Annotated in this window: 53 protein-coding genes (2 of these 53 cut by a window edge); 26 read left to right on the top strand and 27 right to left on the bottom strand. The window is 64.4% G+C overall.

From position 1 onward, the window contains the following. On the bottom strand, positions 1-949 hold the 5' portion of the coding sequence (locus tag PWP93_RS22660) for a hypothetical protein (RefSeq protein ID WP_421046029.1). Its footprint begins 26 nt before the window's first position; only the first 949 of its 975 coding nucleotides appear in the window; it begins with the start codon at positions 947-949; its stop codon lies beyond the left edge, outside the window. Positions 950-1,086: 137 nt separating this feature from the next. On the opposite strand from PWP93_RS22660, the gene PWP93_RS22655 reads away from it, so the two are divergent. From PWP93_RS22655 to PWP93_RS22635, 5 genes are read left to right on the top strand one after another with little or no spacing between them, the layout of a single operon-like run. Then, positions 1,087-1,953 (top strand): M15 family metallopeptidase, encoded by an 867-nt coding sequence (locus tag PWP93_RS22655; protein ID WP_421046028.1) that lies wholly within the window; start codon positions 1,087-1,089, stop codon positions 1,951-1,953. 7 nt (positions 1,954-1,960) lie between these two features. Further along, entirely contained in the window at positions 1,961-2,152 is a 192-nt protein-coding gene (locus tag PWP93_RS22650) for a hypothetical protein (protein ID WP_421046027.1), read from the top strand. 7 nt (positions 2,153-2,159) lie between these two features. Next, the gene (gene tssM, locus PWP93_RS22645; RefSeq protein WP_421046026.1) at positions 2,160-6,053 is read left to right on the top strand and encodes a type VI secretion system membrane subunit TssM; all 3,894 of its coding nucleotides are present in this window, start codon (positions 2,160-2,162) and stop codon (positions 6,051-6,053) included. Further along, a complete protein-coding gene (tagF, locus tag PWP93_RS22640) occupies positions 6,050-7,060 on the top strand; it encodes a type VI secretion system-associated protein TagF (protein ID WP_421046025.1) in 1,011 nt (336 codons plus the stop codon). Before tssM ends, tagF begins: the two co-directional genes overlap by 4 nt. 1 nt (position 7,061) lies before the next feature. Beyond that, complete coding sequence (locus tag PWP93_RS22635) at positions 7,062-8,051, top strand: OmpA family protein (protein ID WP_421046166.1); 990 nt, start codon at positions 7,062-7,064, stop codon at positions 8,049-8,051. Positions 8,052-8,132: 81 nt separating this feature from the next. On the opposite strand, the gene tssA is transcribed toward PWP93_RS22635, so the two are convergent. The 9 genes from tssA to PWP93_RS22590 form a co-directional block, all read right to left on the bottom strand. Further along, positions 8,133-9,302: a type VI secretion system protein TssA gene (gene tssA, locus PWP93_RS22630; RefSeq protein ID WP_421046024.1), complete on the bottom strand. Its 1,170-nt coding sequence runs from the start codon at positions 9,300-9,302 to the stop codon at positions 8,133-8,135. Between the two features lie 2 nt (positions 9,303-9,304). After that, a complete protein-coding gene (gene tssH, locus PWP93_RS22625; RefSeq protein ID WP_421046023.1) occupies positions 9,305-12,004 on the bottom strand; it encodes a type VI secretion system ATPase TssH in 2,700 nt (899 codons plus the stop codon). 37 nt (positions 12,005-12,041) lie between these two features. Next, positions 12,042-13,166: a type VI secretion system baseplate subunit TssG gene (gene tssG / locus PWP93_RS22620; protein WP_421046022.1), complete on the bottom strand. Its 1,125-nt coding sequence runs from the start codon at positions 13,164-13,166 to the stop codon at positions 12,042-12,044. Further along, a complete protein-coding gene (gene tssF / locus PWP93_RS22615) occupies positions 13,130-14,968 on the bottom strand; it encodes a type VI secretion system baseplate subunit TssF (protein ID WP_421046021.1) in 1,839 nt (612 codons plus the stop codon). Before tssF ends, tssG begins: the two co-directional genes overlap by 37 nt. A 64-nt stretch (positions 14,969-15,032) precedes the next feature. Then, the gene (tssE, locus tag PWP93_RS22610) at positions 15,033-15,512 is read right to left on the bottom strand and encodes a type VI secretion system baseplate subunit TssE (RefSeq protein WP_421046020.1); all 480 of its coding nucleotides are present in this window, start codon (positions 15,510-15,512) and stop codon (positions 15,033-15,035) included. 107 nt (positions 15,513-15,619) lie between these two features. Beyond that, on the bottom strand, positions 15,620-16,123 hold the full coding sequence (locus PWP93_RS22605) for an Hcp family type VI secretion system effector (RefSeq protein WP_175196036.1): 504 nt from the start codon (positions 16,121-16,123) through the stop codon (positions 15,620-15,622). Between the two features lie 91 nt (positions 16,124-16,214). Then, on the bottom strand, positions 16,215-17,714 hold the full coding sequence (gene tssC, locus PWP93_RS22600) for a type VI secretion system contractile sheath large subunit (RefSeq protein ID WP_421025381.1): 1,500 nt from the start codon (positions 17,712-17,714) through the stop codon (positions 16,215-16,217). 13 nt (positions 17,715-17,727) lie between these two features. Then, entirely contained in the window at positions 17,728-18,258 is a 531-nt protein-coding gene (gene tssB, locus PWP93_RS22595; protein ID WP_421046019.1) for a type VI secretion system contractile sheath small subunit, read from the bottom strand. Positions 18,259-18,355: 97 nt separating this feature from the next. Continuing rightward, complete coding sequence (locus PWP93_RS22590; RefSeq protein WP_421046018.1) at positions 18,356-19,015, bottom strand: hypothetical protein; 660 nt, start codon at positions 19,013-19,015, stop codon at positions 18,356-18,358. 362 nt (positions 19,016-19,377) lie between these two features. Here PWP93_RS22590 and tssJ point away from each other — a divergent pair, with 362 nt between their 5' ends. From tssJ to PWP93_RS22570, 4 genes are all read left to right on the top strand, one after another. Then, entirely contained in the window at positions 19,378-20,004 is a 627-nt protein-coding gene (gene tssJ, locus PWP93_RS22585; RefSeq protein WP_421046017.1) for a type VI secretion system lipoprotein TssJ, read from the top strand. A gap of 169 nt (positions 20,005-20,173) precedes the next feature. Further along, on the top strand, positions 20,174-21,520 hold the full coding sequence (gene tssK / locus PWP93_RS22580; protein ID WP_421046016.1) for a type VI secretion system baseplate subunit TssK: 1,347 nt from the start codon (positions 20,174-20,176) through the stop codon (positions 21,518-21,520). Continuing rightward, positions 21,517-22,311: a type IVB secretion system protein IcmH/DotU gene (icmH, locus tag PWP93_RS22575; RefSeq protein WP_421025377.1), complete on the top strand. Its 795-nt coding sequence runs from the start codon at positions 21,517-21,519 to the stop codon at positions 22,309-22,311. Before tssK ends, icmH begins: the two co-directional genes overlap by 4 nt. 283 nt (positions 22,312-22,594) lie before the next feature. After that, positions 22,595-23,218, top strand: coding sequence for a DUF4142 domain-containing protein (locus tag PWP93_RS22570; protein WP_421046015.1), 624 nt, complete (start codon positions 22,595-22,597; stop codon positions 23,216-23,218). 58 nt (positions 23,219-23,276) lie between these two features. On the opposite strand, the gene PWP93_RS22565 is transcribed toward PWP93_RS22570, so the two are convergent. Then, the gene (locus PWP93_RS22565; protein ID WP_421046014.1) at positions 23,277-23,876 is read right to left on the bottom strand and encodes a TMEM175 family protein; all 600 of its coding nucleotides are present in this window, start codon (positions 23,874-23,876) and stop codon (positions 23,277-23,279) included. Positions 23,877-23,964: 88 nt separating this feature from the next. On the opposite strand from PWP93_RS22565, the gene PWP93_RS22560 reads away from it, so the two are divergent. Further along, positions 23,965-24,660, top strand: a complete 696-nt coding sequence (locus PWP93_RS22560) for a cytochrome b/b6 domain-containing protein (RefSeq protein WP_421046013.1) — start codon at positions 23,965-23,967, stop codon at positions 24,658-24,660. Between the two features lie 35 nt (positions 24,661-24,695). Here the strand turns inward: PWP93_RS22560 and PWP93_RS22555 are convergent, their stop codons facing one another. Beyond that, positions 24,696-25,769 (bottom strand): hypothetical protein, encoded by a 1,074-nt coding sequence (locus tag PWP93_RS22555; protein ID WP_421046165.1) that lies wholly within the window; start codon positions 25,767-25,769, stop codon positions 24,696-24,698. 133 nt (positions 25,770-25,902) lie between these two features. Here PWP93_RS22555 and PWP93_RS22550 point away from each other — a divergent pair, with 133 nt between their 5' ends. Further along, a complete protein-coding gene (locus PWP93_RS22550; protein ID WP_421046012.1) occupies positions 25,903-26,178 on the top strand; it encodes a hypothetical protein in 276 nt (91 codons plus the stop codon). 25 nt (positions 26,179-26,203) lie between these two features. Here the strand turns inward: PWP93_RS22550 and gudD are convergent, their stop codons facing one another. The 3 genes from gudD to PWP93_RS22535 form a co-directional block, all read right to left on the bottom strand. After that, the gene (gene gudD / locus PWP93_RS22545; protein ID WP_421046011.1) at positions 26,204-27,565 is read right to left on the bottom strand and encodes a glucarate dehydratase; all 1,362 of its coding nucleotides are present in this window, start codon (positions 27,563-27,565) and stop codon (positions 26,204-26,206) included. A 134-nt stretch (positions 27,566-27,699) separates the two neighbouring features. Beyond that, positions 27,700-29,034, bottom strand: coding sequence for an MFS transporter (locus tag PWP93_RS22540; protein WP_421046010.1), 1,335 nt, complete (start codon positions 29,032-29,034; stop codon positions 27,700-27,702). 299 nt (positions 29,035-29,333) lie between these two features. Continuing rightward, positions 29,334-30,062, bottom strand: a complete 729-nt coding sequence (locus PWP93_RS22535) for a FadR/GntR family transcriptional regulator (protein WP_421046009.1) — start codon at positions 30,060-30,062, stop codon at positions 29,334-29,336. 510 nt (positions 30,063-30,572) lie between these two features. Between PWP93_RS22535 and PWP93_RS22530 the strand changes: the two genes are divergently transcribed. From PWP93_RS22530 to PWP93_RS22505, 6 genes are all read left to right on the top strand, one after another. Next, entirely contained in the window at positions 30,573-31,244 is a 672-nt protein-coding gene (locus tag PWP93_RS22530) for a c-type cytochrome (protein ID WP_421026998.1), read from the top strand. A gap of 52 nt (positions 31,245-31,296) precedes the next feature. Next, positions 31,297-32,661 carry a c-type cytochrome gene (locus tag PWP93_RS22525; RefSeq protein WP_421046164.1) on the top strand — a complete coding sequence of 455 codons (1,365 nt, stop codon included), beginning with the start codon at positions 31,297-31,299 and terminating at the stop codon, positions 32,659-32,661. Between the two features lie 43 nt (positions 32,662-32,704). Continuing rightward, entirely contained in the window at positions 32,705-32,887 is a 183-nt protein-coding gene (locus tag PWP93_RS22520) for a hypothetical protein (RefSeq protein ID WP_421046008.1), read from the top strand. Between the two features lie 77 nt (positions 32,888-32,964). Then, on the top strand, positions 32,965-33,543 hold the full coding sequence (locus PWP93_RS22515; protein ID WP_421046007.1) for a cytochrome C oxidase subunit II: 579 nt from the start codon (positions 32,965-32,967) through the stop codon (positions 33,541-33,543). Next, on the top strand, positions 33,533-35,158 hold the full coding sequence (locus PWP93_RS22510) for a b(o/a)3-type cytochrome-c oxidase subunit 1 (RefSeq protein ID WP_421046006.1): 1,626 nt from the start codon (positions 33,533-33,535) through the stop codon (positions 35,156-35,158). The genes PWP93_RS22515 and PWP93_RS22510 overlap by 11 nt, the downstream gene beginning before the upstream one ends. Beyond that, positions 35,155-35,943, top strand: coding sequence for a c-type cytochrome (locus tag PWP93_RS22505; RefSeq protein WP_421046005.1), 789 nt, complete (start codon positions 35,155-35,157; stop codon positions 35,941-35,943). Before PWP93_RS22510 ends, PWP93_RS22505 begins: the two co-directional genes overlap by 4 nt. 84 nt (positions 35,944-36,027) lie before the next feature. Here the strand turns inward: PWP93_RS22505 and PWP93_RS22500 are convergent, their stop codons facing one another. Both PWP93_RS22500 and PWP93_RS22495 read right to left on the bottom strand, forming a co-directional pair. Continuing rightward, positions 36,028-37,476, bottom strand: a complete 1,449-nt coding sequence (locus PWP93_RS22500; protein WP_421046004.1) for a cytochrome-c peroxidase — start codon at positions 37,474-37,476, stop codon at positions 36,028-36,030. 112 nt (positions 37,477-37,588) lie between these two features. Then, positions 37,589-39,262 (bottom strand): phospholipase C, encoded by a 1,674-nt coding sequence (locus tag PWP93_RS22495; protein ID WP_421046163.1) that lies wholly within the window; start codon positions 39,260-39,262, stop codon positions 37,589-37,591. 431 nt (positions 39,263-39,693) lie between these two features. On the opposite strand from PWP93_RS22495, the gene PWP93_RS22490 reads away from it, so the two are divergent. Beyond that, positions 39,694-39,966 (top strand): hypothetical protein, encoded by a 273-nt coding sequence (locus PWP93_RS22490; RefSeq protein ID WP_421046003.1) that lies wholly within the window; start codon positions 39,694-39,696, stop codon positions 39,964-39,966. A gap of 125 nt (positions 39,967-40,091) precedes the next feature. Here the strand turns inward: PWP93_RS22490 and PWP93_RS22485 are convergent, their stop codons facing one another. Continuing rightward, complete coding sequence (locus tag PWP93_RS22485; protein WP_421046002.1) at positions 40,092-40,496, bottom strand: DUF302 domain-containing protein; 405 nt, start codon at positions 40,494-40,496, stop codon at positions 40,092-40,094. Between the two features lie 124 nt (positions 40,497-40,620). After that, the gene (locus tag PWP93_RS22480; RefSeq protein ID WP_421046001.1) at positions 40,621-41,697 is read right to left on the bottom strand and encodes a M23 family metallopeptidase; all 1,077 of its coding nucleotides are present in this window, start codon (positions 41,695-41,697) and stop codon (positions 40,621-40,623) included. A 359-nt stretch (positions 41,698-42,056) separates the two neighbouring features. Between PWP93_RS22480 and PWP93_RS22475 the strand changes: the two genes are divergently transcribed. Further along, positions 42,057-42,935, top strand: a complete 879-nt coding sequence (locus tag PWP93_RS22475; RefSeq protein ID WP_421046162.1) for a hypothetical protein — start codon at positions 42,057-42,059, stop codon at positions 42,933-42,935. 241 nt (positions 42,936-43,176) lie between these two features. After that, positions 43,177-43,794, top strand: a complete 618-nt coding sequence (locus PWP93_RS22470) for a LysE family translocator (protein WP_421046000.1) — start codon at positions 43,177-43,179, stop codon at positions 43,792-43,794. Between the two features lie 327 nt (positions 43,795-44,121). Here PWP93_RS22470 and PWP93_RS22465 read toward each other — a convergent pair whose 3' ends face one another. After that, positions 44,122-45,534, bottom strand: coding sequence for a PLP-dependent aminotransferase family protein (locus tag PWP93_RS22465; RefSeq protein WP_421045999.1), 1,413 nt, complete (start codon positions 45,532-45,534; stop codon positions 44,122-44,124). A gap of 196 nt (positions 45,535-45,730) precedes the next feature. On the opposite strand from PWP93_RS22465, the gene PWP93_RS22460 reads away from it, so the two are divergent. After that, on the top strand, positions 45,731-47,059 hold the full coding sequence (locus tag PWP93_RS22460; RefSeq protein ID WP_421045998.1) for an aspartate aminotransferase family protein: 1,329 nt from the start codon (positions 45,731-45,733) through the stop codon (positions 47,057-47,059). 191 nt (positions 47,060-47,250) lie between these two features. Next, the gene (locus PWP93_RS22455; RefSeq protein WP_421025356.1) at positions 47,251-47,499 is read left to right on the top strand and encodes a hypothetical protein; all 249 of its coding nucleotides are present in this window, start codon (positions 47,251-47,253) and stop codon (positions 47,497-47,499) included. A gap of 44 nt (positions 47,500-47,543) precedes the next feature. Here the strand turns inward: PWP93_RS22455 and pcaC are convergent, their stop codons facing one another. From pcaC to PWP93_RS22430, 5 genes are all read right to left on the bottom strand, one after another. Beyond that, positions 47,544-47,960 (bottom strand): 4-carboxymuconolactone decarboxylase, encoded by a 417-nt coding sequence (pcaC, locus tag PWP93_RS22450; RefSeq protein WP_421045997.1) that lies wholly within the window; start codon positions 47,958-47,960, stop codon positions 47,544-47,546. Continuing rightward, complete coding sequence (pcaD, locus tag PWP93_RS22445) at positions 47,957-48,748, bottom strand: 3-oxoadipate enol-lactonase (protein WP_421045996.1); 792 nt, start codon at positions 48,746-48,748, stop codon at positions 47,957-47,959. The genes pcaC and pcaD overlap by 4 nt, the downstream gene beginning before the upstream one ends. A gap of 4 nt (positions 48,749-48,752) precedes the next feature. After that, positions 48,753-50,132 (bottom strand): 3-carboxy-cis,cis-muconate cycloisomerase, encoded by a 1,380-nt coding sequence (locus tag PWP93_RS22440; RefSeq protein WP_421045995.1) that lies wholly within the window; start codon positions 50,130-50,132, stop codon positions 48,753-48,755. Between the two features lie 117 nt (positions 50,133-50,249). Beyond that, positions 50,250-50,909, bottom strand: a complete 660-nt coding sequence (locus tag PWP93_RS22435; protein WP_421045994.1) for a 3-oxoacid CoA-transferase subunit B — start codon at positions 50,907-50,909, stop codon at positions 50,250-50,252. Positions 50,910-50,924: 15 nt separating this feature from the next. Beyond that, entirely contained in the window at positions 50,925-51,626 is a 702-nt protein-coding gene (locus PWP93_RS22430; RefSeq protein ID WP_421045993.1) for a 3-oxoacid CoA-transferase subunit A, read from the bottom strand. Between the two features lie 258 nt (positions 51,627-51,884). Here PWP93_RS22430 and PWP93_RS22425 point away from each other — a divergent pair, with 258 nt between their 5' ends. Next, positions 51,885-52,808, top strand: coding sequence for a LysR family transcriptional regulator (locus PWP93_RS22425; RefSeq protein ID WP_421045992.1), 924 nt, complete (start codon positions 51,885-51,887; stop codon positions 52,806-52,808). 133 nt (positions 52,809-52,941) lie between these two features. After that, on the top strand, positions 52,942-53,592 hold the full coding sequence (folE, locus tag PWP93_RS22420) for a GTP cyclohydrolase I FolE (protein ID WP_421045991.1): 651 nt from the start codon (positions 52,942-52,944) through the stop codon (positions 53,590-53,592). Between the two features lie 59 nt (positions 53,593-53,651). On the opposite strand, the gene epsC is transcribed toward folE, so the two are convergent. Beyond that, positions 53,652-54,575: a serine O-acetyltransferase EpsC gene (gene epsC, locus PWP93_RS22415; protein ID WP_421045990.1), complete on the bottom strand. Its 924-nt coding sequence runs from the start codon at positions 54,573-54,575 to the stop codon at positions 53,652-53,654. A gap of 92 nt (positions 54,576-54,667) precedes the next feature. Beyond that, a complete protein-coding gene (locus tag PWP93_RS22410; RefSeq protein WP_028222781.1) occupies positions 54,668-54,901 on the bottom strand; it encodes a hypothetical protein in 234 nt (77 codons plus the stop codon). 319 nt (positions 54,902-55,220) lie between these two features. On the opposite strand from PWP93_RS22410, the gene PWP93_RS22405 reads away from it, so the two are divergent. Together PWP93_RS22405 and PWP93_RS22400 are read left to right on the top strand one after the other, a co-directional pair. Continuing rightward, positions 55,221-55,535: a DUF3005 domain-containing protein gene (locus tag PWP93_RS22405; RefSeq protein ID WP_421045989.1), complete on the top strand. Its 315-nt coding sequence runs from the start codon at positions 55,221-55,223 to the stop codon at positions 55,533-55,535. Positions 55,536-56,063: 528 nt separating this feature from the next. Further along, positions 56,064-56,215: the start of a helix-turn-helix transcriptional regulator gene (locus PWP93_RS22400; protein WP_421026994.1), read on the top strand. Its footprint extends 553 nt past the window's final position; the window shows 152 of its 705 coding nt (coding positions 1-152); its start codon is at positions 56,064-56,066; its stop codon lies off the right edge, out of view.

The following is a 56,215-nucleotide window of genomic DNA, read 5'->3' as shown; positions in this document are numbered from 1 at the left end:
CCGAAGGGCATGCGGGATCCAGACCCCAGTGACCATCGCACACGCGCCAGCGGCACAACTGGTCTTCGAAGAAGCCGCGCTCGCCGCATGCCTTCACTTGCTGCGCAAGCGATGCGGTGCTGTCGGCCTTGGCTCCAGCCTTCTGCGCGCGCGCGGCCGACTTCGTATCGGCCGGCTTGGTGCGCGCAACGAGCACGGCCAGCAGATCGACATCGGAATCGTCCTTCTTCACGGCATTGCCCGGCTTCTTCGATTGCGCAACCGTGCTCTTGCTTTCTGCACGACGGGCGGAGGGCGTCTGCTGCTTTGCGCCCTTCTCGTGTGACTGCGCGTGTGACTGCGCGTGTGACTGCGCGTGTGACTGCACCTGCGCCCGGGGCACCTGCGCCTGCGCCGCTTTAGACGTTGCGGCCGCAACCGTGGCGCCGCTCCCGTTGCCCGCCCCATTTGCCAGTGCGCGCGAAAGCCTATCCGCATCGCTAGCCGGCGCAGCGGATGCCGAGCTGTCGGCAGCCGACCTGGCATTGGCCGCATCGTCGTCGGCGACGATCTTTGCCGCTTGCGACGCCGAGCCCGCATCGGGCGCGCCCGCCTGTGCGCTCGCAACGACTGTCCGCGATGCAGTTGCGTCCGCAACGGCAAGCGTGGCGCTTGCCGGCGCGGCCACACTCGCAGCCGTGGATGGCGCGCGCGTCATTAGATGCCATGCGCCGAATGCGCCGGCGCCGACCATGAGCAGCGCGACGAGCGCGCTGGTCTTCGAGGAACGCGACGTCTTGCTTGCCGGCGCAGCAGGCGGCACGACGCGCCCTTCGAGGTTCGCCAGAATGCGCGAGCCATTGGGTGCGCCGTTGGCAGGCGCACTGGACGCTTTGGCGGCGCTGTCGGCTAGCAGGCTGGGGGGAGCGCTGGATGAAGCTTTAGGGCGGGAGTTGTCCGGCACACTCATTAGAGTCTCATTCGAATCGTGCACATTGAATCGGGCCTGTTTCGCCGTGATAATACGTGTCGGCCCGACTTCGGGCAGGCCTGATTCTAAAATCAAGCATTACAAAAAACAATTACCTCTAGTTCACGGGGTTGCTTTTGGTCGCCATTGCACTCGTTGTCTATTTCGTCGTTACCGTTCCCCTGGCAGCAATACTGCTTTTTCCGGACGTGCGGGCCGCGTTTACTGAGACAATATTCAATCTGCATAGCCATATTGCACGACGCGCTTCAGCAAGCGCCACGCATGCGCGTAAAGGCATTTCAAAGTCGGCAAAATATTCCCAATCAACTGTAGCCGGCATGCAAAATTTGCTGATTAAACGGCGCTTGCTGATTTTGTCGACGACGGGTATTCTTGCGACGCCGCCGCTGATTGCTATTGCGCTTCGCGGCCACCAGTTATTCCAATACGATGACACGCTTCGTGCGCCCGATGAGAAAATCGCGGCGTTGCTCAATGGCGAGCAGCTCGTCCCGCCGCCGCCATTACCGCCCGAAGCGTTCGCCTCACGGGAGGTCGAACAGGTTCGCCCCGCATTGGTGGATGCGAGCCGCGACTGGAATCTGCTCGATCCCGACTTCCGTACGCGTCTATTGCTCGCTTATAAAATCATGCACGAGCAATACGGTTATCAAATGGCCTTGCTGGAAGGTTATCGGAGCCCCGACCGGCAGGACCGGCTGGCGAAAATGGGAAGCAACGTGACCAATGCCGCGGCGTTTCAGAGCTATCACCAATATGGTCTCGCGGCGGATAATGCATTTTTACGTGACGGAAAACTCGTCATTTCAGAAAAAGATCCTTGGGCCATGCGCGGCTATCAGTTATATGGGCAGGTTGCCGAGGAAGTCGGGCTAACGTGGGGTGGCCGGTGGAAAATGATGGATCTCGGGCACGTCGAATATCACAAGCCCGGTTTCGTGCTCGGTCGCAAGGCCGCGGCTCTTCAAAAAGTCCAATAGCGCGCCAATGAAAATGCCATTGGCACGCCTTATTATTGCCCGCTTCATGGCCTGCTTCGCGGCTCGTTTCACGACCCATTTCACCGAATTCGCTCAATCCGCCAACACGCGCGACACGGTTTCGCAACCGAACGCCGGTAAGCTCATGCGGCCCGCCGCCGCGGATCATCAGAACAGCATTCAAAGCACCAGGACCTGACCGGCTTATGCAACGCTTCCTCAACGGGCTGACCGACAAGCGCACGATTTCCATTCTCGGCTTCATTGCGCTGGCCGCGATCCTGTCTTTTTTCGCCGAGTCGGGGCAAATCTCATACGCGTGGGTCGGGGTCGTGCTCGGCGCGGTGCTCGTCCTGTGGCTGCTCGTGTGGATCGTGCGCCGCGTCCGCGTGCGCCGCGCCAATGACAATCTCGGCAACATGCTCGAGCAGCAGGCCCAGGCCGAGAGCCCCAGCAGCGCCGCCACCGCCGCCGCGAGCGGCAAAGAGGCCGAGCTCGACGTGCTGCGCACGCGCCTCGTCGACACGGTCAAGACCATCAAGACGTCGAAGATCGGCCAGCTTTCGGGCGGCTCGGCGCTCTACGAACTGCCGTGGTACATCGTGATCGGCAATCCGGCGGCGGGCAAGAGCAGCGCCGTGCTCAATTCGGGCCTGCAATTTCCGTTCGCCGACAAGAAAGACGCCATCGTGCACGGCATCGGCGGCACGCGTAATTGCGACTGGTTCTTTACGACCGAAGGCATTCTGCTCGATACGGCAGGTCGCTACTCGGTGCACGAGGAAGACCGCGGCGAATGGCTCGGCTTTCTCGGTCTGCTCAAGCGCTATCGCCCGAAGGCGCCCATCAACGGCATCATCGTGACGGCCAGCATTGCCGAGCTCACGGGCAACCGCCCCGAGTTCGCGATCAATCTCGCAAAGAACCTGCGCCAGCGCGTACAGGAGCTCACCGAAAAGCTCGAAGTGTTCGCGCCTGTCTATGTGATGTTCACGAAGGTCGACCTCATCACGGGCTTCACCGAATTCTTCAGCGGCAGCGACCGCAACGAATATGACCGCGTCTGGGGCGCCACCCTGCCCTACGAGCCCGACGAACAGCGCGACGTCGTCACGCTGTTCGACGAGCGCTTCGAGGAGCTCTATGACGGCCTCAAGGAAATCAGCATCGCGCAGATGTCGATCAGCCGCGGCAACGCGCTCACACCGGGTCAATTGAGCTTCCCGCTCGAGTTTTCCACCATCAAACCCGCGCTGCGCGCGTTTCTCGCCACGCTGTTCGAGAACAATCCCTTCCAGTACAAGCCAATTTTCCGGGGCTTCTACTTCTCGAGCGCATTGCAGGAAGGCGAGACCAATAGCGCCGCCGCGCAGCGCATCGCCAACCGCTTCACGCTCTCGACCGATAGCCTGCCGAAGCCGCAAGCCGCGTTCTCGAAGAACGGCTTCTTCCTGAAAGACCTGTTTTCCAAGGTGATTTTCGCCGACAAGCAAACGGTCCGCCAATTCATGAGTCCCGCCAGGACGCGTCTGCGCTACGCCACTTTCTTCGGTGTGGTGGCCGCGCTCGCGCTGGCGCTCGGCGGCTGGACGTGGTCGGCGATCAACAACCAGCAACTGGTGGCCAACGTGCAGGCCGATCTCGACAATGTCGAAAAGCTGCAGCGCAACCGCAACGACCTGCAATCGCGCCTGCAGGCGATGGACATCCTCGAAGACCGCATCGAGCAGCTCGAGCAGTTCCGCCGCAGCAAGCCGCTCGCGGTGTCGCTGGGTCTGTATCAGGGCGACCGGGTCGAGCAGCATTTGCTGCAGGAGTACTACAACGGCGTTCGCCAGATCCTGCTCGCGCCGGTCTCGCAGAATGTCGAAGGCTTCCTCAAGGAAGTCGACGCGCATCCCGACCAGCTCGCGCCCATGACGCGCGCGCCCGATTCGGGCGTGGCGCCGGTTTCCGCGCGTGCAGCCATGGCGAACCCAAACCAGGGCGGCCTCTATAGCGACGCGTCGCCCACCAGCGTCGAAGACGCGTACAACGCGCTCAAGACCTATCTGATGCTCTCCGACAAGCGTCACGTGGAAGCCGCTCACCTCACCGACCAGATCGCGCGCTTCTGGCGCGGATGGCTGGAGCAGAATCGCGGCAACATGCCCCGCGATGAAATGATCAAGAGCGCAGAGCGCATGATCACGTTCTATCTCTCGCGTGTGTCCGACGACGACTGGCCGATGATCAACGCGAATCTCGCGATCGTCGACCAGACGCGCGAAGACTTGCGCCACGTGGTGCGCGGCATGCCGGCGCGCCAGCGCGTCTATGAAGAAATCAAGGCGCGCGCCTCCACGCGGTTCGCGCCCATGACGGTGGCGCGCATCGTCGGCGACGGCAACTCGTCGCTCGTGGCGGGCAGCTACGCGATCCCCGGCACCTTCACGCGCGAAGCGTGGTTCCAGTATGTGCAGCCCGCGATTCGCGAAGCCGCCACGAAGGAACTGCAGGCGAAGGACTGGGTGCTCAACACCTCGGCCAGCGACGACCTCACGCTCGAAGGCAGCCCCGAGCAGATCCAGAAAACCTTGGTCGGCATGTACAAGACCGAGTACGCGCAGCACTGGCAGAAGTTCATGCAAGGCATTGCCGTGCAGGATTTCGGCAGCTTCGGCCAGGCCGTGGACGCAATGAACCGCCTCGGCGACCCGCAGGATTCGCCGATCCGCAAGATCCTCGAAACCGCGTACGACCAGACCTCGTGGGACAACCCCTCGCTCGTCAACACCACGCTGAAGCAAGCGCAAAGCGGCGTCACGGGCTGGTTCAAGAATCTGTTCTCGCGCGCCACGAGCGGCACGATCCAGGCCAACATCGACATCAACGGCAATCCAGTCCAGATGCCGATGGGGCCGGTCGGCCAGGCGTTCGCGGGACTTGGGCGCATTGTCGTCACGCACGACAACGGCTCGATGCTCAAGGGCTATATGGACTCGCTCTCGAAGGTGCGCACACGCTTTAACACCATCAAGAACCAGGGCGATCCGGGGCCGGGCGCGCGCCAGCTGATGCAGCAGACGCTCGACGGCAGCGGCTCGGAACTCGCCGATTCGCTGAAGTTCGTCGACGAACAGATGCTCACCGGCCTCACCGACGACCAGCGCAAGGCGCTGCGCCCGCTGCTCGTGCGCCCGCTCATGCAGGCGTATGCCGTGGTGATCCAGCCGGCCAGCGCCGAAGTGAACAAGGTGTGGAACGCGCAGGTGTATCAGCCCTTCCAGGCGTCGCTCGCGAGCAAGTATCCGTTCTCCAGCACGGCGAAGATCGAGGCGGGCTCCAGCGAAATCGCCCAGACCTTCGGCCCGGACGGCGCGATCTCGAAGTTCGTGAGCACCACGCTCGGGCCGCTCGCGGTGCGCCGCGGCGACACGCTCACCGCGCGCACATGGGGCGACATGGGTCTCACGCTCATGCCCGACTTCACCAACGGCTTCGCGCGCTGGGTCGCGCCGCTCGCGGGCGGCGCGGCAAGCACGAGCGCGGGCTCGAGCGAGCCGCAGACCGTGTTCCAGATCCTGCCGCAGCCTTCGAGCGGCACGACCGAATACACGATTGCGATCGACGGCCAGCAACTGCGCTACCGCAACACGCCGCCGCAATGGGCCAACTTCGTGTGGCCGAACCCGCAGGGCACGCCGGGCGCGACGCTTTCCGCGACCACCTTCGACGGCCGCACGATCCAGCTCGTGAACGAGCCGGGCCGCTACGGCCTCGAGAAGCTGATCAATTCGGCGCAGCGCAGCCGCAAGCCGGACGGCACCTTCGACCTCACGTGGACGCAGGGCAGCGTGACGGTTTCGGTGAGCATGCGCATCATCAGCACCTCGCAGCCCACGGCCTCGTCCGGCAATGCGCCCCAACAGCAGGGACTGAGCGGCGTGCAGCTGCCGTCCTCGATCGCGAACGTAGGCCCGGCGGGCGGCAACCCCAATGCGCAGGGTGCGCCTGGCGTGCCCGGCTCCGGCAACGCGCAGAACAACAACGCGTCCGGCGGCGCGCTCACGACGGCCAACGCCACGGGCGCCTACAATAACGCGGGAGAGGCGCAATGACGCAAACCGTTCAGGCGCAGATCGCCTACTTCGGCAAGATCCCGTCGCGCGGCGACTTCGTAAAGAGCCCGCACAATCCGCAGCTTCTGCAAACGCTCGACCGCTGGATTGCCGAAGCCATGGACATGCTCACCGACGATCCGCGCTGGAAGATCGTCTACGAAGAAGCGCAGCCGATGCACTTCGCCTTCCTCGGCTCGCAGAGCAAGCTCGCGATCGCGGGGCATATGGTGGCGAGCCACGACCAGTCGTCGCGGCGCTTTCCGTTTCTCGCGGCCACGGCGCTCGAAGTCGAGCAGCCGCTCGCGTTTCTCGCGCGCAGCCCGCTCGCGCTCGCGCGCCTGTGGTCGCGCGTCTCCGCGCAGATGCAGCCGCTGCTGGGCACGAGCGAGCCGTCCGGCGCGCTGCAGGCGCTCGGCGAAATGCACGTGCCGGTGGACGTGGGTGGCGCAGGCAATCCGCACGACGGCACCTTCGCCGATTTCGTCGACCATCAGACGCTCTCGGGACTCGAGCAAATGCTGCTCGCGAGCGGTCATCCGGTGCGCCTGCGCGGCGCGATGCTCGCGCTCGGCTCGCTGCTGCGCCCCGTGATGACGAGCGGCACCGCGCATCTCGAACGCGGCCTCACGCTGCCCTTGCCCATCGATCCGTTCTATCGCAGCCTCGTGGCGGCGTTCTGGCTCGAGCTGATCGCGCCGTTCGTCTCCAGGGCCGATTTCGAACTGGCCATTTTCATGGGCACCATCGCGCAGCGCGAACGGCTTATCGTCGGCTTTAACGGCGCGTCCCCGAAAACCCTGCACAGCGTGGTCGATCCGCAAACCTACGCCGCCCATAACATCGATATCGACGATCCCGAGTGGGTCGACGAACATGCACAGAACGACCATGGCATCAGCAAACTCGTCAGCTACCTCGACCAGCCGCAACTGTCGCTGCGCGTCTCGATCGACACGTTCCGCGAGGCGTTCATCGGGGAGACGGCCGATGGCCGCCGTGCTTGAGATGCATAAGCGCGGCGCGCTTGCCGCAGCCGTCGCGCTGGCGCTTGGAACCTTCGGCGCGCTCGGCGCATTCAGCGCGCCCGCGGTTGCCGATGAGGCCAGCCCCGCGCGCGTTACGCCCGTGGACACCAGCGGCGCACAGATCCGCACCACGGCGCTGCTCGCCACGGCATCCTCGGGCGATGTCGCCAGTGCAACTGGCCTCGCGGGTGGTGCTGGCAATCCTGGCAATCCGGTAAATCCGCCCTCCGCTTCCGGCGCGCGCGGCGCCGCGAGCCCGGCGCCCGCGAATACGGTGCCGGGCCAGGTCGTGGTGGGCGGCAAGGTGCCCGATGAAGCGACTCATTCCGCCGTGCTGCAACGCCTGCGCGACACCTATGGCGCGGCGAATGTGGTCGACCAGATCGAAGTGGGCGACGTGGCCACGCCGCCCAACTGGTCGGCGAACGTGCAGAAGCTGATCAACGCTCAGCTCAAGCAGGTGCACAAAGGACAACTGAAGATCGACGGCACGCAGATCGAAGTGCGCGGCGAAGTGGGCAACGAAGCGCAACGCCAACAGATCGCGAGCGACATGGCCAATGCGCTCAATCCCACTTACACCATTCGCAACGGCCTGCGCGTGAGCGCGTCCGAGCAAGGGCTGCTCGACCAGACGCTGGCGAACCGCACGATCGAATTCGAAACCGGCAGCGCCACGCTCGCGCCCCAGGGCCGGGCGATTCTCGACCAGATGGCGGCCGTGCTCGCGAAGATGAACACGCGCACTGTCGAGATCATCGGCCACACCGACAACTCGGGTAACCGCGCGTCGAATATCGCGCTGAGCCAGGCGCGCGCGGATACGGTAAAGGGCTACCTCGTCGGCAAGGGCATCTCGCCGCAACAGCTCACGACGGATGGCGTCGGCCCTGACCAGCCAGTGGCTTCGAACGACACGTCCGAAGGGCGCGCGCGCAATCGCCGTATCGAGTTCCGCGCGGGGCTTTGAGTCCTTTGAAGCCTTCGAGGCTTCGCCCGCGCCTGCTCAATGCGGTCGACCGGGTGTGCGTTTCCCCCGGTAGACGCCGCATCACTCTTCGTTCTTCACGCCCAGCATCTCGCGGATATGCGAGAGCGTGCCGTCGTCCTTCACCACCGTCGCCAACCACTGATGCAGTGGCATGCCGGCCCATTCGGCGGCCTTGTCGGCGAGATAGGCCACCGGGCTGTGCGGCTCCGTGGCGCGGAAATAATCGGCCACCGCGCGCAGTTGCGCGACAGCATCGGCACGGCTCTGAATGCCGCCATGCGTGTGGCCATGAATACGATGGGCGGTCTGCTGCACGGGTTCCTCGTGAGGCAAGGCTGTCTTGAAGCTCGGTTCTGTGCGCTCCGGCGTGGCGCGCGCATCGTTTTGGACTGCTTGTGAGGCATGCTGCTGGGCATCTGCGGGATGCGGTGATTCCGCCTGCTTCGCCGCCGCGTCGGGATCGACACCGACGTCGCGCGCAAAACGCGTCACCAGACCGTAAACGCTCTCGAATGCATCGCGCGTCTGCCGGAAGCTCGGCGCGGCGTCGCCCGCACGGCTCTCCAGCTCGTAGTCGAGCGCCGCAAGCGCCGTCTGGAACGCCCTGAATTGCGAGAGCAGCGCCTCATAGAACGCAGGCGCGGTAGCGCGCCGCGAGGCGTCGATCTGCTCGACCGACGGTTTGCCGCGCGCAATGTCAGCCGCGTTGTCGGGATCGCGCTTGATGGCCTGCGCGACATGCTGCGCGACCTCCCAGTCGAGCGCGCTGAACGGCGTGCCCGACTGCGTGAGCGCCACGGCGCGCAGCAGTTCGGCCGAACGCCCCGCTAGCCACGCGACGTTGCCGAGGCGCGACTCGATGTCGTCGCCTTCGGGCAGTGGATGCAGATGATCCCAGAAACGCTCGACGAGCCCGGTGAGCACCGCATAGCCCTGGGTGAGACCGGGCATGCCGTCCTGGATCGCCAGGGCCTCGGTGAGCCACACGGCCACGCGCAGATCCTTGGTTTGCGCGGCGAGCAGCGCCGTGCAGCGTTCCGCGACGAAGCCCCAGTCCGCCTCCTTGATCTCCGTGACCCATTCGCCCTGATCAAGCGAGGGATCGTCGAAACGGCGCGCATGCGCAATCGCGTCGAAATCCGCGGAAAAGAGCAGGTCCTCGCCGCACGGCGAGCTTTCGTTGATAGGCGCGAAGATTGGTGCGAGTTGCGTGGTGTAGTCGGTCGACATGGTCAATTCACGGTGTATTCGAATTCGCCGGCCTCATTCGCGCGCACTGCCACGCTCGCGAGTGCGGTGCCTTGCGCAATGCGTTCGAGCACGTGCTGCGCCAGCTCGGGCAGCAGCGTGCCGTTCAGGATGTGGTCGACATTGCGCGCTCCCGAGTCCACTTCGGTGCAGCGGGCCAGCACCGCTTCCACGAGCGAGTCGTCCCACTCGAAGGCGGCGCCGTGATTGACGTCGATGCGCCGGCGAATGCGTTCGAGCTTGAGTTCGATGATCTCGGCGAGCACGTCGTCGGAGATTGGATAGTACGGAACGACTTTCATGCGCCCGAGGAACGCGGGCTTGAACGTCTTGTAAAGTTGCTGACGCAACAATTCTGCGAGCGCATCGGCGTCCGGCAATTCCTCGGCTGGCTTGTTCAGGCACGCCTGCATCACGGCAGCCGAGCCCACGTTCGAAGTCAGGATGATGAGCGTATTGCGGAAATCTATGGCGCGCCCTTCAGCGTCGTCCATCGTGCCTTTGTCGAAGATCTGGAAGAACATTTCCAGCACGTCGGGGTGCGCCTTCTCGACCTCGTCGAGCAGCACGACCGAATACGGATTGCGGCGCACGGCCTCGGTGAGCACGCCGCCTTCGCCGTAACCCACATAGCCCGGCGGCGAGCCCTTCAGGCCCGAGACGCTATGGACCTCCTGGTACTCGCTCATGTTGATGGTCACGAGCTTGCGTTCGCCGCCATAGAGGATATCGGCGAGCGCGAGCGCGGTTTCGGTCTTGCCCACACCGGAGGGACCCACGAACATGAACACGCCGCGCGGCTTGTTGGGGTCTTCGAGGTTCGCGTTCGCCGTGCGCACGCGCTGTGCGATCGCCTCGAGCGCGTGGTCCTGGCCGATCACGCGCTCGCCGAGCAGCGGGCTCAGGTTGAGCACGGTCTTGATTTCGTCCTTCACCATGCGGCCCAGCGGAATGCCGGTCCACGACGCCACCACTTCGGCCACCACGTGCGCGTCCACCTGGAGCGGCACCATCGGTCCGTCGCCTTGCAGCGCATGCAACTGCTCGACGAGCGCGGGCAGATCCGCGCGTGCGGCATCGGCGTCGCGGCCGAGGTCCGCGGCGCTGTCGTTTGCATTGTCTTGAGCGCCCGCTTCCCGTGTCGCGTCGATGCGGCCCCGCAGCGCCGAGATCCGCGCGACCAGTTCGCGCTCCTTCGCGTAGCGCGCCTCATCCTCGGCAACGGCAGCCGCGGCCTCGTCGCGCTGCGCGCGCAATTCGCCGAGGCGTTCGTCGTGATCGGCACCGTTGGCCGCTTCGCGTTCGAGCGCCGCGATCTCGGCCTCGATGCGTTCGATGCGGCGCTTGCCGTCGTCGATCGCGCCGGGCGTCGAGCTATGCGCGAGCGCGACCTTCGCGCACGCGGTGTCGAGCACGCTCACGGCCTTGTCGGGCAATTGGCGGGCGCCGATGTAGCGATGCGAAAGGCGCACGGCTTCGGTAATGGCCTCGTCGAGAATGCGCACGTTGAAGTGGCGCTCCATGAGACTCGTCATGCCGCGCAGCATCGCCGCCGCGAGCGCCTCGCCGGGCTCTTCGATCTTCACCACCTGGAAGCGCCGCGCAAGCGCCGCATCCTTTTCGAAGTACTTCTTGTACTCGCTCCAGGTCGTGGCCGCGATCGTGCGCAATTCGCCGCGCGCGAGCGCGGGCTTCAGCAGGTTGGCCGCATCGTTCTGGCCCGCCTGGCCGCCCGCGCCGATGATCGTGTGCGCTTCGTCGATGAACAGCACGATGGGCTGCGAGCTCTTTTTCACCTCGTCGATCACGCTTTTCAGGCGGTTTTCGAACTCGCCCTTCACGCTCGCGCCAGCCTGCAGCAGGCCCATGTCGAGCACGCGCAGCGCAACCTTGCGCAATGGCTCCGGCACGTCACCCTCGGCGATGCGCAGCGCGAGCCCTTCGACCACCGCGGTCTTGCCGACGCCCGGCTCGCCCGTGAGAATCGGATTGTTCTGGCGGCGGCGCATCAGGATGTCGATGGTCTGGCGGATCTCGCCTTCGCGGCCGATCACCGGATCCACATGGCCGTCTCGCGCACGCTGCGTGAGATCGGTCGTATAGGTGTCGAGCGCCGGCGTCTTCGAGGGGCCGGCACTCGCCTGCGCCGGGGCATCGCCCGATGCGGCGGCGTCTTGCGCCATGTTGCGTTCGGCATCGCGCGGCACGCCTTCCACCGACCCTTCGGTCAACTCGTCGAAGCGATGCTTGAGTTCGGCCACCGGCACGCCGGCAAGACGCGTGGACATGCGTTGCGCGAATTGCGCGAGATCCGGCGCGCTCAACAGCGCGAGCAGCAAATGGCCCGAGCGGATGCGGCCGATTTGCGTATCGAGCGAAGCAATCAACCACGCCTGCTCGAACAACGCAACCAGATGCGGCGAGAACACCGGCGTGCGCGCATTGCCCGTCTTGAAGCGCTGCAATTCGCGCTCGAGATCGGCGCGCACCGCATGCGGATCGATGCGCGACGCTCGCAACGCACACACGAGATCGGACGCCGGCTCTTCGAGCAGCGTCAAAAACAGATGCTCGAGATCGACTTCGTAATGCCCGCGAGACAGGCATGAACTGGCCGCTCGTTCGGCCGCCAGGCGGCTAGTCGTGTTGAGCTTGGTAATCAGGGTTTTAAGGGGCGTGCTCATGTCGTGAAGTCGGAGGAGGCGTGATTCCGGTCAATCGTCATTGGGTGACATGCAATTCGTAGTGTGCATCGCTGCGGTCGCGATCGGCTTCGTGGGTGCAGAGGAACGCGTCCCAGCCCAGCCGCGAGCCCGCGCCTAGCTGGCTCGCGCCCACGTCGGAGCGGCGCAGCACCAACTGCACTTCGTACTCGAGGGTCATGCGCCCGAGCAGCATGAGCATGCGTTCAAGCGCCACGGCACGCTCGCCGCCAGGCAAGAATGCTTCGTAATCCTTTTTTGTCAGCGGCCCGATCACGAGACGCGCGCGCATGTCGCGCTGCCAGACGCGCTCGCCAGCGAGCGCGGTCGCACCGAGCACGACATTGCTTGTGCCGAGTGAGGAAAGCTGCTCGGGCGGCACGTCGTACCATTTGCCGACGAACTGCTCGACGCGAACCGGCGCATTGAAATAATCGGAGAGCGTGTTCTGCAGATACGCCGCCGACACAGGCCGATGGCGCGCGGCAATCGCGTGCCCGGCAATGGCCTCGTCGAATAGCGCGCCTGGGCCATCGTGGCCGTCGTGGCCGTCGTGGCCGTCGCGCAGACGGTCGCGCAGACGGTCGCGCGAGTCTCCGTTGGCCACGCCCGCGAGCGCGAGCAGCAACGGCAAATAGCGCTCGTCGCGGTCGAGTTCGTAATGAAACGGCAGACGGTACTTTTTCCACGCTGCGTAAAAGAGTGCCGTCGCGCGATTGGAAAATACGTCGAAGAACTCGCGCGCGGCGCGGTCGCGCTTGATCTGCTCGCGCGCAACGATCTGCTCCGTGTAATGGAGCGGCAGCGCACCGTGCGCGCCCAGCAGGCCAAAAAACGCAGGCGTGATGGCGACCTGCTCCAGCTTGCCTTCCTCGAGCGCTGCCGTGCGCACGGCTTTTTCCGCGAGAGGACGCCCCGCTTCGTCGTACGACATGGCCTGCTCGATCTCGCTGGGCGGAAAACCGAGTGAGAGCGTATTGCGAAACGTCACGCGCTGCGCGAGCACGTCGCGCTGGCGGTCTTGCGCCTTGTCGGCAAACCAGCGTTCGAGCAGGCGCACTGCCTGGAAAAACTCGAAGCGGTGGGGCTCGTCGAGCAGACGCTCGATTACACCAGGATCGATTCGCCGCTGCGGGGCTTGCATCGCAGGATCTCCTCGCCGGTGAGTTCCGAAATCACCACCAGTTGAATAAAGCTGTTGATATGCACATAGAGCCCGAAAAATACGTCGAGCACGCGTGCGAAGGTGCCGAGGCTCGTGCCGACGAAATGCTCCTCCTGCACGGTCACGCGAATTTCCACGCCGCGCACGAAGGTGGCGAACGGCTTGCCGGGTAGCCATTGCACGGCCGCGCGCTGCTCTACGTTCACGATGCCGTCGATGTTCCGCGACGAAACCGCCGAACGGCGCATGTCGTAGAGCGTGAGCATTTCCTTGAGCGTGGTGGCACCCTCGCTCGCGAGCGACACGTGACTGAGCGAAAGATGCGAGATCAGACGCCAGTGCGCGGCCTGGCGGCGTTCGAAGCGCACGCATGGCGTGGGTCGCGCGAGCAGCGTGATCGGGCTCGTGTGCGAGCCGCCCTCTTGAAACAGGTCCCCGCCTTCGAGCCCCACCGCGAGTCCCGCGGGCAGATCGCGGTTGGTGCAGGTGAGCGCCAGGCTCAGCGTGTCAGTCTGCTCCGCCGACGGATCGAAGTCGATGTCGACGATCGATATTTCGGTTTCGTAACCTGGACTCTTTTGCGCTATCCATTCGTCGCGGCGCGCGAACCAGTAATGGCCCGCGCGCGCGGCCTCACCGTGGCGCAGTGAATAGAATGGCCGGAATTCCACGACCGATTCCTCATTGGCGCGCTGCTGCACGAGCTTCACGGAATCGATCGAATAAACCTCGTAGGCGAACGCGCGGCGCCCCTCGGCAATCACCGGATATGCAATCGCCTGATGACTCAGGCGAATCGGCTCGCCGGGCTGCTTGAAGAGATTCACGACCGGCGTGCAGAAGAGCCGCAGATGATGGGCCGCGAGCGTTTCGAGCAGACGCGCCTCGTGCGAGTCGCCACGCACGTCCTTGAGCACGATGTGCAGCGTGAGACGCTGGCAGCGGCCCGTGGCGGCGCTCATGGCGGCAAGATCGAAATCGACGAAATCGAATTTGGCCGGAAACGCGAAGTACTCGGTGAGCACGCGGTAGGCCGGATGAGATCTCGCGGGAAAGTCGATGAGCGTGTCGTGTTCGGCAAAGCCCGCCTGCGTGAACGGCATCTCGCGCAGCGCGCTCCAGCGTCCGCTGCGCTCGGGCTCGACCCATGCCCCCAGCGCATTCACGAACAGACAGTCGCCGAGCGCGGCAATGAACGATTGCTCGCCATGCAGATAGGTGCGCAATTGCGGCAGGTTCAAACTGGCGAGGTCGAGTTGCGGCGTGAGCGACTCGAACGTGATCGAAATGACACCGCTGGCGTCGCCTGGCAGCAGGATGGAGGCAGGCGCCATCGCCACGGGCATGTAGCGCGCCTCGGCAATGCGCACCGGCGCGAGCGTGACGTCATATGCGGTGCGAAAGCGGCACTGCACGCCGCGCAAGGGCCGCGATTTGAGCTCGGTGCCGCGCTCGACCACCGTGGGCGCAGTGAGATTGACGAATGAAGCGGCGGTGCCGAACTGTGCGATCGAGCACGATGGAAAAGGCCGCAGATAATGCGGATAAAGGACTTCGAGCAGCGCCTCGGTGAATTCGGGGTAATCGTCGTCGAGACGCTTGTTGATGCGTGCGCCCAGCAGCGCGAACGACTCGATCATGCGTTCGACGTGCGGGTCCTCGCAGTGCTCGCCCGTCATAGCGAGCCGGGCCGCGATCTTCGGGTAGCGCTGGGCGAATTCGCTCGAATAGCGTCGCAGGAACGACAGCTCGCGCTCGTAATACGGCAACAACTCTTCCATCGCGGCTCCCCGCTCCCCAAAAAACTGCCTGCCGCGTGATCACGCAGCGCCGGCCATTGCTGCCTTATGTCTTAGCGCGTGCGCGCGTTACGGAATACTGCAGCGTGGAAGGCTGCAGCAATGCATCGAAATTGACTGGCTCTTCGGCCGGGTGAACGACCAGCATCGCCTGAATAACGAAATTCAGCGAGCTGGTCGAGCGCGAATGCGTCTCGAGCCTCACGTTAACACTCTGCAAACGCGGCTCGTGCCGCTCGATGGCCCGACGGATCGAGCCGCAAATAAAGGTGCGATCGCAGTGGCTCGCCAGACTGAGCCCGGCAAAATCATTCAGCCCATAAGTCAGCAAGGATCGGGTGCATTCCGGAAATTGCCCGAGGTCTTCCTCCGAAAATGCAATGCGCGTGTTCAGGATCGACTCTAGATCGCGCGCGACGGTCGCCTTGAGCTCGTCCAGCGACAATTGCCGCATGGCAGCGGGCGCCGGCGCATGCGGTTCGTCGTCGAACAACTTGTCGAAGAAACTGGGTTCGAAGCGCTTCATCAAACCGGGTGACGCCGTTCCGGCGTCATATAAGGCAACGCCCGAACGGCGCGCACTGCACGCCGTTCGGGCTTTCGGACATCAAATCCGGACGTTGGTCCGGGACATCAGACCGCGTAGGTCTTGTCGTTCTTCGTGAGGCTCCACGCGCCCTGAGCATTCCCGCCCTGGTTGCCGCCGATCTTCTGCTGCGTGTACTTCCATTGCACGGCGGCATACTTGAGCGAGAACGCTTCGCTCGGCAGCCCTTCGCCGGCAACCGACGGCGTGATGCTCGAAATGATCACGTACTTGAGCTTGATTTCGAGGTACTTGATGCGGTTGCCTTCGCCGTCCGAGCGCATGAAATCGATCGTGACTTCGTCGAACGTCGTGCCGCCCGAAGCGTGCTGATACAGCAGCGGGCTGACCACGTCGATGTCCTTCGTGAAGCACATGTCGGCATGCTCGCAGCGCTCCGACGTGTGGCCGCCTGCGGTCGAAGCCGTGGCCGAGCGCGGCTGCAGGATCGAGTGATTCCACGTGTCGATTTCGATCCAGTTCGCATGGTCCTTGTCCTGCGACTCGCCCTTGATCGCCGGATTTCCGAATTTTAGATAGATATCCTTCATAACGCATCGCTCCCCATAGAGGTGGTTTGTACCGCAGTTTTACGCGCGGCTCTACGCAGTTTTACGTGCTTCTACGCGCTTCTACGCGCTTCTACGAATTAGCCGGCTTCGGCAGATCTGCCACGAGCCGCAGCGAAATCGACAGCTCGTCGAGCTGGAAATGCGGACGCAGGAACGCGACCGACCGGTACGAGCCCGGACGCCCCGGAATTTCCGCGACCTGGATCGACGCTTCGCGCAACGGGAACTGTGCCTTCTGCTCCTGCGTCGCGTTGTCGTCGAGCAGCACGTATTGCGAAATCCAGCGGTTCAGGAACACCTCGACATTTTGTGCCGAGGCGAAGCTGCCGATCTTGTCGCGCATCATCGCCTTCAGGTAGTGCGCCACGCGCGACACCGAGAAGATGTACTGAAGCTGGGCGGACAGCACGGCATTCGCGTTCGCACTATCGGTGCTGTATTTTTTTGCCTTCTGCACCGATTGCGCGGCAAAGAACGCGGCGTAGTCGGAATTCTTGCAATGCACGAGCGGGATGAAGCCGAGGTCGCTCAGCTCCTTCTCGCGGCGGTCCGTGATCGCGATTTCGGTCGGGCACTTGAGCGCGATTTCGCCGTCGTCGGTCTTGAACGTATGGGTGGGCAGGTCCTGCACGAGACCGCCGCCTTCCACGCCGCGGATCGCCGCGCACCAGCCGAATTCGTCGAACGCGTCCGTGAGGCGCGCCGCGAAGGCCCAGGCTGCATTGCACCAGAGGTACTTGCTGTGGTCGGTGCCATCGACTTCTTCGACGAAGTTGAAGCCCTCGGCCGTGGCGCCGTCCTTCGGGTTGAACGGCAGGCGGCCCAGAAAGCGCGGCAGTGTGAGGCCCACGTAGCGCGAATCCTCGGCGTCACGGAACGACTTCCACTTCGCGTACTCGACGGTGTCGAACACCTTGCCGAGATCGCGCGGCTTGCCAAGGTCGGCAAACGATTCGAGGCCCATCAGCTCGGGCGAAGCCGAGCAGATGAACGGTGCGTGCGCGGCCGACGCGACATGCGACATCTGCTCGATGAAATACATGTCCTCGGGCTGGCGCGTGATTTCGAAATCGCCGATCAGCGTGCCGAACGGCGCGCCGCCGAAGGTGCCGAACTCTTCTTCATAAACCTTCTTGAAGAGCGCACTCTGGTCGAATTCCACGGCGGTCTTGAAGTCGCGCACGATATCGCGCTTGGGCGCGTGCAGCGCCTTGATCTTGATGGTCTGGCCGGTGTTGCTTTCCTTGCACAGATAGTCGAGGCCGCGCCACGTGCTTTCGAGGCGCTGGAATTCCGGCGCGTGCATCACGGCGCTCAGCTGCGCCGAGATGAGGCGGTCGAGCTCGGCCACGCGGGCGTCGATGGTGGCCGAAAGATTGTCGGACACGACCACGGTGCCGTCGAGCACCTGGTGCACGAGCTCGCCGATCAGATCCTTTGCGCGCGCGTGCTCCGAGTCGGACTTCGCAACCTTGCTTTTCTCGACGATCTCGTCGAGCAGCGACGGCGAGGCTTCGTCGTCGGCCGACTGCGCTTGCGACTGCTGTGCCGCGGTGCTTTGCTGGTTCATGTCGTACCCTGCCTCATTTGCCCTTGGGCTCGTCTTCTGCAGAACGCTGGCCCGCGTTCTCCGCCAGCGCCTGCAATTGCTGCGTATTGGAGAGCACTTCGCTCAGCAGGTCTTCGAGCTTGTCGTTGCCGGCGAGCTTGTTGCGCAGGTCCGCGAGCTTCGAGCGCGCCTCGAGCAGGCGGCGCAGCGGCTCGACCTGGGCGACGACCTCGTCCGGATTGAAGTCCGCCATCGATTTGAAGCGCAGGTCGACGGCGAACTTGCCGCCCTCGCCGCTCAGGCGGTTTTCCACCTGATACACGGCGCGCGGCTCGATGCCCTTCATCACGTCGTCGAAGTTATCGCGGTCGATATTGATGAACTTGCGGTCGCGCAGCTTCGGCTGCTCGATTTCCGATTGACCGGCCAGATCGCCCATCACACCGACGACGAACGGCAGTTCCTTCACTTCGATCGCGTCGCCACGCTCAACCTCGTAGGTCAACTGGACGCGCGGCGGCCGCACTTTCCCCAAGCGCTTCTGAATGCTTTCTTTCTTTGCCATCGACGGCTCCCTGCTTTCGTTACGAGCTTCGTTGTGCTCGCGTTAGCGAGTGGTGTTATGGGCGGTTCGCGCTACGTTCACGCGCACCGCCGGCGGTTTAGCGCAGCGCGCTGAACGGGTCCGCGCCGTTGCCGGCCGCCTTGGCGGGCGCCGCTGCCGCGGCAGGCGTCGCAGGCGCGGTCGCCGCCGATGCTGCAACCTCGGCCATGACACCGGTTTTGGGCGCGGTTTTCGAAACGTGGCGGACGTACCTCTTTTTCTTCACGACTTTCGCGTTCTGGTCGGGCGGGAACAGTGCGTCTTCGCCAAGCGTGTCGCGCAGCTCCTTGGCGAGCGCCTGGGCGTCGGTCTTCGCATCGCCTTGCAGCGAGGCGTCCTGGCGCAGCTCGCCCAGCGATTGCGTGGCCACGCGCAGACCCGCCACGGCGAGCACGCTCTTCGCGGCGCGGTCGGTCTGGTCGCGCTGCAGGGCTTCCTGCGCAGCGACGATGGCCTGCCCGTAATGCTGCTGCTGGAACTGGATCTGCGCGATGCGCGACCACGGCTCTTCACGCGTGGGGTCGGCCGCAGCGAGCTTTTGATAGGCTGCGATAGCCTGGTCCTGGCTCCCCCCCTTCGAAAGCGTGTCCGCGTCCGCAAGCGCCTTGTTGAAGGCCTCGGGCGATGCCGAAAGAGAGTTGCTCTGGGAAGCGCAACCAGCCATTACACCGCAAGCGATCACTACCCCCGTTAGCCTCGAAAAGACCCGCTTTTTCATCGTTCTTTCACCGCCGTTCGTCGATTAATTTTAATTCAGGGAGAGAAGCCAGAGTTTTACTTATCCCCCAGCGCGCCGTATAGTACAGGCCAATTTTGTTATTTTCAAGGCAGTTTAACGGTGTTTTAAAAACGAGGGAATTGACAATCGCACTGAAATTGTGACGCCGACTATAAACGGCGTGCAAAGCGAGAAAAAAATACCGGGCACATCATTGGACACTGGGGTATGCGCAGGAAAATTTTTCTGCACATTAAATAATCGAGGCATCACGGGGTTAATGCCGCGCAATGCGCCAGGCATTACCGGCGCCGGGCATATTAACGCAGCAGGAGAGCACGGGCCGAGCGCCCGCGATAAAAATGACTTCGCGCATTATTCAATTCGCATCAAATGCGGCGGCGCTGTGCGCCGCTGCCGTATTGCTGGGCGGTTGTGCAGCGGCCATTCCCGCCATTGGCGGCGCGGCCTCGGCCGCCCTGCAACTCGCCGGCGTGGGCAAGCCTGAGGTGCCGGACAGCCAGAAGCCGCCGCGCGATCTGGGCCTCACGCTTTATGCCGCGCGCAATCTAAATGCGGCGAACGACAACAAGCCGCTCGCATTAGTAGTGCGCCTCTACACGCTGAAGGACCCGACCTCGTTCGCGCAGGCACCTTTTGACACATTTACCGATCCCGCGAAGGAAAAAAGCACTTTGGGCGCCGACTTGCTGAGCGTGCGTGAAATCACGCTGATCCCGGGGCAGCGCTATAGCGCGACCGAAAAGGTGTCGCGTGAAGCGCAGGCATTCGGGATCGTCGCGCTATTTCGCGATCCCGCAATGGAACGTTGGAAGTTCGCATTTGATCCGGCGAAATCGGAGAAATCCGGCATAATGGTCGGCCTGCACAACTGTGCCATGACGGTTACGAGCGGCACGGTAATTCCGGCCGGCGCGGGGCAATCGACGCAAACGCTCAATCTGCTCTCTTCGGTGACTTGTGGATAAATCGGCGCCCGCGGTCGCATTAAAGCGTGCCGGAAGCAAAGAACAAGCGGCTCTAATAGCGGGCATTTGGAACGCTATAGGGATCGCGATGGAAACGAACCACCTTAACCCATCCAGTCCGTCGGCACGCGCGCGGCGAGACTCGATCGACGCATAACGCTGAATCAACATGAGCTATTCCTCGAAGGTGCTATGGGGGGAAGGCCTCTTTCTGAGGCCGCAGCACTTCCAGCGGCAAGACGCCTATCACGAAGCGCGGCTCTTCGAGTCGATCCAGGCCATCCAGCCATATAACTGGGGCGTGCGCTCGATTCGCATCGACCACGATTCGCTCGGCAGCAACATCCTGCGCCTGAACGAACTCTCGCTCGTGTTTCCCGACGGCACGCTGTACTCCGCGCCGCAGGCCGACAGCCTGCCGCCGCCCGTCGCGCTCGACGCGTTGCCCGAAGGGCTCAACGAATTCACGTTCTATCTCGCGCTGCATCAGGTGCGCGAGAACGGTTCGAATTACTCGGGCGACCGCGACGCCGGCTTCGCGGCGCGCTACGTGAGCGAGCAGGCGAGCGTGGCCGATCACTATACGGATGCCGCGCAGGCCGACGTCACGTTCCTCAAGAACAACGTCAGGCTCCTCGCGCACACCGAGCCGCGCGACCAGTTGCTGACGGTGCCGGTCGTGCGCGTGCGGCGCACGGCGTCCTCGGGCTTCGAGGCCGACGAGAGCTTCGTGCCGCCGAGCCTCGCGATCGAAGCGTCGGCGCTTCTGCATCAGCGCCTGCGCCGCCTGATCGACGCCTTGCAGGCCAAGGTCAATGCGCTCTACGGCTTTCATCGCGAGCCCACCAAGAACATCATCGAGTTCCGCTCGGGCGACATCGCATCGTTCTGGCTGTTGCATACGGCAAGCGGCGCATTCGCGACGCTCGCGCATCTGTACCAGCACGCGGCCCTCCATCCTGAGCGGCTCTTCCAGGAACTGCTGCGCCTCGCGGGCCAGTTGCTCACGTTCTCGAAAAACCACACGCTCGCCGACCTGCCCGCCTATCGTCACGACGATCCGGGCCCGGGCTTCGCACGTCTCGACGCCATTTTGCGCGACCTGCTGGAGACGGTAATCTCTACGCAGTACTTTGCGATCACGCTCGACGAAGTGCGTGCGTCGTTCCACGTCGGCCGTCTCGATTCGGGCAAGATCGACGATAAAACCACGTTCTATCTGGCCGTTTCCGCCGACATGCCCGCGGTCGATCTCGTCGAAGCCGTGCCTGCGCGCTTCAAGGTGGGCGCGCCCGACGACGTCGACAAGCTCGTGCTCTCCGCCATGCCCGGCGTGCGCCTCGTCTATACGCCGCAGGTCCCGCCGGCCATTCCGGTGCGCCCGGGCGCGTGCTACTTCGCGCTGGAGTCGCGCGGCGCGCTCTATGAGCGCATGATCCAGGCACAGTCGGCCACGGTCTACACGCCGTCGGGCATCAACGATCTCAAACTCGAACTCATTGCGGTGACGTCATGACGAACGCGCCTTCCCTGTTCGGCGGCGCGACCCCGCCGTCTTCCGCCTCGCCTGCCCCTGCGATGCCCGCGAGCGAGCCTGCATACCAGGCGCGCTCGCTGCTCGACCTGCTGTACGACGGCTTCTTCATGCTGTTCCTGCTGAAGAACGGCCGCGAGCCCGGCAGCGCGAGCGACTTCGGCTCGCGCGTGCAGCAGTTTCTCGGCGACTTCGAGCGCGGAGCGAAAAAGCTCAATATCGCAGCCGAAGATGTGTATGCAGCGAAGTTCGCATTCTGCGCAGCCGTGGACGAGTCGGTGCTCTCCTCGCCGTTCAAGATCCGCTCGGACTGGGAGCGCAAGCCGCTGCAGCTTTCGCTATTCGGCGAGCAACTCGCGGGCGAGAAGTTCTTCCAGTACCTCGAGGAATGCCGCGCCCAGGGCGCGGCACGGCTGCAATCGCTCGAGGTCTTTCACATGTGTCTGCTGCTGGGCTTCCAGGGCAAGTACATGCTCGAAGGGCCCGAGAAGCTCGCGTACCTCACCGCGCGCATCGGCGACGAGATCGCTCACATGAAGGGCAAGCGCGCCGCGTTCGCGCCGCACTGGGCGCTGCCCGATCTCATCGCGCACCGCCTCAAGCGCGAGGTGCCGCTCTGGGCCATCGGCGCCGTGTTCGCGCTCGTCGGCATACTCGCGTGGACGGGTCTCAACACCTGGCTGCGTGACAGCACGGTGCGCGCACTCACGCCTTATACGAACATCGTCAAGCTCGGGCCGCAATCGGCCAATCTCACGATTTCGCTGCCTTGATCATGCTTCGATGATGTGAAAGCGGCTCCTGCACGATGCCTGTGACATCACGATGATTCGCGTGCTACCTGCAAGCGAATCCCAGCGCCTTTACCAACCGTTACAGAAGCGACGCCATCGTTTCACCTGGTTTCACCTGTACGCATCGAGCCTTTCTAGAATTCATCTGACCGTTGCGCAACACACTCGCACAGCGGTCGCGAACGTTGCCTCGCGCAGTACATGCACCTCGCATTGCACTGGGCCTCGTTTGCGAAACCGATAATTCACGAAAGGAGTTCGTATGTCTCGCCTCTCGCTTGCTTCGCTCGCCACTGCATCCGCTGCCGGCCTGCTTGTCCTTTCGCTGGGCGCTCAGGCCCAGACCACGGCGCCCGCCGGCACTGCCGCAACCAATACGGCCACCGCCGCCGCGGCCAGCTCTACCGGCACGACCGCTACAACCAATGCGGCGGCGGCCGGAGAAAAGCTCCATGGCTCCGACAAGGCGTTCATCGCGGACGGCACGCAAACCGTCGCCACGCAACGCGACGCCGCGCGAATTGCCAATTCGCGTTCGAGCGACCGCGAAGTGAAGGCCTTTGCCGATCAGATCGTCGCCGACTACACCAAGCTCTCTAACGCAATGCGCGCCGCGAGCCCGCGCGGCGTGGATGTGCCGCGCAACGACCCGGATACTGCGGTGCTCGACAGCATCAAGAATCTGCGCGGCGCCGATTTCGACAAGGCGTATATCGAGCAAGTGGCGCTGGGCGGCCAGCAAAAAGCGCTGTCGGCCTTCCAGGCGGAAATTGCCCAGGGCCGCGATGCGGGTCTGAAGAAGGTGGCGACCGAAGGCCTGCCCGTGATTCAGGCGGACATCGCCAAGGCGAAGGAACTCGCGCAGCGCAAGCATATGGCCAGCTAATTCATCGGCCTGCAGCGCGGAAAGAACGGGCCCGGTCTTCTGAACCGGGCCCGTTCTTTTATTCTTTCGGCGCTTCGTGCGCGGCCATCACGAGCCGCTCCATGCGGCGGTCCGGCACGAACCACAGCAACGCCACCGCTGCGAAGAACAGCGTGCCGACATGCGGCCACCCCAGCGCCGCCAGTATCATCCCCAACACATATCCCGCCACCGAGGCCTTGCCCTTCAGGTCGTGCCGCAATGCCTGCGCGAGCGCGCTTTGCGCACCGTGATGGCGCACCAGCGTGCCCTGGAGCATCACGTAGGCGAGCGCGCAGAGCAGCAGATTCAAGCCGTAGAGCATGGTCGGCCAGCGCCCGAAATGGTTTTCGCCCATCCACCCGGTCGTGAACGGCAGCAGCGAAAGCCAGAACAGCAGATGCAGATTCGTCCACAGCACCGCACCGTTCACGCTGCTCGAGGCGTGCAGCATGTGATGATGATTGTTCCAATAGATGCCGACATACATGAAGCTCAGGATATAGCTGAGCACGGTCGGCCACAGCGGCACAAGTGCCGCGAGGTCCTCGCCATGCGGCACCTTGAGTTCCAGCACCATGATGGTGATGATGATGGCGAGCACGCCATCGCTGAACGCTTCGAGTCGGTTCTTGTTCATCGGCTTTGCAGTTCGAGGGTCGGGTCAAGCTGGCGCAAGTATGGCCGAAAGCGCCCTCGCGCGCGAGCCGCAACGCAGAGGAAAAGTCATGGATGCCGGACCGCATGCCTCGCCTGAGCACAGCGCTTCGCCCGCGCGCCGTATTCGCGTTTGGGACCTGCCGGTGCGGCTCTTTCACTGGCTGACCGTCCTGCTCGTGGCCGTCGCTTATGTCTCGCAGCGCATGAACTGGATGCAGCTGCACGTGCGTGCGGGCGAGATGCTGCTCGCGCTCGTGCTGTTCCGTTTGCTTTGGGGCTGCTTCGGCAGCGAGACCGCGCGCTTTGCCCGCTTTGTCGCGACGCCGATGGCCGCGTGGCGACATTTGCGTCATTTCTCGCGCCGCGAGCCCGACGTGCAGGTCGGCCACAACGCAGCAGGCGGCTGGATGGTGCTGCTACTGCTCGCGCTGCTGTTCGCCGAGACGCTCTCCGGCCTCTACGACTACAACGATATCGCCGACGAAGGCCCGCTCTCCGAAGTCGTCCCCGCCGCCGTTGCGAACGCAATCGCCGCGATCCACGCCTGGGGATGGGACGTGCTGGCCGCGGCGATCGTACTGCACGTTTGCGCGATCGCGGCCTATGCGCTCGTCAAGCGCCACAATCTGCTCGGCCCGATGGTGACGGGCGCGAAGCACCTGCCCGCAACGGCGCATGCGCCCCGGCGCGCCCCGCTCTGGCTCGCGGCGCTGCTGATGGCGGTTGCCGCGCTCGTGACGGCGCTGCTTGCCGCGTATCTGTGAGCGCCCGCCCCCACGTCGATATCGGCAACGCGCCCCTAGCCCGCCGGCACCGTGAGTATCGGCGCCTTCTGATCCTGATTGGCCTGCGCGAGCGCGATGACGTTCTGCAACACCGTCAGCGCGTACTTCGAATCGAAGTCGTCGTTGTCGATCCAGTAGGTGGCGTTGTGATAGACGACCGCTGCGTAGGCATCGGGCGGCGGCTTCTTGCCCACATGCACGATGACGGTGGGCCGCGTCTCTCCGCCGACGAGATGCACGGTCGGCACGGTGGCGCCGCGCTTGACGTCGTCTTCGGGCACCGCGATCTGAGCGCCAAGGTTGGTCAGGATGCCCATCACCGATCTCGTCACCATGTTGATGGTGCGTCCGTTGCCCGACGCGGGGCCATACACCACCGCATATTCGCGCATGGCGGGCGAGAGCCGCAGCAGCCGGCGCACTTCGGCGAGGTCCCTGGCCGTGCCGGGCGGCGCGGCGTCGCTGCCGAGCGTCATCGTCACCTGCGCCGAGCGGTCGTGCGCGCCCTGCTTGTAGTTCACGGTGAGCTGCCCCGCGAGTTGCAGGCGGCGCAGCGCGCGCAACAGCGCAAAGAAGCCGAGGCTCCCGTCGCTTTCGGGGCCGCCGAGCGGCGCGGCATTCTGCAGCCCGCCGATCGATTGCACCGAAAGGCGCAGCAGCACGTCGACGGGCACGCCGCTATCGGCGAGCGGCAGCAGCAACTCGGGCGGCAGGGGGCGGATATAGCCGGTAGCGAGCGCCTCGCCCGTGGTGGGCACGAACGTGAAGGTCGGATGATTCGAATACGAGGCGCTCGCGCTGGCCTGGCCGAAACTCGTGCCGGCGGCACTCGATCCGCCCTCGGCGAGCACGCCCGCGCTCGCTTCGAACGTGTACGAGGCGATGATCTGGCTCACCGCCACGAACGATGGCGAATCGCCGAAGCGCAGACCCACGACGGTTGCGAGCATCTCGCGCTTTTTCGCGTCGCCGAGCGCGCGTTCGTAATCGACCTGGTCGGTACGCAGCAGATGCGGGCCGAACCACGCGCAACCGGTTGTCATGAAAAGCGGACACAATGCAGCGGCGACGAGCCGGCGCCGGATCAGCAAATGCAATGCAATCATGCGGGAAGTCCGATGGTGTGAGCACGAAAGGCGATGCGTGCAGCAAGCTCCATGCCTCGCACCGCATTTCGCGTAAAATCTGGCGCTCCTTTCACACCATTCGACAAGACCGCAGATGGCTACCTACCTCGAATTGCTCGCCGAAAAACGCGCACTGGACGCGCGCATCGAAGCGATGCGCGCGGAGGCGGCTCAAGAAGCGCTGGCGGCCGCGCGCGCCGCCATCGCCGAATTCGGCTTCACGCCGGAGGATTTGTTCGGCAAGCCGCGCCAGCAAAAGCGTTCACGACAAGGTACGCGGCGCAAGCGCAACGTCGCGCAAGGCGGCGCCGCGGCGCAAGCTCCCGACCAGGCCAACTTCGATCTGTTCAGCGACCCGGCCGGGCATTAAAGCCGAACCTTAAAGCACGCGGCGCTCAGCGCACGAGACACGGACGCTTGTTGTCGAAGGTCCAGTTGGGGATGAGGTATTGCATGGCGATGGCGTCGTCGCGGGCGCCGAGTCCGTGCTGCTGATAGAGCGCGTGCGCTTGCTCCAGCGCGTCCATGTCGATCTCGATGCCGAGGCCGGGCTTCTGCGGCACCTGCACCTTGCCGCCCACAATCCGGAGCGGCTCGCGGGTGAGGCGCTGACCGTCCTGCCAGATCCAGTGCGTGTCGATCGCCGTGATCTTGCCGGGCGCGGCGGCGGCCACATGCGTGAACATCGCGAGCGAAATGTCGAAGTGATTGTTCGAGTGCGAGCCCCACGTGAGCCCCCAATCGTTGCACATCTGCGCGACGCGCACCGAACCCTGCATGGTCCAGAAGTGCGGGTCCGCCAGCGGAATGTCCACCGATTGCAGTTGAATCGCGTGGCCCATCTGGCGCCAGTCGGTGGCGATCATGTTGGTGGCCGTGGGCAGGCCCGTCGCGCGGCGGAATTCGGCCATCACCTCGCGGCCCGAATAGCCGTTTTCCGCGCCGCACGGGTCTTCGGCATAGGCGAGCACGTCGTGCTTGTCGCGGCACAGGCGAATCGCTTCTGCGAGCGACCACGCCCCATTCGGATCGAGCGTCACGCGCCCCTGCGGAAAACGCTCGGCCAACGCCGTGACCGCCTCCATTTCCGCATCGCCCGCCAGCACCCCGCCCTTGAGCTTGAAGTCGTTGAAGCCGTAGCGCTGTTGCGCGGCCTGCGCAAGACGCACGATGGCCTCGGGTGTCATCGCCTCTTCGGTGCGCAGGCGCTCCCAGTCGTCGCGGCCATCGGCGCCGCTGGCATAGGGCAGATCCGTCTTGTTGCGATCACCGATGAAGAACAGGTAGCCGAGCATCTCCACTTCGCTGCGCTGCTGTCCTTCGCCCAGCAGCGCAGCCAGCGGAACGTTCAGATGCTGCCCGAGCAGGTCGAGCAGCGCCGCTTCGAGCGCAGTCGCGGCGTGGATCGTCGTGCGCAGGTCGAAGGTCTGCAGGCCGCGGCCGCCTGCGTCGCGGTCGGCGAACCGCTTGCGCACCGCGTTGAGCACGGCCTGGAGATTGCCGATCGACTGGCCGACCACGAGCGCGCGCGCATCGTCGAGCGTCTTGCGGATCGACTCGCCGCCCGGCACCTCGCCCACCCCCGTGTTGCCCGCGCTGTCGCGCAGCAGTACGACGTTGCGCGTGAAGAACGGGCCGTGCGCGCCGGAGAGATTCATCAGCATGCTATCGCGGCCCGCGACGGGCACGACGCGCAATTCGGTCACGACGGGCGTGGCGCTCGGCGTGATATTCGGCCGGACGTTCTGTGTAGACATGGAAGCATCACCTCTGGAAATGCGGCGCCACATGGCGCCTGACAAGCATGACAAATCGGATCATCAGGAAACCGCCGGGGGCGCGCCCGGGCGCTTCGCTGCATCTGTGAATCGGACCGCGCGGCAAGCCCGGCTCACCGCGCGCCGCCCTGCACCGGCGCCTCGTCGCCAAAGGCGCGACGCGAAGGCTTGTTGCGCGCGAGGAACGCGAGCGCGGCGGCGATCAGCGAAGTCACGCCGAGACCGTAAAGCCCGCCCGCGATCGAGCCGGTGTGCTGCTGCAAATAGCCGAACGTGGCCGGCGCGAAGAAGCCGCCCAGATTGCCGAGCGAATTGATGAGCGCAATCACGGCGGCCGCCACGCGCGTGTCGAGGTAGCCCTGCGGGATCGGCCAGAACAGCGACGATGCCGCCTTGAAGCCGATTGCCGAAAAACAGATCGCGACGAACGAGAACACCGGATTCGCCGAGGTCGAGGCGAACAGGCCGCACGCGGCAATCACCAGCGCGACGGCGAGCCAGGCCTGCTGAAAACGGTATTTCGCCGAGAGCAGCGCGAAGCAGTACATCGCGACGATGGCGATCATCCACGGAATGGTGTTGTACAGGCCCACCTGGAAATCCGTGAGGCCGCCCATTTTGCGAATGATGGTGGGCAGCCAGAAGGTGGCCGCGTAGATCGTCAACTGGATCGCGAAATAGAGGAAGCAGAACAGCACGATCTGCGGGTCGCGCAACAGGCGCATGACCGGCACATGCGCGCCCGTCACGGCGACGCGCTCAGCCTGCTCTTTCGCCAAGCAGGTTTGGAGCGCGCTCTGCTCGGCGCTGGAGAGCCAGTGCGCGTCGCGGATGCGCGACTTCAGCATGAGCCAGCTCGCGCCGCACAGCAGGACGGAAAACGCGCCTTCGATCAGGAACATCCACTGCCAGCCCGCGAGGCCGAGGCCGCGCACCGAAAGCAGCGCGCCCGTCACCGGCCCGGAGAGCACCGAGGCGAATGCCGAACCCGCGAGAAAGATCGCCACGGCCTTGCCGCGTTCCTTCTGCGGCAGCCACTGCGCGAAGTAATAGACGACACCCGGAAAGAAGCCCGCCTCCGCGATGCCGAGCAAAAAGCGCAGCGCGTAGAACGAGGTGTCGTTGCGCACGAAAGCCATGCACGCCGCGACAATGCCCCACGTGCCCATGATGCGCGTGAGCCAGGCGCGCGCGCCGTACTTCTGCATGAGGATATTGGACGGCACTTCGAAGAGCGCGTAGCCGACAAAGAACAGCCCCGCACCCAGCCCGTATGCCGCCGCCGAAAGACCGATATCGGCCTTCATGTGCGCGCCGGCGAAACCCACGTTCACGCGGTCGATATAGTTCGCGATGAACATGATGAGGAACAGCGGCAGGACGTGGCGCTTGACCTTGGCGCTGGCGGAGTCCAGCAGGTCCTCGTTGTGGTCGGGCAGAGTGGACATCGAAGTTGTCTCCAGTTTCGCGCTTCGCGCCCCGGCCGGAGAATCGGCATCGATGAGGCGCATTGTGATACGTTGTCTGATGACATTCTAGCGATGTTGTACGATCACTCCAACGAGGTGTTTACCCTCCTTCCCCCGAAATTTGTACACTTCTTGGCAGTTTTTTACCTTTACAACGCATGGACCAAGCCCAGAGCGTTGCTGAATCACCCACGTTGTACGATGACATATCTCATGAGGTAAACCGATGAAATGGCGGGCAAATTAACTGCGATATAGATCAGCAGCGGACGCCGGTATCAAGCCCCCTCCGCCGCCCGCCGCAGCCGCTCCCTGCTGCTCGACAGATGCATGCGCATCGCGGCGCGCGCGCTTTCGGAATCGCGCCTTGCAATGGCGTCGAAAATGCTCTCGTGCTCGCGGTTCACGAGCTCGGCATAAGCCTTGGGATCGCTGTGCGCGATGCCGGCCGAATCGATGCGATGGCGTGGAATCAGCGCAGCGCCCATCTGCGTGAGGATGTCGACGAAATAACGATTGCCGGTGGCGCGCGCCACCGAGACATGGAATTGCAGATCGGCGCCGGCGCTGTCACCGCCTGCGCGCGAGGCCGCCGAAATCGCATCGAGTGCCGCGCGGATATTCGCGAGGTCGCGCTCGCTCGCGCGCTGCGCCGCGAGTCCAGCGCATTCCGTTTCCAGGCTGATGCGCAACTCCAGCACCGAGAGCAGATCGTTGAGCGTGCTCGCGGGCACGACTTCGAGATCGAGCGGCTCGCGGCGCGGCTCCAGCACGAAGCTGCCGATGCCATGGCGCGTTTCGATCACCGACATGGCCTGCAGCCGCGAGATGGCCTCGCGCACCACGGTGCGGCTCACGCCCAGCGTGCTCATGAGACTGCTTTCGGTCGGCAGCTTGTCGCCGGGCTTCAAGGTGCGCGAAGCGATCTGCTCGCTGATGTAATTGACGGCATGCTCCGCAAGATTGCGACTGCGGGCGGGTATGGGCGCGGCGCTCGACTCGGCCATCGTCCTCTCCTTCGAATGCGAATTTCGTTTCATTATACGTCGTCGGACAACCAAGCGCCTGCTGCCGTGCCCCGTTCAGCAGCGGGGATTCGTGCGGTTCGCCGGCGCTCCGAAGACATCGGACAACCGGGTGTGTCAGCTCGGCGATCGGCATACCCATCAATCCCGCGAGCGCTTCTTCGGTAAGCAAGCACTCGCGCAAATTAATTTGGATTCCATACTTATTAGCGCATGCCGCAATGCAGCCAACGAATCGGTGCGTTAGCAAACGTTTTTATATAGAAATCGCTTGAATAAACCTCTGTAAATAATTTGTACACGTTCACTCGACAGATTGCGCTTTTTTACGATAATGTCCCCAAAGAGGATGCGCGCCGGAATGCAAGTCGCCACGCCGGTCGACGCCTCAACTGATATCGAATCGCATCGCGCTTGTGCCGTACATGCCGTCCACAATCCGCAACGAGGGAATCATTGAGAAACCGCATCGTCCGCGTTGTCCTCTGCGCCATGGCATTCGCGCTGCCGTGCGCCGCGTCGTTCGCGGCCCCGCCCGCGGAACCCGCGCCTGACACGATGCAAGCCCGCGTGATGGGCTGCGCTGCATGTCACGGCGCGCACGGCGAAGGCACTGACAACGACTACTTTCCGCGCCTCGCCGGCAAGCCTGCCGGCTATCTCTACAACCAGCTCATCGCGTTTCGCGACGGCGGCCGCAGCTATCCGCCGATGAACTATCTGCTCGCGTATCTGCCCGATGCGTATCTCAAGCAGATGGCCGAGTTCTTCGCGCACGAGCGCCCGCCTTACCCGCCGCCCGCCGCGCCCAAGGTCGATGCGGCCATGCTCGCGCTCGGCAAATCGCTCGTCATGAACGGCGCGCCCAACCGCAAGGTGCCCGCGTGCGCGGCCTGTCACGGCGCCTCGCTCACCGGCATGCAGCCCGCCATTCCCGGCCTCGTGGGCCTGCACGCCGACTACATCAGCGCGCAGTTGGGCGCGTTCCGTTACGGCACGCGCCGCGCCGCCGCCCCGGACTGCATGCACGACATCGCCTCGCGTCTGGCCGAACGTGACATCACGGCCATCGCCGCCTGGCTCGCCTCGCAGTCCGCGCCCGCCAATCCAGCGCCCGCGGCGCCCGCGCCCTTGCCGCTCGCATGCGGCAGCGCCCACAACTAGCCGAGGCCTCGACGTGCGCAAACTTCGATCCCTCTTGCCCATTTTCCCGACGATGCCGGTCCCCGCGCCAAAGCCCGCGTTGGCCGCGTACCTCGCCCGCGCGAGCCGCACGCTGGCGTTGAGCGCCACGCTCCTGTACGCCGGGTTCGCGCATGCGCAAAGCGGCGCGCCGGTAGCCAATTCGGCGGATGCGGCAAGCGCTGCCGCCGCCACGGCAATAGCCAATGCCAAGCCCGTGGCAAGCAATGCCGTATTGCTCGCGCGCGGCGAATATCTTGCGCGCGCGGGCGACTGCGTCGCGTGCCACACGGTGCCTTCGCAGAAGATGTTCGGCGGCGGCCGCCCGATGGAAACACCGTTCGGTACGCTCTATACGCCGAACATTTCCTCGGACAAGCAATACGGCATCGGCGCATGGAGCGCCGACGAGTTCTATCGCATGCTGCACGAGGGCAAGTCGCGCGATGGCACGCTGCTCTATCCCGCGATGCCGTTCGCGTCGTACACGAAGGTCACGCGCGCCGACTCCGATGCGATCTACGCGTACCTGCTTTCCACGCCCGCGGTCAATCAGCCCAATCGCGCGCATACGCTGCGCTTTCCGTATAACCAGCGCCAGCTCCTGATCGGCTGGCGCGCGCTGTTCTTCCGCTCGGGCGAATTCAAGCCCGATCCGAAGCAGTCGGTGGAATGGAATCGCGGCGCGTATCTGGTGGAAGGTCTCGGGCATTGCACGATGTGCCACACGGAGATCAACGCGCTCGGCGGCAACACCGCGTCCAAGGAATTCCAGGGCGGTCTGATTCCGCTGCAGAACTGGTACGCGCCCTCGCTCACCTCGAACAAGGAAGCGGGCCTCGGTGACTGGAGCATCGACGATATCGTCGATCTGCTGCATGCGGGCGTCTCGAATCGCGGCGCGGTGTACGGGCCGATGGCCGAGGTCGTCTACGACAGCTTCCAGTACCTCACCGAGGACGACGTGCGCGCCGTGGCCGTCTACCTGAAGTCGCTGCCGGGCCATTCGGGCGAAGTCGACAAATCGCCCAAGAGCCAGTTCGTGACCGAGGAAGCCAACCGTCTCTCGCCGCTAGGCAAGAAGATCTACGACGCGCAGTGCGCCACGTGCCACGCGTCCGAAGGCCAGGGGAAGCTGCCGCATTTCCCGCCGCTCGCGAACAACCAGTCGATCCAGATGAATTCGGCGGTGAACCCGATCCGCATGGTGCTCAACGGCGGCTATGCGCCGGGCACGAAGAAGAACCCGATGCCCTATGGCATGCCGCCGTTCGCGCAGTTGCTGTCCGACGAGGAAGTGGCTGCCGTGGTCACGTATATCCGCACGGCATGGGGCAACCATGGCACGCCGATTTCAGGGCGCGAAGTGAACGCGCTGCGCTCGGCGCCGCTGTTCTGAGCTTTTTTGAGCCGCCGTTGCGAACCTTCAAGCTGAGGCCGTGATGATCGAAACACCCGCCCCTCAACAACCGGGCGCGCCCGCGCAGCACGAGCAAGTCGACGAGATCGTGCGCCGCGGGCCATGCGGCGCGCTCGCGCTCGCCGGCATTGCCACGGCCATCGTGGCCGCGCTCTGGTTTGCGTTCTACTTCCTGGTGTTCCTGCCTCGCGGCGTCATTCAATAACCGCGACGCATAACCACCACGAATAACCGGACCATCCGCCGGCAACCCCTCCACTCCATCTCGCGCCAACCGCCCTCATGTCCACGCAACCAACCGATCCCCATGCCAGCGCCGAAGTAGCCGCGCGCGTGGAGCGCCGCTGGGCCACGCTCATGGTGGCGCTCGTTCTCGTGCTGGTGGCGACGACCGTCTTCACCGGCCTGCACTGGGCCATGATGCCGCCTTCGCGCGTCGAGACCATCGACCCGGAAACGCTGCACGTCTCCGGCGAATTCGTCGAAACCAACCTCGGCAGCGCGCTCGAGCCGGACGGCTCGGTCACGGTGCGCGTGATCGCGCAGCAGTATTCGTTCACCCCGCAATGCATCGTGGTGCCGGCGGGCGCGCCCATCACCTTCCGCGCCACCAGCGCCGACGTCGTGCACGGCTTTCTCGTGACCGACACGAACCTCAATTCGATGGTCGAGCCGGGCTATGTCTCCACCTTCCGCACGACCTTCGACAAGCCCGGCGACCATCTGATGCCGTGCCACGAGTACTGCGGGACGGGTCATCAGGGCATGTGGGCGCATGTGAAGGTCGTCGACCGCGACGCCTTCATGCAGATGGCCGCCCTTCCGGAGAACCATTCGCGGAGACTGAGCTGTGTTAAATAACAAGCGACTCGTGCTCGCCCACTTCTGGCTCGCGTTCATCCTGTTCGGGGTCGCGCTGCTGCTCGGCGCGTGGCAGATGCTCGTGCGCAGCCCGCTGCATCCGTGGCTGCGCGATCCCGAGCTCTACTATCGTTCGGTGACCGAGCACGGCACCGTGATGGGCTACGCATTCCCCACCCTCATCGCCATGGGCTTCGGCTATGCGGTGACCGAGCTCTCGCTCAAGCGCCCGCTCATCGGTGCGCGCTGGGCGTGGCTCGGGTTCATCCTGCTCGCGCTCGGCGCCGTCACCGCCTCCGCACCGGTCGCACTCGGCCGCGCCTCGGTGCTCTACACCTTCTATCCGCCGATGATCGCCAGTGCGTTCTATTACATCGGCGTCGTGTTCGTGGTGGTGGGCTCGTGGGTATGGGTCGCGCTGATGGGCGTGAACTTCACCGCGTGGAAGCGCGCGAACCCCGGCAAGCCGGTGCCGCTCGCGATGTTCGCGACCACCGCGGGCGCGTATCTGTGGGGCTGGACCGCCGTGGGCGCGGCCATAGAAGTGCTGTTCCAGATCCTGCCTGTCGCGCTCGGCTGGCGCAACACCATCGACGCGGGCCTCGCACGCGTGTTCTTCTCATGGACGCTGCATGCCATCGTCTACTTCTGGCTGATGCCCGCGTACATCTGCTACTACACGATCATTCCGCGCGCGATCGGCGGCCGGCTCTATAGCGATTCGATGGCGCGCATCTCGTTCATCCTGTTCCTCGTGGTGGCCATGCCGATCGGCCTGCACCATCTCTTCACCGATCCGCAGGTGGGCTCGGGCTTCAAATTCGTGCAGTCGGTGTTCACGGCGCTGGTGTCGGTGCCCACGCTGCTCACGGTCTTCACGATCTGCGCCTCGGTCGAGATCGCGGGGCGGCTGCGCGGCGGCAAGGGCGTGTTCGGCTGGATCGCCAAGCTGCCGTGGCAGAACCCGCAGATGCTCGCCGTGGCGTTCTCGTTCGTGATGCTCGGCTTCGGCGGCGCGGGCGGGCTCATCAACATGAGCTACCAGCTCGACCAGCCGGTCCACAACACCCAATGGATCACGGGCCACTTCCACCTGATCTTCGGCGGCGCGATCGTCATCATGTACTTCGCGATTGCCTACGATCTGTGGCCGCAGCTCACGGGCCGCGCGCTCACGAACTGGCGGCTCATGCGCTGGCAGCTCTGGCTTTGGTTCATCGGCATGATCGTGACGACCTTTCCGTGGCACCTGGTCGGCATCATGGGCATGCCGCGCCGCATGGCCTACTTCGATTACAGCGACCCCGCGCTGGCCGCCCAGGCAAGCCTCGTGACCGCCTCGGCGGTGGGCGGGCTGATTCTCGTGATCTCCGCGATCCTGTTTTTCGTGGTGCTGCTGCAAGGCCATCGCAGTCCGGCGCAGGCGCCCGAGGAATACCGCTTCAGCGCGCCCGTGCATGAATCGCCGGTGTTGCCGCGCGCGCTCAACGGTTTCGCGCTGTGGGTCGTGCTGATGATCGCGCTCACGATCACCAACTACGGCTACCCCATCGCCCAACTGCTCGCGGCACCCAACACGGCCGTGCCCGCGATTCCGATTGGAGCGCCGCGATGAGCGAAGAACGCCTGTTCACCTTACGCAATGTGTGGTTCCGCGCGAGCGTGGGCGCGACGATACTCGCGTTCGTCGGCGCCGCGTTGATCGGCTTCGTCTGGCTGCCTTCCGCGCAACGCGATGCGCAGTTCCAGGGCATCTGGAACGCCATCTGCAGCGCGGCCGGCGTGCCGCGCCAATGGTCTCAGGCGGGCGCCACCATCACGCCGGGCTACAAGGTCAGCACGGTCGAGCTCACGCCGCACATGCTCGAGAGCGCCAGCACCCTGTCGATCGGGCGCGGCGCCACGCTCTCGCTGCGCTGCACGATGTGCCACGGCCCGCAGGGCATGAGCCAGGCCAATTCGCCGAATCTCGCGGGCCAGTTCGCGAGCGTGGTGTACAAGGAGCTGCTCGACTTTCAGAGCGGCGCGCGCAAGAACGCGGTCATGACGCCGATGGCGCAAAATCTCTCCGACCAGGACATGCGCGATCTTGCGGCCTACTACGCCTCGCTGCCGCCCACGGCGCGCGTGGGCGGCACGCCGCCGGGAATCGTCGCGCTCGGCGCGCCGATGCGCAATATCCCGGCGTGTGCCTCGTGCCATGGCGGCGTCGACCACAAGGTGGGCACCCCCTGGCTCGACGGCATGCCGGCGGCCTACACCAAGGTGCAGCTCACGGCCTTCGCAGACGGCACGCGGCACAATGACATTTCCGAGCAGATGCGCAATATCGCGCGCAACATGACCCCCGCGGAAATCGACGCCGCGGCGGCCTGGTACGCGGGCGGTGTGCGGCCGTAGCGCATCCGCCGCGACGGGACACGCGCGGAGCGCGGCACGCGCTGGCCGACGACGGCGCGCCGGGGGCGGCCCCTGTCGGCCCGGCTAGTTCGACGGCAGCGGATCGTCGTTGAGGGTCTTCAGGAACGCGACGATGTCGCGGATCTCATCGCCGGACATCGCGGGCTTGTCGCCGAACTTGCGGTCGAATGGCGCGTCGGTCACGTCCACATTGTTTCGGTATTGCGGCGGGATATCGTCGTATTTGTCGATCTTGCCCTTCGCATCGCGCGGATAGAACTTGCCCGGGTCGGTGTTGCGCTCGTTGTAAAACGCCATGACGTGGTCGAGGTCGTGATAGATGCCGTTGTGGAAGAACACCGTGCGCGTGGCCGCATTGCGCAATGTGGGCGTGAGGAACATCCCGCAGTACTGCGTCTGGTCTCGCAAATCCGCACGGAACGGCCCGCACACGCCCAGATCGTAAAAGCGCGGATCGCGGTTCTGCGCAAGCTTGCGGTTGCGCGGCACGCCGAGCGCCTCGTACTGGTAGTCGGTGAACATCGGCGGCAGGCCATCCCTGCCCGGCTTCGAGAGGTGGCAGCCCGCGCAGTTCGCCCGGCCCGGATCGTTGAAGAGGCGCAGACCGCGCAGTTCGGCGCGTGTGAGACGCGCGCGTCCTTCGAGCCAGCGGTCGTACTTGCTGTTGTACGGATGGAACGACGGATCCTCCACCTGGTAGCGCGAGATCGCGAACACCGCTTCGGAAACCAGCAGCTTGCCGTTGCTGAAAATTCGTGGTCCGAATAATTCCGTGAAGCGCTTCGCGTATGGCGCCTGCTCGAGTTTTCCGGCCACCTGATCGACGCTCGTGTTCCCCATTTCCACCGGGTTGAGCAGCGGGCCGTAGGCCTGTTGTTGCAGCGTATCGGCGCGGCCGTCCCAGAACAGGCCGCCTTGCGGCACCTTCTCCGTGGAGGTCGACGGACCGCCCGCGGTCTTTTGCGACTTGACCACGCCCGCGGCGGCCGCGGCCTGCTCGGCGACCGTGGGCGCATCGTCGCTTTCGCCCGCATCGGGCCCGATGCTGAAATTCGGCTGGCGATACAGATACATGAGCGACGGGGGCGGACGATAGCCCTGCTGCGTCATCGCGAGTCCGCCTTGCTGCACGTCGAGCCCGTTGGGCGGGCCATAGGCATGCGCGGGACTGTGGCACGACGCGCACGACTGTTTGCCCGAGGCCGACAGCGCCGGATCGAAAAAGAGCTGCTTGCCGAGCTGCGCCATGGCCGAAAGCGGCGCCACGGGCGGACGCTGCAACACGACCGGATGCGGATTGGCGCCGGTGAGGTTCTCGACGATGACGCCCACGGGCGCGGGCACATTGGCGGGAAAGACGACGGCGTAAGCACCGAAGCCGAGTGCGGCAACCGCTAAAGCGGCAGCGGCGCGCGGTAGTGTGAGCCCACGGCGCGCGGGCTTCGCCTTGACGCTGGCCGACGACGATGCGGAAGAAGCAGACGAAGAAGCAGACGACGAAAACTCGGACATATTGCCTTGTTCCTTACGGAACCAGAAAACCGAAAAGCCGTGGGCGATCGCGAGGATGCGCCACACGGCGTCGGGGCGCGCTGCGCACGCCCTTGCGGACTTCGAGCGCCGGTTACATCGCCGGCGCGGCGCTCAATTGCGTGCCTTGCGTGCCGTCGAGATACAGAACCGGCAGGTTGCCCTTGCCCGCGAAATCGAACATGCCGCGCATGTCGCCCGCCACGGCATCGAACGAACCGCCGCCAAGACGCGCGCCGCCCAGCCAGTTGTCTTCGATGAAGCGCACCACCGAGGCCTGGTCGATGAAGGTGTGATCCACGTAGTTCGCCTTTGCCCACGGCGAAATCACCACGAACGGAATGCGCGTGCCAGGGCCGCAGCGGCCATTGACCGGCGCGCCCGCGACGCCCGTGGGCTGGGTGCCGCTGCCGCACACGCCATTGCCGTTGAGCTGGTCGGCCGAGGCCATCGACGAATGCACCGGCGGCATGTATTGATGGTCGTACCAGCCATCCGAGTCGTCATAGGTCACGACCACGGCGGTGTTCTGCCAGTCGGGCTCCTGCATCAGAAAGTTCACGACCTTCGTGACGAACTGCTGCTCGTCGAGCGGGTCCGAGTAGCCCGCGTGCGCGTCCTGTGCGGCCGGTGCCTTCAGGAAGCTCACCGACGGATAGTTGCCGGCTTTCACGGCGGCGAAGAAGTCGTCGGTGTCGTACTGGTGGTTCGCAGGCTCGGCCGTCTTGCCGTCCGTTTCCAGGCTCGAGCCGATCGCGGCCGTCGAGCTCGGGCGCGTGTGCTGCGGGTTCGAGGTCGATTTGAAGTATTGGAACCAGTTGTGGTGCGGAATGTAGTCGGCCGTGGCGGCATTCACGGCGGTTGCGACCGTGCTGCGCTTGCAGCCCGTCGTGCCGTTCGGGTTGGCCGTCTGCAGATTGAAGCCGCCCATGAAGCCGCCCCAGGTGATCTGCTTCGCGTTCAGCAGATCACCGATGTTCTTCGCGTTGATCATGCCCGTGTCGGTGGTGCTGGAGCACACGTCGTAGCCGGGGTCGACGTCGTTGATCATGGTGAGGCCGCCCGCGCCGTCGTTAATGTAGTATGACGAAGTAGTTGCCGTGGCCGGCTGCTTCGACGAGACCACGATCTGGAACCCGTTGGTCTGGCCCGCCACCACTTCGAGCGCGCCGGGCGTGGACGGGCCATACGTCGTGGTCCACGCGTTGTCACTCATCGCGAACTTCTGCGCATAGTTCCACAGCGCCGTGACCGTGTTGCCGTCGAAGTAGCCCATCACCTGGCCCTTCGTGCCGAACGCGCCCGCGCCGCCACTCGTGGCGTGGCCGGTGTACTTCGGGAACAGGTCGAGCGCGCCGTTGTCGGCGGCTTGCTGCTCGGCCGTGTAGGCATGGTTCTGGTCGGCGGTGGCCGCCTGGGTGCGGTCGAGGCGGAACGGGTTCGCGGCGTCCGCGCCGTTGGCGGTGTTCGTGAAGTTGGGGTTGGCCGTAAGCAGCGCGCCCGTGAGGCCGTTGACTGCCGGCGTGCCCGCGGCAGCCATGAAAGCCGGTTCGCCCGCCGGATTCGTGGCGCTCGGATAGGTCGCAAAATAGTGGTCGAACGAAACGTTTTCGCCGTAGATCACTACGAGGTGCTTGATCGGCGTGGCCGTCGCGAGCGCGTCCTGCGCGGACACGGCCGGCGAGTTCGACGAATTGCTGCTGCCGCAGGCGAACAGGGTGGCGGCAAGTCCAACGCACGGCGCGGCGAGTAATGCCCGGCGGTACATGCGATCCATGGTGTGGGGCTCCATCGAATTCTGAATTGAGTTTGCTTCGGCGTGCGCATTACACCACCCGAACATGACCCCAAAACGACCATATCATTTCTTTAAGCTTTCGCTTTATTTCGACACTGAAAGCATCGCTGCTGCCGTTGCACTCTTTTGCGCGCGAGCTATAACAGGAAGTGCAGCGCGAATGTTCTCTGCGCGCCCGCCTTCTCCTCCTTGTTGCGCCGCGCCACGCTGCGCCGCCTCCCGAGCCCGCGGAGGCTTGCCTGCCGAGCAAGGCAGTCAGGACCTGTTCCCGTCGATGACAGGTTCGATAACACGTCCGGCAGCCCGGTCCCAGCGCCGGCATCCCGGCTTATGCTCGAAGCGCGCATGGCGCAGCGCCGTGTGCGCGGCGGGCCGTCCTGACATCGCGTTCAGGAAGGAGTGTGGAGATGAAGATCCGTTTGGCGTCGATCGCCGCCTGCTTGACCGCCCTTGCGGCCCTCGCGGCTGGCGCGCCTGCCACGGCGCAGACGAACGACGAGCCCACCTCGCAGCAGCGCGCGCATCAAATGATGATCCGTGACGCGGATGCGTCGGCACAGGCCGCCACCGACATGTCGTATGGCGGCACGCCCGACACGCACAGCGCCGCCGGCCATCGCACCGGTAAAGCCTGCTTGACCCGTTCGGAGTGCGATATATTTTCCGGCCATTGAGCCGTGCTGACGCGCAGCCGGCGCGCGCGCCGCCCGAGCCGCCCTGCGGCTGCGCCTTCGAATATCGGTTAGCGCCGCCGCTGCTGGGGTGCCGGCTTTTCCGGCACGCGCCCGCGCGGCGCGCTTCACTGCACCGTGGCCCGCAGCAGTTCCGCCACGCGCTGCAGCGGCACAAGCAGTTCGGGCGCGATGCCGTAGAGCGGGCCGAGGGTTTGCGCGACGTCGCGATAGTCGACCTGCACGCAGCCTTCGTCGTCCTCCCAAACGACGAGCCGCAGCGGCAATTCGAGCGCCGTGTGCGGATTGGCCAGCATGACCGGCGCGCCCGCCTTCGGGTTGCCGAACATTAGGAGCCGCGTTCGACGCAGCTCGAGCCCCGCGAGCGCCGCGGCCTCGCGCTGGTCCACATCGGCGAACACTCTGGCGCCTGCGCGCTCGAGCACCGCCTTGAGGCGTGCGATCGTGGTGTCGAAATCGTGCGCGCTCGTGTATGTCAGAACGGATGAGGGATGCTGCCCGTGTTCGGTCATGGCGAGACTCCGGGGAACGAAACCGCGTGTCGGTTTTAACTCGGCTTGAGCTCGAACTGTAGCCCATAAGACGCACGCTCCGGGCCCAGCATGAACGCGGCCCGCCAGGGCCGCCCCGGGGCGCTCACAGCATCGGCGTCAGTTTCTGGACCTGCTGCGCGAAGTGCACCATGTCTTCGCCGTTCAAAGCCGTGCGGGTCGGCAGATCGACCGTGAGCGGGTCTTGCGGCACGTCGGCCACGTGGACCTCATAGTGCAGATGCGGACCGGTCGCCCAGCCCGTCCTGCCCACGTACCCGATCACCTGGCCCTGGCGGATTTCGCTGCCCACGCGCAACGCTTTCGCGAAGCGCGAGAGATGCGCGAAGGTCGTCGAAAAATCGCCGAAATTCTTGATCTGGATAACGCGGCCATAGCCGGTCTGCCAGCCCACGAACGTCACGGTGCCCTGCGCAGTCGCATGCACGGGCGTGCCCATGGGCGCAGCGAAATCGACGCCTTCGTGCGGCGCCCAACGGTGCGTGACAGGATCGAGCCGATCCGGCGAAAAGTCCGACGAGATGCGTGTGTACTCAACCGGGTAGCGCAGGAAGGTCGGCGACGCCGGCTGGCCGTCGGCGTTGTAATAGAACGCCTTGCCGTCCAGCTTGCGATAGAGGAACACATCGTGCGTGTCGTGGCCGCTGGCAATGCGCACAGCAACAGGCCGGTCGTCCTGCGCGGCGGAGTCGGCCGCCGCGCCCTGGGTCGCGGGGCCGGCGGCCGGCGCGGCTCCGGTGAATGTGTGCACGGCGTTCGCCGCGCCGTTGCGGAACACGAGGCGCATCTCGCTGCCCGGCTTCAGATCGTGCTCGACATCGAGTTGCCCCGAGAGCGCGTGGGCGAGCCGCGCGGCCACGGCAGCGCCGACGCCCAACTGGTCCGCCGTCGCCGCGAAGTTCTGCGTAACCTCGGCGGATGCGACACGGAAAGCGGGAACCGGCGGGCCGACAAACACCGGCGCGGCGGCGGGCGGGGCCAGGGTCGGGGCCGGTTCGCGCTCGGCCCGATCGGGGATTTCGTCCGACGCGTGCAGCGAAACCTCGGCGCCCGGCCGGGGCAGCTGATGCGACAGCCACGCCGTGCACGCGGTGCTGAGCGCAGCCACGAGCATCGCTTTGCCCGCGACTCCCTGCGGCGTCGTCGATACGAATTTGGACATCTACGGAAACAAACTGGGTACGGATGGCTGGCGGAAAGCCGCGCGCGATGCGCCGCTTTCGCAACGACACCGGCGCCATTGCAGCACCGATGGGCGAGTGGGCGAGCGTATGACAGATTTCTTAAACGAATCTTAAAAATAACAAATAGTATCAATTCCCCATTTTTAACGGATGGTTCGCAGTAATTCGATGGCAATTGCACGCTGTAGACGACTCGAACCCGGTTCATTGCATGGCGCGCGGTTCGACCCGGCCGGCCCTGCGTTCGGCGCGCCGGAAGCCCGGTCGAGGTAGGATGGGGGCCATGAACAAGCGCGCCCAACTTTCAGCGGACAACCGGCGAATCCGACCGTGGTGGATGATCGTGATGACGGTGGTGATCTGCTTTCTGTGTCAGAGCGCCTTCGCCGAGGCAGATGGCCGCGCCGCCAGCCTGCGCAGCAAATATCGGAGCCTGACGCAACAACTCGCACACAACCCGTTTCAGCGGCCCTTGTACCTCGAATCCAAGGAGTTGCCGTCAGCACTCAACGGCGAGATTTACGGCGTGGTCAATTATCCTTTCACGACGGTCGACGGCACGCTCAACGACCCGGCTCAAGGCCCCGCCAACTGGTGCGACGTATTGATCCTGCACCTGAACACCAAGTACTGCCACGCGTCGACCGGCGCCAACGGTACGGTTCTGGCCGTGAATATCGGCAAGAAAACCGCGGAATCGCTTTCCTCGTCCTACCGGGTGCAATTCGACTATCGCCCGGTAGTCAGCATGACAGATTATTTTCGCGTGGAACTCACCGCCGCCACGGGGCCATTTGGCACGAAAGATTACCGGATCGTGCTCGAGGCGATACCCGTGGACAATAGCCGTACCTTTATCCATCTGACCTACGCCTACGGTTATGGCACGGCGGGACGGATCGCGATGAAAGCCTATCTGGGGACGATCGCGAGCGACAAGGTTGGATTCTCCTCCACCAGCGATCCATCGACGAACGAGCCGCGATACATCGGGGGGATGCGCGGCCTGGTGGAGCGCAATACCATGCGCTATTACCTCGCCATCGAGGCTTATCTTGGCGCGCTCTCCAGCCCGTCCAACGCCCGGCTCGACAAACGGCTCGCTGACTGGTTCGATGCGACGGAGCAGTATCCGCGGCAATTGCACGAAGTCAGCCGCGCCGACTATATGCAAATGAAGCACGACGAATATCTGCGTCAGCAAACGGCCCAGTAGTCTGCCAGGTCGTCCGCCGGCGCGGCGGCGCCATGGGGACATCGCCGTTCACGCGGCCGGACACGATCGCGCCGCCGTCAGGAGCGTGTCGGCGGGTTATCAGGGCGTTCCGTACCGGTTTTCGTGCGCGCATCTGTACCGGTACTGTACCGATTGCCCCCGCTAAACTGGCTGCCAGTCAATTGCGGCGATCGCTGACAACGATCAGCGGTCGCCGCCCTGCCCCTGGAGCCATCGCACCATGCTGCCCGAAATGCTCAGCGCCTTGCCCGCCGGCATGCTCTTCGTGGTGGTCACGACCATCACGCCCGGCCCCAACAACACCATGCTGCTCGCCTCCGGCGTCAACTTCGGCTTCAAGCGCACGGTGCCGCACATTCTAGGCATCAGCGCGGGCGTCGTCGTACTGATGCTGTCAGTGGGATTCGGCCTCGGCGAAATCTTCCGTCACGTGCCCTGGCTTTACACGGCGCTCGAAGCCACTAGCGTCGCCTATCTGCTGTGGCTCGCATGGAAGATCGGCACCTCGGGCATGCTCAAGGAAAGGGGCGGCGAGCGCGGCCCCATGCGCTTTCACGAAGCCATCGCGTTCCAGTGGATCAACCCGAAGGCGTGGATGATGGTGCTCACTGCCGCCACCACGATCCGCCTCTCGGCGGACTTCGGCGTCAACACCGTCGTGATGGCCGCGCTGTTTTATGTAATCGGCCTGCCCTGCATTTGCGTGTGGGCCGCCTTCGGCACCGGCATGCGCCGCTTTCTCGGCGACCCGCGCCGCCTGCGCCTGTTCAATATCGCCATGGCGCTGGCGCTCGTCGCTTCGATGTATCCGCTGTTCGCGCACCTGCTGCAGCGCTGAGGCGGTCTGGCGCTGAACGCGGCTGCAGGAACTGCTCAACAGCGCCCCCGCGTGCATGTTCGTCTGGTTGCGCGTGCCCGGGCCGTATCGCTTCGACGATTTTGCCGCCACCGCTCAGGCGCGCGACGTGAGTACGATGCCCAACTGCTCGCGCGAACTCGGGTCGGCGAGCTTGATGCGCACGCCGTGCCAGGTGGTCGAGCGATCGACGGCAACCGCCGCGGTTGGCGCACGGCCTTGCAGATACTCGCGCGCACGCTGCGCGACCGGCCACCGGCGCTATTCGGGACGATCCAGGGTTGGGTGCTGCGTGGGGCGCATGGCGCTTTACGACGCGTGATGGTCCACCCGCTCGATGAAGCGCCACAGCGCGTCGTCGAGCGAATACGGCGCGTTGAAGCGGAACCAGGCGCTGGCCGCGTCATCGGCGCGGAAATAGGAGCCGGGCGCGAGCCAGATGCCGTCGGCCAGCGCCGCCGTGGCAATCGCGCCGGCGCGCGCGGCCTCCACCGGCAGGCGCACCCATATGAACAGCCCCGCGCGCGGCCGGCAGAACGATTCCAGCCCCAGCGCGTCGAGTCGATCCTCCAGCGTCGCATGCGCGACCTTCAGGCGCTCGTTCACGATCTCGACGTGATGCGCGTAACGCCCTTCGACCAGCACCTTGTCGACGATGCGCTCGATCGTCTCCGACGACGTGAGCCCCACCGCCATCTTCGCGCGCGCCAGCTCGCGCAGCACGTCGCGCTCGGCAACCACGTAGCCGCAGCGCAGTGAAGGCGTCACCGTTTTGGAAAAGCCTCCCACGTAGACCACGCGCCGCAACCCTTCCATTGCCGCCAGCAGCGGTGCGCCGGGCGGCGCGAGTTCGCGGCTCACGTCGTCTTCCACTACCCAGATGCGCTCGCGCTCGGCGATCTGCAGCAAGCGGAATGCATTCGCCATTGAGTAGGTCGCGCCGGTAGGATTTTGCAGCGTCGTGTTTACGAAAATCGCCTTGGGTCGATGCGCCGCCACCTGCTGCTCCAGCACCTCGAGATCGATCCCGGCCGGCGTGCGCGGCACGCCATGCACCGTGAGCCCTGCGAGCTTGAGAATCTGCAATAAATTGCAGTAGCCCGGATCCTCCACCAGTACCGCGTCGCCCGCACGCAGCAAAGTGCGCACGATCAGATCGAGCCCCTGGGTCGCGCCCTGCGTGAGCAGCACGTTGCCGACCTCCACCGGCAGCCCCTGGCGATCCAGTTGCGCGGCAATGCGCTCGCGCAGCGGCGCGAAGCCGTATGGGTGCCCATAGTCGCCCAGCCGCACCGCCGGCACGCGGCTCGTCGCGCGTAGCGCGTGATGCAGCCCCGTCTCGTTGATCCACTCGCTCGGCATCCAGCCGCAGCCCGCCTTGATCGGCACGGAATGATCGGCGAACACATCCGAGAGCAGCCAGTTGGCCGTGAGCGTGGGCGGCTGCCAGACCGCCGCGCTCGGGCGCGGTGCGGTCTCGCGCGGCGCCACGCGGTAGCCCGAGCCGCGCCGCGCCACCACGAGCCCCATCGAGACGAGCCGGTTGTACGCCTCGGTCACCGTATAGGTGGAAAGCGCATGTGACTGCGCCAGTTGCCGCACCGAAGGCAGCAGCGCGCCCGAGCGCAGTGCATTCGCTTCGATGGCGTGAGCAAAACCGTGCACGACCTGCTCGACGAGCGTGGGAGCGGCGCGGCCGCGTTGCAGTTCAAGTTCGATCATCGGGAAAGGGGGTGGCGCACGCCGACCAATACAGTTGCGGCAAATTGTCCAGCACGGTTATCAGCGCAGTATAGAGACTGTATATGCCGTCGTCCAAATCCGGAGGCTAGAGTTGGTGAAATCACAACCGCAACCCTGTTGCATGGAACCGGAGCATGCGCACACGCGCCAACGCCGGTCGACACTGGAGGAAACAATGACTTCGCGCCCCGTCATCGACGACCTGTCGTCGTTCTGGATGCCGTTCACCGCCAACCGCCAGTACAAGGCCGCGCCGCGCCTGCTCGAATCAGCCAAGGGCATGTACTACCGCACGAGCGACGGCCGCGAGGTGCTCGACGGCAGCGCGGGCCTGTGGTGCGTGAACGCCGGCCATGCGCGCGACGAAATCGTCGCTGCCATTACGCAGCAAGCCAGCACGCTCGACTACGCGCCCACCTTCCAGATGGGCCACCCGCTTGCCTTCGAAGCCGCGCGCCGGATCGCCGACATCATGCCTGCCGGGCTCGACCGCATCTTCTTCACGAACTCGGGCTCGGAGTCCGTCGACACGGCGCTCAAGATCGCACTCGCCTACCATCGCTCGCGCGGCGAAGGCCAGCGCACCAAGCTCATCGGCCGGGAACGCGGCTATCACGGCGTGGGCTTCGGCGGCATTTCGGTGGGCGGCATCGGCGGCAACCGCAAGACCTGGTCGGGCCAGTTGCTCCCCGCTGTCGATCATCTGCCGCACACCCACGACCTCGAACACAACGCGTTCTCGAAGGGCCAGCCGGCATGGGGTGCCCATCTCGCCGACGACCTCGAACGCATCGTGGCGCTGCACGACGCCTCGACCATCGCGGCCGTCATCGTGGAGCCGGTGGCGGGTTCAACCGGCGTGCTGATTCCTCCGCAAGGTTATTTGCAACGCCTGCGCGACATCTGCACCAAGCACGGCATCCTGCTGATTTTCGACGAGGTCATCACGGGCTTCGGCCGCCTCGGCAAGGCCACGGCGAGCGAATATTTCGGCGTGACGCCCGACATCATCACGATGGCCAAGGCGATCAACAACGCAGCCGTGCCGATGGGCGGCGTCGCCGTGAGCCGCACGATCCACGACACGGTGGTGAACAGCGGCGCGCCTGGCGCAATCGAACTGTTCCACGGCTACACCTATTCGGCGCACCCGCTCGCCGCCGCATCCCTGATCGCAACGCAGGACCTGTATCGCCGCGAGGGGCTCTTCGAGCGCGCGCACAGCCTCGCGCCGAAGTTCGAAGCGGCAGCCCACGCGCTGCGCGATGCGAAGCATGTGAAGGACATCCGCAATCTCGGCCTCGTCGCGGGCATCGAACTCTATTCGCGCGACGGCGCACCGGGCGCGCGCGCCTATGAAGTGTTCGTGAAGTGCTTCGAGGCGGGCGTGCTGATCCGCTACACGGGCGACATTCTCGCGTTCTCGCCGCCGCTCATCGTCACCGAAGAAGAGATCGAGCGTCTCTTCGGCACGGTGCGCGAAGTACTGGCGAAGGTCCAGTAACGAAAGGCAACTCGCGCGCGCAAACCATGCGTGCAGCCAGACGGCCCGCGGCATGACGCTCGCGGGCCGTTTTTTCGCCTGACCTTTCAGTTTGCTTTTTTTACGCGCACGCGCACGGCGTGCGGCATCGGCGTATCGTTTGTATATCGACACTGCGATGCCGCTCGCGGGCGGCGGCCGGAGGAAGGGCAATGAAGACACCGATCCGTATGGGCGCGCATATCGAAGGCGTCCACTGGGTGGCGGAATATCTCGCATCGACGCATGAAATCCGTGTGTTCCGCGATGGCCGCGAAATCGACACGTTCTCCGCGCCGGCCGCACTGCTGGGCGAAGAGGACGATGCGGGATCGGCCAGCGATGAAGCGAGCCGTGCCGAAGACGCTGCCGTGCTCGCAATCCTGCGGCGCTATGTGGCCGAACTCAATGCCGAAGAGTGAGGAGATGAGTGTGGCGCGCATGCTGCGCGCCACGTGATGCGGAATCAGCCCGCGCCGCCGGAGGGCGCTCCTCCGGAGGGCGCGCCGTCTTCCTCGCGGAAGATGCGATCGGCGAGATGGAACGCCGAATTGGCGGCAGGCACGCCACAGTATATGGCCGTCTGCAGCAAGACCTCCTTGATCTCATCGCGCGTCACGCCATTGTTCTTCGCGGCGCGCAGATGAAGCGCCAACTCCTCGCTGCGATTGAGCGCCACCATCATGGCGATCGTAAGCAGGCTGCGCGTGTGGCGCGGCAAGCCCTCGCGCGTCCAGATCTCGCCCCACGCATAGCGCGTGATGAGCTTCTGGAACTCCTCGGTCACCTCATTGCGGTTGGCGATGGAACGGTCGACGTGCGCGTCGCCCAGAACCGCGCGACGCACCTTTATCCCCGCTTCGTAGCGCTCGTCTTCGTTCATTTCGACTCCAGCAGGAAGCCCAGCACGGTCTGGTTGAACTCGTCCGCCAGTTCGACGTTCGAAATGTGCGACGCGTTCAGTTCGACGTAACACGCGCCCGGCACCGATTCCGCGAGTTCGCGGCCTTGCGCGGGCGTGGCGGCCACGTCGTGGGTGCCCGAGATCACGAGCGTCGGCGCCTTGATCGACGCCGCCTCGCCACGCAGATCGGCGGCATTGATCGCTTCGCAGTTCGAAGCATAGCCATCCGCGTCGGTATGCACGAACACGTCGCGAGCCTGGTCGATCACGAGCGGATTGCGCGCCATGAATTCGGCCGTGTACCAGCGCGGCAACACAGCATCGGCGAGCGCGCGCATGCCTTCGTTGCGTGCCTTCGCCGCGCGCGGCAGCCACACTTCGGGCGTGCCGATCTTCGCCGCGGTGTTGCACAGCGCGAGGCGGTCAATGCGATTGCCAAAGCGCGCGCCGAGACCCACGCCCGTGAGGCCGCCCATCGAAACGCCAGCGAAATGCGCGCGTTCGATACCGAGGTGATCGAGCAGGCCGATCACGTCGCCGGTCAGTTGCTCGATGGTGTACGGGCCCGCCGGCGCCGCCGAATGGCCGTGGCCACGCGTGTCGTAGCGCAGCACGCGGAAATGCTTCGAAAATGCAGCAAGCTGGGGCGTCCACATCGACACGTCGCTGCCAAGCGAATTCGACAGAACGAGCCACGGCGCAGTGGCGTTCCACGCACCGTCGATGCGGTAAAACAACTGGGTGTCGTTGACGGCTGCATGAGGCATGCGGTTACTCCTGATGAATCTGCGATGGTGAATGGGAAGCGCGCTGCACATACGACGCGAGCACCGCATCGACAAAGGCATGCGCCTGCCCCACATAATTGGCGGGATCGAGCAGCGCTCTCAGGCGCGCTTGGTCCAGATGTTGGGTAACGGCGGGGTCGGCCGCGAGTACGTCGTAAAGCGTACGCCCGGTTTGCACCGCCGCTTTCGATGCGTGCTCAACGAGATGATGCGCATCGAGCCGGCCGATGTGATCGCCGAGCGCGAGCATCACCGCCTCGCCTAGAATCAGGCCGTGCGTGACGCTCAGGTTGGCGGCGAGACGCTCGGGCCGCACTTCCAGGCCGCCGGCGATCTGCTCGATCTGCGCGAGCGCACCGCCCGCGAGACGCGCAAGATCCGGCAGCGCATCCCACTCGGCCTGCCAGCCGCCGAGCGCGCGTTCGTGCTCCTGAACCATGCCCGAAAAAACCGTGGCGATAAGACCCGGCGCGCGCGCGGCAGCCGTCAGGACTGCTGCACAACCCACCGGATTGCGCTTGTGCGGCATGGTCGAGGAAACGCCCTTGCCCGCCGTCGCGGGCTCGCCCAGTTCGCCGACCTCGGTTTGCATCTGCAGCGAGATGTCGCGCGCGATTTTTCCGAGCGTGCCGATCAGCATGCCGAAGAAAGAAGCGGCCTCGGCAATGCGGTCGCGTTGCGTATGCCAGGGCAGCGCGGGCGCGGCAAGCCCGAGCTCCCTCGCGAGCTCCGCGCTCACCTGAGGCGCCGCTTCGCGCAGGCTCGCGAGCGTGCCCGCCGCGCCGCCGAATTGCAGCACGAGCGCGCGTTCGCGCAACGCCGCCAGACGTTCGCGGTGACGCAGCATCGCATCGAGCCATTGCGCGAACTTCAGGCCGAGCGTGATCGGCAGCGCTTGCTGAAGCCAGGTGCGTCCCACTGCGGGCGTCGCGCGATGCACGCGCGCCAGATCGGCGAGCTTCGCGCAGGTCGCGTCGATGCCGGTTTCGATCAGCTCGAGTGCATCGCGCAATTGCAGCACGGTCGCCGTATCGATGATGTCCTGGCTCGTCGCGCCCCAATGCACGTATTTCGCAGCTTCCGGGTCGGCGGCCTTCACGCGCGCAGTCAGTTGCTTGACGAGCGGAATCGCCAGATTGCCGCCCAAGGCGGCGTCGCGCGCCAGCGCATCGGCATCGAGCTGCTTCGCCTCGCACGCCGCGACAATTGCCGCAATGGCAGTGCGCGGAATCACGCCGTGCGTGGCCGACGCCCGCGCCAGCGCCGCCTCCACGTCGAGCATGCGCTGCAGCGTGGCTGCGGGAGACCACACGGCGTTCATCGGCTCGGTGCCGCAGATCAGGCTCGTCAAGCGTTCAATCATGGATCGGTATGAATCGATTAGGAATGCGCGCAAACACAGATGGCGCGACGCCTGGCCACTATGCAGCCGGACATCGCGCCACGCGGGGCTTCATGCAATAAACTGCATTGCAGCAGTTTAAGCCGCGCGGCGATTCTGCGTCGCGTCGATCAACGGCACCCCGGCGAGCTTTTGCAGTGCATCGAAGTCGATATCCGAATAGATCTCGCGCACCGCGAGGCCTTCGGGCGTCACATCGAACGCGGCGAGATCCGTATAGATGCGGCCCACGCAGCCCACGCCCGTCACCGGGTACGAGCATTCGCTCACGAGCTTGCTTTCACCCTGCTTCGTGAGCAACTCCATCATGACGAACACTTGCTTCGCGCCGAGCGCGAGGTCCATCGCGCCGCCCACGGCCGGAATGGCATCGGGCGCGCCGGTGTGCCAGTTCGCGAGATCGCCCTTCACCGACACCTGGAACGCACCGAGCACGCAGTAGTCGAGATGGCCGCCGCGCATCATCGCGAACGAATCCGCGTGATGGAAAAATGCGCCGCCCGTAAGCAGCGTGACGTGCTGCTTGCCGGCGTTGATGAGTTCGTCGTCTTCCTGGCCGGGCGCAGGCGCGGGGCCCATGCCGAGCAGACCGTTTTCGCTGTGCAGGAAAATTTCCTTGCTCGGGTCGAGGTGGTTGGCCACCAGCGTCGGCACGCCAATGCCGAGATTCACATAAGCGCCCTCAGGAATGTCCTGAGCCACGCGTTGAGCCATTTCGTCGCGATTCAACCGTTTCATTTCTTGACTCCTCACTCAGGCGGCCTGGCCGGCTTGCAGCGATTGATGCGCCGCCTGCGGCACTGCCACGACGCGCTGCACGAAAATGCCGGGCGTCACGATGTTTTCCGGATCGAGCGCGCCGAGTTCGACGACCTCCGAAACCTGCGCAATAGCGACCTTGGCCGCACTCGCCATGATCGGGCCGAAATTGCGCGCGGTCTTGCGATAGACCAGGTTGCCCCAGCGATCGCCCTTATAAGCCTTGATGAGCGCGAAGTCGGCATGCAGCGGCGACTCCAGCACGTAATGACGGCCGTCGATGAGGCGCGTTTCCTTGCCGTCGGCCAGTTTCGTGCCATAGCCCGTGGGCGTGAAGAAACCGCCGATGCCGGCGCCCGCCGCGCGGATGCGCTCGGCCAGATTGCCCTGCGGCACGAGTTCAAGTTCGATTTCGCCGGCGCGATAAAGCGCGTCGAACACATACGAGTCGGTCTGGCGCGGGAACGAGCAAATGATCTTGCGCACCCGTTTGGCCTTGAGCAGCGCGGCAAGGCCGGTATCGCCATTGCCCGCGTTGTTGTTCACGATCGTGAGCTCGCGCGCACCTTGCGCGATCAGCGCGTCGATCAGTTCCGCGGGCATGCCGGCCGTGCCGAAGCCGCCGATCATCACCGTGGCGCCGTCGTGCACGTCGGCGACGGCGGCTTGAAGCGAATCGAAAATCTTGTTGATCATGCCTGTTCCTGAAAGCGATGCGCACCGCGGAGAGTCCACGCCACTGAATCGCGAAAAAGTTCTATATACGAACACTGATTCGTTTAGCGAACGTTCAGCGCATTATCGGAGCCTAAATGTGGACTTGTCAAGGCGGGAGTTCCTGATGCGGCAGTCGAGTGCATGTCGGGACGCACGAGTATCGCGCAATCAAATTCATGCACTTATGTTTATTCGATTTCGATATAGTGCATCTGACTGCCTACGCGCGCCCGCCCCATGCAAGAGCTCGACCTAAATCTAATCCCCTACCTCGTGGCGATGGACGAAACCCGCAACGTGAGCCGCGCCGCCGAGCGGCTGGGCGTTAGCCAGCCGCGCGTGAGCACGGCGCTCGGCAAGCTGCGGGAATATTTCGGCGACCCGCTGTTCGTGCGCACCTCGCACGGCATGGAGCCCACGCCGCGCGCGCTCGGCCTCATCCCCGCCGCGCGCGACGCCCTCATCCGGATCGAGAAAGGCATGCTCGAGGCCCACGACTTCGACCCGGCCACCAGCACACATACGTTTTCGATCGCGCTCTCGGACGTGGGCGAGATCGTGTTCCTGCCGCGCCTGTTGCAAATGTTTGCCGAACGGGCGCCCAACGCGAATCTGCGTTCAGTTTCGCTACCGCACAACCAGGTGGAGCGCGGCCTCGAGTCGGGCGACATCGATTTGGCCGTCGGCTACTTCCCCGACCTCGGCGGCAACAACTTTTTCCAGCAGCGCCTTTTTACGCATCGGTTCATCTGCCTGATGCGCAGCAGCCATCCGCTCGCCGGCAAGCCCCTGACCCTCGAGCAGTTTCTTGCACTCGGCCACGCCGTCGTGCGCGCCGAGGGCCGCAGCCAGGAAGTGCTCGAACGCTTCCTGGAGAAGAAGCGCCTGCACCGGCGCGCCGTGCTCGAAACCCCTCACTTCATGAGCCTGCCGTTCATTCTCACGCGCACCGACCTGATCGCCACCGTGCCGCATGCAATCGGCTTCGCCTATGTCTCGGAGCACGCCTCGATCGCGCTGGTGGAGCCGCCGCTGCCCTTGCCCCGCTTCGACCTCAGGCAGCACTGGCACCGCAAGTATCACAATGCACCGCGCGGAGAATGGCTTCGCGGCGTGGTGGCCGAACTGTTCAATGACGCGATGGACGAATGGCCCAAATGAAACGCGCACCCGTACACGACGGCGCAAGCCATTGCAATATGCGCCATCATGCACGGATGCGCGCGAATCATGAAACAATGGTCGCCGGTGGTGCGCGTCGCCGCGGCGTGGCCCACATGACAGGAGCCAATGCATGAGCGACGCAAAGAACGCAGAAAAAAACACTCGAAAAAAAACGAAGACCGGCGCGGGCCGGCCATCGCGCGAGCAGGCGGAAGAAGCCGTGCGCGTGCTGCTGCGCTGGGCCGGCGACGACCCCGCACGCGAAGGCCTGATCGATACGCCGGCGCGCGTCGTGCGCGCCTATGAGGAATTCTTCGCGGGCTACAACCACGACCCGCGCGAGATCCTGTCGCGCACCTTCTCGGAAGTGGACGGCTACGACGAAATGATCGTGCTGAAGGACATTCGCTTCGAGAGCTACTGTGAACACCACATGGTGCCGATCATCGGCCGCGCGCACGTGGCGTATCTGCCCGAGCATCGCGTAGTGGGCATTTCGAAGCTTGCGCGGCTCGTCGACGCATTCGCCAAGCGCCTGCAGATTCAGGAAAAGATGACCGCGCAGATTGCCGACACGCTCAATGAGGTACTCCAGCCCAAAGGCGTGGGCGTGATTCTCGAAGCGGCACACCAATGCATGTCGACGCGCGGCGTGCACAAGGCGGGCGTGACGATGGTGACGTCGCGCATGCTCGGCACGTTCCGCAGCGACCCGTCCACGCGCCGGGAATTCCTGGCCATCGTCGGCAATCCGGGCGTAATGAGCGTGCCCAATACCTGAGGCCCTAGACACACGCCCGGGCCGGCTCCGCCAGACGTTCAGTGGCGCTTCAGCGGCACTCAGGACGCGCCGCTGTCACTGGCGATTTCGCGGATCTTGCCTTGGCGCACGCTGCTGCCCGGTGGCACGCTGTGCGTGAGCCACACATTGCCGCCGATCACCGAGCCCCGCCCGATCGTCACCCGGCCCAGAATGGTCGCGCCGGCGTAGATCACCACGTCGTCCTCGACGATCGGATGGCGCGCATTGCCCTTCACGAGCGTGCCATCGACATCGGCAGCGAAGCTCTTCGCACCCAGCGTCACCGCCTGGTACACACGCACGCGCTCGCCGATGATCGCCGTCTCGCCGATCACGACGCCCGTGCCGTGGTCGATGAAGAAGCTCGGACCGATCTGCGCGCCCGGGTGAATGTCGATGCCTGTTGCCGAGTGCGCGATTTCGTTGATGAAACGCGCGAGCAGCGGCACACCGAGCCGGTGCAATGCATGCGCAAGCCGATGATGCGTCATGGCCCAGACACCGGGATAGCAGAGCAGGATTTCGGTGATGTGCTGCGCAGCCGGGTCGCCCGTGAACGCGGCCTGAATGTCGCTCACGAGCAGCGCGCGAATGCCGGGGAGCTGGTGACCGAATTCGCGGGCAATGTCGAAGGCGCGCTTGCGCAGCACCTCGTCGCCGGCTCCGGCGTTTTCGGGCAAAAAGCGCAGCGCGCGGCGAATCTGCTCGGCAAGCAGGCGCAGCGTGCTTTCGAGCGTATGACCGACGTAATAGTCGACGCTTTCGTCCGTCAAATCGGGCGCACCATAGTGCGTGGGGAACAGCGCGGCACGCAGGCCGGCGACAATGTTGATCACGCCGTCACGCGACGGCAGTTCGCGAATGCCGAGCGGGTGGCGGGTGCGGTGAAGCTCTTCGCGCGAAGCGCGCAGATCGGTGACGATCTGTTCGAGGCCCCAGTCGGGGTAAGCGGCATTGGACATGATGAAGCTGCGGGACGGCGCCGCCAGTAAGTGTATCGACCCCAGAGATTACCGCTTTTCGCGATAGTCCGCCGGGCGTCCCGAGCGCCGCCTCAGAGAGTGACGCTGCTAGCGTCGATCCAACGCACCGCCCAGTCGCGCGCATGGGCAATGGCGGCGGCTTCGTCGGAGAAGCGCAAGTCGGCTGGAAAGAAACGATTGGCAACGAGTTCGCCGTCGCTCGAGCGCGAGATCACCACATAGGGCTGATATGTGCCGTCGCCGGCACGCGCCGGCGCGCAATTGAGCAAATAACCGCGATGCGTGAATGCAGCGTCGAAGTGCATGTGTCTCATCCGCCCCTGACTGCTTTGTCCGTTTTTGTGAGCGCGTACAGGATCGTGCGGCAAAGCCACAGCCCGGCTATCGCTTAAGCCGTTAATTCTTATGCGCGCCAACTCGTTGAAAGAGGATCATACTCCCAGTAAATACGCCGATCCAACGAAAAAAATCCTGGATCGCTGGAGGCGTTCTCCTGGCGCACAGACTTGCATTTCCGCCGGATTCCCGGTTCGCTTCCGGTATTTTTGGAACACTTCGTGATGCAGTTTGATGCATCTGTTTGGTGCATCCGGTTCTTCATTGGCTTTCCTACGGAGGACAACCATGAACGGCTCCGACCGCAGCAATCACCCCGACGAAGCCACTACCAGCAACGCGTCGCTCGACAACAGCGTGCCGGAAGCGCCCGACGGTTTCGCGGGCTTCGATAGCCGCAGCCTCGCGCATCGCATGCCGTTTGCGCTCCAAACAGGCTTCGAGGCCGTCGACATGGGCATGGCCGAGCCGCCGGCGTACGACCTCGACGGACAGTTCGACGACCCGCGCGAGCTGGGCCAGCGCCGCAGCCCGGGACGCATTCACTTCGCCATCAACCATATGCGCCCGACGCGCGTGGTCGAACTGCATCGCAAACCCTGAGCTGCGCAAACATGCACTGAAACGCCTGGCGGACGCGTCTCGCCAGGCGAGCCGCAACGTGCCCGTGAACTTGTCAGGTCATTCGATCTGCATATCCCAGGTGCAGTGCGTCGCTACAACACCGGTTCAATATTGCAGGCACAAAAATTCGCTCATGCGCATTAACAATCTTTCAAGTTCACGCGACGCATATTGCCCAGCGTTATTGCTCATTTAGATCAAGTCATCTATCGGATAAACAATAAACCGCAAAAACCTATTCTGCGCGCCTACCGCCGGAATTTTATGGCGAAAAAACAGCAGTTTTTGTTCTGTATTTGCAGAATAAGCACGCGGACGCGCGCGATGCGCGAGCGGAAACTCAAGGCGGAAGACCTTTGCTGCGGGGAGAAAAAGACGAGCCCTGCGGAATTTAGTGATAAATTGTTACATCAGAAGAAGCAAGGCGACAGCCTGCCCAGGCGCCGCTTGCGGTCTGGCCCACCGCCGATGGAGAGTGTTGACGTGCCTCTACATTACATTGAGCAGATGTCATCCGTGCTCGACGCGCCCGAAGATGCGGCGTGGTTCGAGGCGGTGTCTCGGCTCGCCGCCTCATGGGGTTTCGGCCAGGTCATGCTGGCCATCCTGCCGCGTCCGGGCATGCGGCTCGAGGACGCGTTCATCCGGACCAATTACTC

The sequence above is a fragment of the Paraburkholderia sp. A1RI-2L genome, from assembly GCF_048957375.1.
Lineage (GTDB): Bacteria > Pseudomonadota > Gammaproteobacteria > Burkholderiales > Burkholderiaceae > Paraburkholderia.
This window is presented reverse-complemented; position numbering and strand designations above follow the sequence as displayed.

Excerpts from the sequence above, each read along its gene's own strand:
- PWP93_RS22650 (WP_421046027.1), top strand. The coding sequence starts at position 1,961 with ATGAAAATGCCATTGGCACGCCTTATTATTGCCCGCTTCATGGCCTGC.
- tssM (WP_421046026.1), top strand. The coding sequence starts at position 2,160 with ATGCAACGCTTCCTCAACGGGCTGACCGACAAGCGCACGATTTCCATT.
- tagF (WP_421046025.1), top strand. The coding sequence starts at position 6,050 with ATGACGCAAACCGTTCAGGCGCAGATCGCCTACTTCGGCAAGATCCCG.
- PWP93_RS22635 (WP_421046166.1), top strand. The coding sequence starts at position 7,062 with ATGCATAAGCGCGGCGCGCTTGCCGCAGCCGTCGCGCTGGCGCTTGGA.
- tssA (WP_421046024.1), bottom strand. The coding sequence starts at position 9,302 with ATGTCGACCGACTACACCACGCAACTCGCACCAATCTTCGCGCCTATC.
- tssH (WP_421046023.1), bottom strand. The coding sequence starts at position 12,004 with ATGAGCACGCCCCTTAAAACCCTGATTACCAAGCTCAACACGACTAGC.
- tssG (WP_421046022.1), bottom strand. The coding sequence starts at position 13,166 with ATGCAAGCCCCGCAGCGGCGAATCGATCCTGGTGTAATCGAGCGTCTG.
- tssF (WP_421046021.1), bottom strand. The coding sequence starts at position 14,968 with ATGGAAGAGTTGTTGCCGTATTACGAGCGCGAGCTGTCGTTCCTGCGA.
- tssE (WP_421046020.1), bottom strand. The coding sequence starts at position 15,512 with ATGAAGCGCTTCGAACCCAGTTTCTTCGACAAGTTGTTCGACGACGAA.
- PWP93_RS22605 (WP_175196036.1), bottom strand. The coding sequence starts at position 16,123 with ATGAAGGATATCTATCTAAAATTCGGAAATCCGGCGATCAAGGGCGAG.
- tssC (WP_421025381.1), bottom strand. The coding sequence starts at position 17,714 with ATGAACCAGCAAAGCACCGCGGCACAGCAGTCGCAAGCGCAGTCGGCC.
- tssB (WP_421046019.1), bottom strand. The coding sequence starts at position 18,258 with ATGGCAAAGAAAGAAAGCATTCAGAAGCGCTTGGGGAAAGTGCGGCCG.
- PWP93_RS22590 (WP_421046018.1), bottom strand. The coding sequence starts at position 19,015 with ATGAAAAAGCGGGTCTTTTCGAGGCTAACGGGGGTAGTGATCGCTTGC.
- tssJ (WP_421046017.1), top strand. The coding sequence starts at position 19,378 with ATGACTTCGCGCATTATTCAATTCGCATCAAATGCGGCGGCGCTGTGC.
- tssK (WP_421046016.1), top strand. The coding sequence starts at position 20,174 with ATGAGCTATTCCTCGAAGGTGCTATGGGGGGAAGGCCTCTTTCTGAGG.
- icmH (WP_421025377.1), top strand. The coding sequence starts at position 21,517 with ATGACGAACGCGCCTTCCCTGTTCGGCGGCGCGACCCCGCCGTCTTCC.
- PWP93_RS22570 (WP_421046015.1), top strand. The coding sequence starts at position 22,595 with ATGTCTCGCCTCTCGCTTGCTTCGCTCGCCACTGCATCCGCTGCCGGC.
- PWP93_RS22565 (WP_421046014.1), bottom strand. The coding sequence starts at position 23,876 with ATGAACAAGAACCGACTCGAAGCGTTCAGCGATGGCGTGCTCGCCATC.
- PWP93_RS22560 (WP_421046013.1), top strand. The coding sequence starts at position 23,965 with ATGGATGCCGGACCGCATGCCTCGCCTGAGCACAGCGCTTCGCCCGCG.
- PWP93_RS22550 (WP_421046012.1), top strand. The coding sequence starts at position 25,903 with ATGGCTACCTACCTCGAATTGCTCGCCGAAAAACGCGCACTGGACGCG.
- gudD (WP_421046011.1), bottom strand. The coding sequence starts at position 27,565 with ATGTCTACACAGAACGTCCGGCCGAATATCACGCCGAGCGCCACGCCC.
- PWP93_RS22540 (WP_421046010.1), bottom strand. The coding sequence starts at position 29,034 with ATGTCCACTCTGCCCGACCACAACGAGGACCTGCTGGACTCCGCCAGC.
- PWP93_RS22535 (WP_421046009.1), bottom strand. The coding sequence starts at position 30,062 with ATGGCCGAGTCGAGCGCCGCGCCCATACCCGCCCGCAGTCGCAATCTT.
- PWP93_RS22530 (WP_421026998.1), top strand. The coding sequence starts at position 30,573 with ATGGCATTCGCGCTGCCGTGCGCCGCGTCGTTCGCGGCCCCGCCCGCG.
- PWP93_RS22525 (WP_421046164.1), top strand. The coding sequence starts at position 31,297 with ATGCCGGTCCCCGCGCCAAAGCCCGCGTTGGCCGCGTACCTCGCCCGC.
- PWP93_RS22520 (WP_421046008.1), top strand. The coding sequence starts at position 32,705 with ATGATCGAAACACCCGCCCCTCAACAACCGGGCGCGCCCGCGCAGCAC.
- PWP93_RS22515 (WP_421046007.1), top strand. The coding sequence starts at position 32,965 with ATGTCCACGCAACCAACCGATCCCCATGCCAGCGCCGAAGTAGCCGCG.
- PWP93_RS22505 (WP_421046005.1), top strand. The coding sequence starts at position 35,155 with ATGAGCGAAGAACGCCTGTTCACCTTACGCAATGTGTGGTTCCGCGCG.
- PWP93_RS22500 (WP_421046004.1), bottom strand. The coding sequence starts at position 37,476 with ATGTCCGAGTTTTCGTCGTCTGCTTCTTCGTCTGCTTCTTCCGCATCG.
- PWP93_RS22495 (WP_421046163.1), bottom strand. The coding sequence starts at position 39,262 with ATGTACCGCCGGGCATTACTCGCCGCGCCGTGCGTTGGACTTGCCGCC.
- PWP93_RS22485 (WP_421046002.1), bottom strand. The coding sequence starts at position 40,496 with ATGACCGAACACGGGCAGCATCCCTCATCCGTTCTGACATACACGAGC.
- PWP93_RS22480 (WP_421046001.1), bottom strand. The coding sequence starts at position 41,697 with ATGTCCAAATTCGTATCGACGACGCCGCAGGGAGTCGCGGGCAAAGCG.
- PWP93_RS22475 (WP_421046162.1), top strand. The coding sequence starts at position 42,057 with ATGATCGTGATGACGGTGGTGATCTGCTTTCTGTGTCAGAGCGCCTTC.
- PWP93_RS22470 (WP_421046000.1), top strand. The coding sequence starts at position 43,177 with ATGCTGCCCGAAATGCTCAGCGCCTTGCCCGCCGGCATGCTCTTCGTG.
- PWP93_RS22465 (WP_421045999.1), bottom strand. The coding sequence starts at position 45,534 with ATGATCGAACTTGAACTGCAACGCGGCCGCGCCGCTCCCACGCTCGTC.
- PWP93_RS22460 (WP_421045998.1), top strand. The coding sequence starts at position 45,731 with ATGACTTCGCGCCCCGTCATCGACGACCTGTCGTCGTTCTGGATGCCG.
- PWP93_RS22455 (WP_421025356.1), top strand. The coding sequence starts at position 47,251 with ATGAAGACACCGATCCGTATGGGCGCGCATATCGAAGGCGTCCACTGG.
- pcaC (WP_421045997.1), bottom strand. The coding sequence starts at position 47,960 with ATGAACGAAGACGAGCGCTACGAAGCGGGGATAAAGGTGCGTCGCGCG.
- pcaD (WP_421045996.1), bottom strand. The coding sequence starts at position 48,748 with ATGCCTCATGCAGCCGTCAACGACACCCAGTTGTTTTACCGCATCGAC.
- PWP93_RS22440 (WP_421045995.1), bottom strand. The coding sequence starts at position 50,132 with ATGATTGAACGCTTGACGAGCCTGATCTGCGGCACCGAGCCGATGAAC.
- PWP93_RS22435 (WP_421045994.1), bottom strand. The coding sequence starts at position 50,909 with ATGAAACGGTTGAATCGCGACGAAATGGCTCAACGCGTGGCTCAGGAC.
- PWP93_RS22430 (WP_421045993.1), bottom strand. The coding sequence starts at position 51,626 with ATGATCAACAAGATTTTCGATTCGCTTCAAGCCGCCGTCGCCGACGTG.
- PWP93_RS22425 (WP_421045992.1), top strand. The coding sequence starts at position 51,885 with ATGCAAGAGCTCGACCTAAATCTAATCCCCTACCTCGTGGCGATGGAC.
- folE (WP_421045991.1), top strand. The coding sequence starts at position 52,942 with ATGAGCGACGCAAAGAACGCAGAAAAAAACACTCGAAAAAAAACGAAG.
- epsC (WP_421045990.1), bottom strand. The coding sequence starts at position 54,575 with ATGTCCAATGCCGCTTACCCCGACTGGGGCCTCGAACAGATCGTCACC.
- PWP93_RS22410 (WP_028222781.1), bottom strand. The coding sequence starts at position 54,901 with ATGCACTTCGACGCTGCATTCACGCATCGCGGTTATTTGCTCAATTGC.
- PWP93_RS22405 (WP_421045989.1), top strand. The coding sequence starts at position 55,221 with ATGAACGGCTCCGACCGCAGCAATCACCCCGACGAAGCCACTACCAGC.